Source organism: Pseudomonas sp. IT-P74, assembly GCF_949768175.1.
Classification (GTDB): domain Bacteria; phylum Pseudomonadota; class Gammaproteobacteria; order Pseudomonadales; family Pseudomonadaceae; genus Aquipseudomonas.
Genome location: NZ_CATKQD010000009.1, coordinates 57672 through 111572, shown reverse-complemented (window position 1 = coordinate 111572; position 53901 = coordinate 57672). Strand labels below are relative to the sequence as shown.

The window sequence follows — 53901 nt, the reverse complement described above, 5'->3', positions numbered from 1 at the left end:
CTACAAGGGAGATCAACTCATCACTAGGACACCTGAATGAGCAACGTGGTGGTGGTCTATCACAGTGGCTACGGGCATACCCGGGTCATGGCCGAAGCCGTGGCCGCGGGCGTGGAACGGCACCTGGGCAGCACCTGCCGGTTGATCCCGGTCGAGGAAGTGGACGAGCACTGGGCGCGGCTGCACCGCGCCGACGCCATCATCTTCGGCGCGCCGACCTACATGGGCAGTGCCTCGGCGGCCTTCAAGGCGTTCATGGAGGCCACGTCGGCGTTCTACCTGACCCAACCCTGGCGCGACAAGCTCGCGGCGGGCTTCACCAATTCCGGCAGCCTGTGCGGCGACAAGCTCAACACCTTGCTGCAAATGGCGGTGTTCGCCGCCCAGCACTCGATGATCTGGGTCGGCCTCGACCTGCTGCCGGCACGCTCCAGCACCGGCGCGTTCAACGGCCAGCTCAATCGCCTGGGCAGCTCGCTGGGCGCCATGGCCCAGTCGAATGTCGAGCAATCCCCCGACGATGCCCCGCCGCCCGAGGATCGCTGCACCGCCGCGCACCTGGGCGAGCGGGTGGCGCGCCTGGCGGACCGCATGAAGCCGTCACCGGTTTGATTCACCCCCCAACCCTCGTTAAGGAGGCATCACCCATGAGCACCTTCACTACCCGCGACGGCGTCGAGATCTACTACAAGGACTGGGGTACCGGTCAGCCGGTTGTCTTCAGTCATGGCTGGCCGCTGAACGCTGACAGCTGGGAATCGCAGATGATTTTCCTGGCTTCCAAGGGCTACCGGGTCATCGCCCACGACCGACGCGGTCATGGGCGCTCCAGTCAGCCGTGGTCGGGCAATGACATGGACCATTACGCCGACGATCTGGCGCAGTTGATCGAGCTGCTCGATCTGCAAAACGCCGTGCTGTTCGGCTTCTCCACTGGTGGTGGCGAAGTGGCGCGCTACATCGGTCGCCACGGCACCGGCCGCGTGGCCAAGGCCGGACTGATTTCCGCGGTGCCGCCACTGATGCTCAAGACCGAAGCCAATCCCGGCGGCCTGCCGCTGGAAGTGTTCGACGGCATCCGCCAGGCCTCGCTGGCCGACCGTTCGCAGCTGTACATCGACCTCGCCGGCGGACCGTTCTTCGGCTTCAACAAACCCGGCGCGAAACCGTCCCAGGGCATGATCGACTGGTTCTGGATGCAGGGCATGATGGCCGGCCACAAGAGCGCCTATGACTGCATCAAGGCATTCTCGGAAACCGACTTCACTGAAGACTTGAAGAAGTTCGACGTGCCGACCCTGGTGGTGCATGGCGACGCGGATCAGGTCGTGCCGTACGAAGCGGCGGGCGTCTCCTCCGCCAGACTGGTGAAGGGCTCGACCCTGAAGATTTACCCGGGCGCCCCTCACGGTTTGACGGACACGCATAAGGATCAGCTCAACGCTGACCTGTTGGCGTTCCTCAAGGGTTGATGTGTGACTGAAAGATCGCAGGCTTCGCCAGCGCCTACACGCTAGCGTGCATGCCCGAAGGCTGCGATCTTTTGCTTTTAAGGCCATGCACCACCTGGCAGCGCCAGGCAAACGGATTGATGCCTTCGCTGCGGGTGAATATGTGGCAGAAGTGCGCCTGATCGCAGAAGCCGCATTCGAGGCTGATCTGCGTGAGGCTCAGGCCAGTGTACTGGATCAATTGCTTGGCCAGGGCAATGCGCTGCTGGCGAATCCAGTCCTGTGGCGAGAGGCCGGTGCTGCACTTGAATGCACGGGAGAAATGACTGCGCGAGAGGGCGCAGGCCTGTGCCAGTTCAGTGACCTCCAGGCTGTCGCCCAGACGTTCGAGGATCAGTTGTTTAACCAGTTTTTCGCGTTGCGGGCTGAGGCCGCCGGTGTGGGTCTTGCGAGGTTCGCTGGCAGGTGCGCGGGCGGTGGTTTGCTGTGGGTAAGCCATGGCCATTGTCCGGTCGGGGAGGAAAAGCGCTGGCGCCCGGTTCGAGCGATCAGCACCGTTACTCTGGAAAAAAACTGTTCTGCGCTGAGGGCTTCATTGTTGGAGGCGCCCGCTATGGCTGACGAGTTAAACGTTGTTAATTCCATGCCCGAGGGTGTGAACACAGCACATCGTTGCAAGTGCCGGCAATGGCGATTGGCACAAGATGCGCACAATGGAGCGGGCTATAACGGACCGCCGCTTGGCCTGAAAAAGGTAAACAGATGAAACGGACATTGCAGGGAACGCTCGGCGCCATCGGCCTGGTTCTGATCTGCGCCGGTGCACAGGCTCAGGCGCCCGCGCAGGTTGGCACACAAGTACCCGGTTACTTCCGCCTGGCGCTGGGGGATTACGAGGTGACGGCGCTGTTCGACGGCTACAACGATCTGTCGCCCAAGCTATTGCAGGGCATGAGCCAGGGCCAGATCCGCGCTCTGCTGGCCCGTCGTTCGATTGAAACCCCGGGGGTACAGACCGCCTTCAACGCCTTTCTGGTCAACACTGGTAAACAGCTTGTCCTGATCGACACCGGGGCAGGGCAGTGCATCGGTCCTACCGCCGGCCAACTGCCGGCCAACCTGCAAGCGGCCGGCTACAAACCGGAACAGGTGGACGCCATCCTGATCACCCACCTGCACCTGGATCACGTCTGCGGCCTGGTGGACGGCCAACAGCAACCGGTGTTCGCCAACGCCACGGTGTATGCCGCCAAGGCCGAGGCTGACTACTGGCTCGATCCGCAGGCATTGGCCAAGGCACCGGAAGCGGCCAAGGGCTTCTTCAAGGTCGCCCAGGACTCCACCGCGCCTTACGTTGCCGCTGGCCGTTTCAAGACCTTCACCCCCGGCCAGTCACCGCTGCCGGGTGTGGTCGAGGCGCAACTGGAAGCCGGGCACACGCCGGGGAGCACCACGTACCGTTTCACGTCTCAAGGGCAAAGCATCCTGTTCATGGGCGACCTGGTGCACAACCTCGCCGTGCAGTTCTTGCATCCTGAGGTGTCGATCGGTTTCGACGTCGACAGCCAGCATGCGATCAAAAGCCGCAACCAGGTGTTCAGTGCCGCTGCCGCCAGCAAGACCTGGGTGACGGCGGCGCACCTGCCATTCCCCGGCATTGGTCATATCACCGCCGAAGACAAGCATTTCCAGTGGGTGCCGGTGGAGTACGGGCCGTACAAACGAGCGGCAAACGTGCCGTTGATCGAGTAAAGTCGACGGCATTCGCGCCTGGCCGAACACACAAGGAACCCGTGCCAATGAACCGTAACGATCTGCGTCGCGTCGACATGAACCTGCTGGTGATTTTCGAAGCCTTGATGTTCGAAAAGAACCTGACCCGTGTCGCGGAAAAACTGTTCATGGGCCAACCGGCGGTGAGCGCCGCGCTGGGGCGTCTGCGGGATCTGTTCGACGACCCCTTGTTGCTGCGCAACGGTCGCGGCATGGAACCGACGGCGCGGGCGCTGGCGATTCTCAAGGAACTGCAACCGGCCATGGATACCATTTCCGGCGCGGTCAGCCGGGCCAAGGAGTTCGATCCGGCGACCAGTTGCGATGTGTTCCGCGTCGGGCTGTCGGACGATGCCGAGTTCGGTTTGTTTCCGCCATTGCTGCGTCAATTGCAGGAAGAGGCGCCGGGGATTGTCGTGGTCGTGCGGCGGGCCAATTATCTGTTGATGCCGGCGCTGCTGGCGTCGGGAGAGATCTCGGTGGGCGTGAGTTACACCACGGATCTGCCGGCCAATGCCAAGCGCAAGAAGCTGCGCGATATTCCCTGCAAAGTGCTGCGCGGCGACACCCGGCCGGGGACGCTGACCCTGGATGAGTACTGCGAGCGGCCCCATGCGATGGTGTCGTTCTCGGGGGACTTGAGCGGCAATATCGACCTGGATCTGGCGAAGGTCGGGCGTAGTCGTCGTGTGGTGCTGGGGGTGCCGCAGTTCAGTGGGTTGCGGGCGTTGCTCGCCGGGACCGAGATGATTGCCACCGTGCCCGATTATGCGGCGTGTGCGTTGGTTGAGGGGTGTGGGTTGCGGGCCGAGGATCCGCCGTTCGAGATCGAGGCGGCGCAGTTGTCGATGGCCTGGAGTGGGGTGCATGACAATGATCCGGCGGAGCGGTGGTTGCGGTCGCGGATCGGTGAGTTCATGTCTGTGGCTTTGGATATTCCCTCCTGACTGAGTACATATCCGTTTCTGCGGTAACGGCGGCTGGCGGTTTCGCCCTTACGGCGAGTCCCTTTTGGCAAACGCCCCAAAAGGAACCAAAAGGTCTCGCCCCTTACGTACGGCCCCTCGCTGAGGCTCGGCGTTCCTTCGCTGCGGTATTCATCCGGGGGCATTGCCCTCCGGTCGGCTTCGCTTCGACCTACATGCAATGAGTTCGACTGCGTCGAACGGCGCTGCGCGCCAATCCCCGGATGAACACCTCCACTCAGCCTTCCGAGGGGGCGGGTGGATCAAGATCAAGAGCTGCAGGCGAGCTAACGCTCGGCCTGATGAGTGGTGAGAAGCGGCGCGGTGTACGCTGCTCTGCCTTTGCCTTTCTGTGGGAGCGAGCTTGCTCGCGATGGCGGCCTGCCAGCCAACCAATCTCTCACAGACATACGCTGATCCACTGTAGGAGCGAGCTTGCTCGCGATGGCGGCCTGCCAGCCGACCAATTTCTTTCGAATGTACCCAGCCCAACTGTAGGAGCGAGCCTGCTCGCGATAGCGGTGGATCAGTCAACATCAATGCCGGATGTAATGCCGCCTTCGCGAGCAGGCTCGCTCCCACAAGGAATATGCAGCGTTCTGACAGCCCCGTTTAAAAGCCGTCAGCCTCTATTCCTGAAAGCCACACCGCCTTGCGTCGTTGCCTACAACTACGCCAGAATCCGCCGGCTTGTGAGTCTTGGTCATGATCTCTAACGTTCTCCGTGTCGCTGTCTATGCAGCGATCGGGTTTAGCAGCTCGGTAAATTTCAAGGCTCGCCAGTGTCACCTCAAGATCATTTCGGTCTGCAATTTGGTGGCTGTGCGTGGGGCACTTCGGTGCGCCGGGTTCCTTGATCCCTGGTCTGCTAACCCGCGTACAGCCGCCACCCAATTCGTTTAGCAGCGACCTGTGGCGGCTCCATTGATCAAGGAGCTTGACCATGTGCAAACCAACCCCCAATCCCCCGCAATCCGACGACGTTTCCCCCTATGATTCGCTTGATTCCAGAAAGCTCCACGAGGCCGCCGACCGCGCGCTGGATCACTACCTGAACCCCGCAAAAGACCCGGCTCCATCGCACAAACCCAGCACGATGTTTGTCATCGCCCCCGACATCAATACCGAAACGCTACTGGCCCACGCCTGCGAATCCCTGGCCTCGGCCAGTATCATGGCCAGTGACCTTGCGGGGTTTCTGCAAAGTCCTCATCGCAATGCGCTGCTGGGCATTGCGCAGATCATCATGTTGGGCGAGTTGGCGGTGAATCGCGCGCTGGATAATCTCGATCCGCAAGGCTAACCGAGTAACCGCAAGCAACGAGTAACCCTGTGGGAGCTTGCTCGCGATGGCTGCATCACATTCAGCATGGATGTCGACTGACCCACCGCAATCGCGAGCAAGCTCCCACAGGGTTCCATGCCGTTTGGCCACTCTCGGTCTTCCCGCAAACAGAGCACGTACATTCAATTTTTCCTCCCCCCGTCCCGGCACTATCAAATCCAGTCCCGGCGCATCGACGCCGGTGGTTTTTCATTTGTGCGGGTAGGCCATGGACGCTTCGCGACGCGATGATCGGGCGCAAGACTGGGGGCTGCTGTTCCTGCGGGTCAGCGGCAGTTTGTTCCTGTTGTGGGTGCATGGTTTGCCCAAGCTGCTGCACTACAGCGCCGAGCTGCAAAACATCGAAGACCCTTTCCAGCTGGGCGCGAACCTGACGCTGCTGCTGGCGATTTTCGCCGAGGTGGTGTGCCCGCTGCTGATCGTCGCCGGGTTGCTGGCGCGTCTGGCGTGTTTTCCTATTCTGTTTCTGCTGTGGGTGTCGATGTTGGTCGTGCATCCGCAGTGGACGCTCTTCGAGGGCCAGTTCGGCTGGCTGTTGCTGATCGTGTTCACCAGCATTTTCATCGCCGGGCCGGGACGGCTGGCGCTCAATGTCCGTTTCGCCGGAGCCTTGCGTTATGTCTGAATCCAATCGCCGTGAGCCGGCAAGTCCCGGGCCTGATGAGGTGGTGACCCTGATCGTCAAGCACCGGGTCAAGGCCGGTTTCGAAGTGCCTTATGAAGCCTGGCTGCGCAACATCGTCAAGGTGGCCGCGCAGAACGTCGGGCACCTGGGCGTGGATGTGGTACGTGGCAAGAATGCCGGCCTGGACACCTACACCTGCGTGCTGCGCTTTTGCTCGACCGAGGCGATGCAGAACTGGCTCGACTCACCGCAGCGCCAACAACTGGTCAACGAAGCCGCGCCGATGCTCGCCGATGGCGACCAGACCGAAGTCAATCCGGTCAACGAGTTCTGGTTCTCGCCCCAGGCCGAGGCCGGTACGCCACCGCCGCGCTGGAAGCAGGCCGTGGTGACGCTGCTGGTAATCCTGCCGCACACCTTGCTGGTGCCGCTGCTCTGGGGGCCGCTGCTACAGCTCAACGCCTTGCTCTCCAATTACGTGGTGGCCACCTTCCTGATCACCCTGACCATCGTGTTGTCGGTGGTTTACATCTTCATGCCCATGGCGACGCGTCTGTTCGCGCCCTGGCTGTCTCCCTCAACATTGCACGAGGAACCGTGATGAACGCCGATCTGATTCTGTTCAATGGTCAATTCCATACCGTTGACCGCGAAAAACCGCTCGCCAGCGCCGTGGCGATCAGCGACGGGCGTTTTGTGGCGGTCGGCAGCGATGCCGAAGCCATGGCCCTGCGGGGTTCCGGCACCCAAGTGATCGACCTCAAGGGCCGCTGCGTGATCCCCGGGCTCAACGACTCGCACTTGCACCTGATCCGTGGCGGCTTGAACTACAACCTGGAACTGCGCTGGGAAGGCGTGCCGTCCCTGGCCGATGCCTTGCGCATGCTCAAGGATCAGGCTGACCGCACGCCGACGCCGCAGTGGGTGCGGGTGGTCGGTGGCTGGAACGAATTCCAGTTTGCCGAAAAGCGCATGCCGACCCTGGCGGAGCTCAATCAGGCGGCACCGGACACGCCGGTGTTCGTGCTGCACCTGTATGACCGCGCCTTGCTCAACCGTGCCGCGTTGCGTGTCGCCGGCTACACCCGCGACACGCCGAACCCGCCGGGTGGCGAGATCGTGCGTGACGCCAACGGCGAGCCGACCGGCATGCTGGTGGCGCGGCCCAACGCGATGATTCTGTATTCGACCCTGGCCAAGGGGCCGAAGCTGCCGCTGGAGTATCAGGTCAACTCGACCCGTCAGTTCATGCGTGAACTCAATCGCCTGGGCCTGACCAGCGCCATCGATGCCGGCGGCGGTTTCCAGAATTACCCGGACGATTACCAGGTGATCGAGCAGTTGGCGAAAGACGAGCAACTGACCGTGCGCATCGCCTACAACCTGTTCACCCAGAAGCCCAAGGAAGAGTTGACCGACTTCAAGAACTGGACCGGCAGCGTGAAGCTGCACCAGGGCGACGATTTCCTGCGGCACAACGGCGCCGGGGAAATGCTGGTGTTCTCGGCGGCGGACTTCGAAGACTTCCTCGAACCGCGCCCGGACCTGCCGCAAACCATGGAAGCCGAGCTGGAACCGGTGGTGCGCCATCTGGTCGAGCAACGCTGGCCGTTCCGTTTGCACGCCACCTACAACGAATCCATCAGCCGCATGCTCGATGTGTTCGAGAAGGTCAACCGCGACATTCCGTTCAATGGCCTGCCATGGTTTTTCGACCACGCCGAAACCATCACCCCGCAGAACATCGAGCGGGTGAGGGCGCTGGGTGGCGGCATTGCGATCCAGGATCGCATGGCGTTCCAGGGGGAATATTTCGTCGAGCGTTACGGCGCGAAAGCGGCCGAAGCCACGCCACCGATCAAACGCATGCTGGCCGAGGGCGTACCGGTGGGCGCCGGTACCGACGCGACGCGGGTGTCGAGCTACAACCCGTGGACCTCGTTGTACTGGATGGTCAGCGGTCGCACCGTCGGCGGCATGGAGTTGCACGCCGAAGGCCTTTCACGCCTGACGGCGCTGGAACTGTTCACCCACGGCAGCGCCTGGTTCTCGTCGGAGCAAGGCAAGAAGGGCCAGATCAAGGTCGGGCAACTGGCCGACGTCGCGGCCCTCAGCGCGGATTTTTTCAGCGTCGATGAAGAGGCCATCAAGTGGATCGAATCGGTGTTGACCGTGGTCGGCGGCAAGGTGGTGTACGGCGCCGGTGACTTCGAGAAGCTCGGGCCGGCCAGTGTGCCGGTACTGCCGGACTGGTCGCCGGTGGTGAAGGTGCCGGGCCACTGGCGTCCGACCTCGCCAATGCAGGCCCAGGTTCATCATTGCAGCGGTCCGTGTGCGGTGCATTCCCACAGTCATGAACGGGCGCGTCTGTCGAACGCGCCGGTCAGCGATTTCGCCGGTTTCTGGGGCGCCTTTGGCTGCTCGTGTTTTGCCTTCTGACGAATTCAAAAAAAGCGCCGGCCCAACCGGTCGGCGCTGACTGCGACAACCATCCATCAAGGAGTTTCCAATGAGCAACGTTCCGTACAAACGCCTGAACAAAGACGATGCCGTGGTTTTGCTGGTCGACCACCAGACCGGTCTGATTTCGCTGGTACAGGATTTCTCGCCCAACGAGTTCAAGAACAACGTGCTGGCGCTGGGCGACATCGCCAAGTTCTTCAAACTGCCGACCATCCTCACTACCAGTTTCGACAGCGGTCCGAACGGTCCGATTGTGCCGGAGCTGAAGGCGCAGTTCCCGGACGCGCCGTTCATTGCACGCCCGGGCCAGATCAACGCCTGGGACAACGAAGACTTCGTCAAGGCGATCAAGGCCACCGGTCGCAAGCAACTGATCATCGCCGGTGTGGTAACCGACGTGTGTGTGGCGTTCCCGACCCTGTCGGCCATTGCCGAAGGCTTTGAGGTGTTTGTGGTGACCGACGCTTCCGGCACCTTCAACACCACCGTGCAGCAAGCGGCCTGGGCACGCATGTCGGCCGCCGGTGCGCACCTGCTGAACTGGTTCTCCGTGGCCTGCGAGCTGCAAGGCGACTGGCGCAACGACATGGAAGGCCTGGCCAACCTGCTGTCCGAGCGCTTGCCGAACTATCGCAACCTGATCAACAGCTACACAAAGTTCACGGCCAAGTAAGTACGCTGCACTTGTAGGAGCGAGCCTGCTCGCGATTGCGGTCTGCCATTCAATATCGATGCTGGCTGATCCACCGCTATCGCGAGCAAGCTCGCTCCTACAAGGTTTTGTGTGAACCGTTGATCAACGCTTTTGCAACCAACTCAAAAACCCACCTTTCCTGACCGCCACCGGCTTGGCCATCAACGCCATGCGGCTGTTCTGCTGGCGCACCGCCTGCAGCTTGTTCAACGCCCGGTCGACTTCCCGTCGTTGCACCATGCAACTGCGGGTCAGGGATTTGTCGAGACGGTAGATGATGCTTGAGGTCATGGCGGTGAACCGTGCCTGGGACGGCGTGTCGGCGAGGATGCTTTGTTCGCCCATGACTTCACTCGGCCCCATGCGCCCGGCTTCGATCTGCGTGCCGCCGTCGGGGACAGTGGCGCTGACCACGCCGGTGGCGATGACGAACAGGCTGTCTGGCACTTCATCCAGATCCAGCACCACCTCACCGGCCGCGTATTGCTGCGCCACCATGTTCTGGGCCAGTCGATCACGTTCCTCTGCGCTCAGGGAGCGGAAGATTTTCACTTCATCGAGCAAGGCCCGTGCACGGGTCGACGGCTCGATCACGCCATCGGGTTGACGGGAAATGCCTGCCGCTTCGAGGTGCCGATGGGCCAGGTCGAACAGTTGATTGCGCACTTCGCCCTTTTTGCCCAATTCGGCGATGAAGCCACTGGCCACGTATTCGGACATGGTTTCGCCGGCCTCCTTGAGCACGGCTTTCGGCGGCGGATCGAGCAGCAGGCTGCTGCTGCCCTGAAGGGTGCGGTCCAGCGCATCGAGTACCCGGCGCGGGCGGATGTGGTTGGGCACCAGAATGCTGATCGACACGCCGTGCACATTGAACGGGCGGCTGAGGTTGACGATCTTTGCCTTGGCCGCCACCGAGTTGGGCACCACCGCCGTGCTGCCGGCGCTGGTCAGCAGGTGGGTGGCACGCCAGTCGATGTCCAGCACCTTGCCTTCAATGCCGTCGATGGAAACCCGGTCATCGACCTGGTACGGCTTGGTGGTGTTGAGCACGATGCCGGAGAACACGTCGCTCAAGGTGCTCTGCAATGCCAGGCCCACCACGATGGCGACGACACCGGAGGTCGCCAGCAAGCCTTTCACCGGCAACTCCAGCACGTAGCCGGCGGCGGCCACCACGGCAATCAGGAACACCAGTGCGCCGATGACATCCTGCAACAGCCGGCCGCTGTGGCCGATGCGCCGCATCAGGGCCAGACCGATCACTTCGGTGAGCACCCGCGCGGTGTACAGCCACCAGAGAATCCCCAGTGCCGTGGCCCCCAGTTGCGCCACGGGATCATCGGCAAACAACGGCGCCTGCAACGGGCTGACGCCGGCGTTGATGAGCACTGCGCTGAACAGCACAAACAGCGCCAGGCGCACGCCGACCCGGCTGACGCGATGCTTGAATGGCGCGAGGTGCCAGAGCAGGGCGTCGATGGCCAGCAGCAGGGTGCTCAGGGAGAGCAGGTGACCGAAGAGAAAGGACATGGGCATGCTCCGGTAGAAATGAGGTCGCGCAGGTGGAGAGTGTTTTTGTGGCAAGGGAGCTTTTTGTGGGAGCAAGCTCGCTCCCACAGAAAAGCCCTTCACCAGTGTGTGGTGAAGGGCATGGACTCACTGCAAATGAGTCTTGAGCTCCAGCGCAGCCTGGCGCACCGCCGACTTGACTTCAGGAATCCGGCTCAGCGGATTGAGCAGGCCGAAGTCGTGGATCATGCCGTTGTAGCGTACCGAAGTCACCGGCACACCCGCCGCATCGAGGTGGCGGGCATAACCTTCGCCTTCGTCGCGCAGCACGTCGAACTCGGCGGTCTGCACCAGGGCGGCCGGCAGGCCTTTGAGCTGCTCGGTGCTGGCGTTGAGCGGCGAGGCATGAATCTGCGCACGTTCGCCGGCGTCGGTGGTGTAGTTGTCCCAGAACCACTTCATCATGTTTTGCGTCAGGAAGTGGCCTTCGGCAAATTGCTGGTACGACGCGCTATCGAACCGGGCGTTGGTCACCGGCCACATCAGCAGTTGAAAACGCAGGGCCGGGGTTTTTTGTTCCTTGGCCATCAAGGCCACGACCGCCGCCATGTTGCCGCCGACGCTGTTGCCGGCCACGGCCAGGCGCTTGCCGTCGACGCCGATCTCATGGCCGTGTTCGGCCACCCAGCGGGTTGCGGCGTAGGCCTGGTTGATCGCGGTCGGGTAATGCGCTTCCGGCGACGGCGTGTAGTCGACGTACACCGCGACCGCGCCGGAACCTACCACCAGGTCACGAATCAGGCGCTGGTGAGTCGGGAAATCCCCCAGCACCCAACCGCCACCGTGGAAGAACATGAACACCGGCAGTTCACCTTTGACCTTGGCCGGGCGCACCACTTTGAGGTTGATCGCCTGACCGTCAATCTTGATTGCCTTGTCGCTGACTTCCACGCCGGACAGGTCAACCTTCACCGACGCCTGGGCACCGGTCAGCACCCCACGGGCGTCTTTCGGGCTCAGTTGTTCCAGCGGTTTGCCACCGCCGGCGGCGAGGGCTTCGAGGAAGGCCTGGGTGTTGTGTTCGACACCCGGGCTGCCAGCAGCAAAAGCGTTGCCGACGGAAAGGGCGAGGAGGGATGCAGTCAGGGTTTTCTGGACGAGGTTCATGGGTAAATCCTTTTTAACCGATGGCGTTGAGCGTCTTGGGATGAGGTCGCTGCCAGCTCTGTGGTTCAGGCTTGAGCAACACCGTGAACACAGATTAATAGGATGCCTGGAAGGGAAAAAGCGGCTATAAAGTGTTTGACTGTCAACCGGGAAGTGACAATGAACCCCTTCGAAGATATGCGTATTTTTTGCCAGGTCATGGACTCCGGCAGCTTCACGGCGGCCGCCGATCAACTGGGGCTGTCCAAGCAGTTTGTCAGCCGCCGCTTGATGCAACTCGAAGAGCGTCTGGGCGTGCGCTTGCTCAATCGCTCGACCCGGCGCCTGGACGTCACGCCGCTGGGGCAGAGCTATTACGAGTCAGCCTTGCGCCTGCTCAGCGAAGTCGAGCAGGTGGAGCAGGGCATTGCCGGCCAGACCACCGAACCACGGGGGACCATTCGCGTGAGTGCGCCGCTGTCGTTCGCACTGGCGCATCTGGGCTGCCTGTTGCCGGTGTTTTTGCAGCGCTATCGCGACGTGACGGTGGAGATGGACTTGAGTGATCGTCCCGTGGATTTGCTCGGTGAGGGCTACGACCTGGCGCTGCGCATCGGCACACTGGAAGACTCGACACTGATCGCCCGCCGCATTGCCTCCATTGAACGGGTGTACTGCGCAAGCCCCGCGTACCTGACCGAGCGCGGCACACCGCTCAAGCCTGAAGACTTGCACGGTCACGACTGCCTGCCGTACGGCCATGGTCGCCAGGTGCAATGGCGGTTTGCGGGGCAGGGCAAGCCGCTGACTGCCAACGTCACCGGGCGGATGCGGGTCAACAACGGCGAGGTGCTCAAGGACGCGGCGATCGCCGGGTTGGGGATTACGTATTTGCCGACGTTCATTGTCGGCTCGGCACTCAAGGATGGACGGCTGGTGGAGGTGCTGGAGGATTTGCGGCCGGAGCCGTTGACGTTATCGGCGGTCTATCCGCAACACCGGCAGAGTTCGCGGCCGGTGCAGGCGCTGGTTGAGTTCTTGCGCGAGGAACTGGATCAGTCTGAGGGTGGGTTGTAGAGCGGTGGATTGTCTGACGTACATTGACCACTGTGGGAGCGAGCTTGCTCGCGATGACATTCGGTCATGCAATATTTCTGTTGCCTGACACTCCGCCATCGCGAGCAAGCTCGCTCCCACAGGGTTTTGTGTTGTGTGGGAGTCAGTGTAAATCAGCTCCTTTTGTCATCACCGGGCTCGGCATGAACGCCACGGTCATCGCCGGGCTCACCATTGGCATGGACGCCACGGTCATCGCCGGGCTCGCCATTGGCATGGACGCCACGGTCATCGCCGGGCTCGCCATTGGCATGAACGCCACGGTCATCGCCAGGCTCACCATTGGCATGGACGCCATGGTCATCCCCGGGTTCATCATGGGTGCCGCTGCGTCCTGAGGACGAGGTCGATCCGGAGTGGCTCGAACCGCTGTTGGCACTGCCATGGCCACTGTTGCTGCCATGGTCGCCACTGTGGCCGCTGCCGCTGTTGCCACCACTGCCGCTTCCACCGTGACTACCGCCACCACCACCACCACCACCGCTGCCGCCTCCACTGCCGCCGCCACCACCGCTACCACCGCCGCCGCCTCCACTGCCGCCGCCACCACCACTTCCACCACCACCGCCGCCACTACCCCCATCCTTGGCCTGAGCACTGGAAACTCCGGACAGGCTGTCCGGAATCAACACGGTAGACGCCGACAGAACCGCGCCAATAGCTACTGCCAGTAAAAGCTTATTGATGAGCATGTCGTTCTCCGTCTTTTTATTCAGATTGGAACGTTGATGAATATTGCAATGTGCTGCTTTTTTCCCCGCAGGAACTTGATGAACAGTTCAGCGAACCGATTTATTCGGCTGGAACGTTGAAAAAGCGACGTATAGCAGGCCCTGTTTCAGAGGGTCAGTGAATGCTCGAGGCCAACTCGAAAATCGGGATGTACATCAGGATCACGATCACCCCGATCAACAGGCCGATGAAGGTCATGAGCAAGGGTTCGAACAGCCGTACGAACCATTCGATCCAGCGGCTGATTTCTTCGTCGTAGAAGTCGGCGCTGCGCTCCATCATCTGCCCGAGGTTGCCGGACTGTTCGCCGGCGCGCAGCAGGCGCAGGGACACTGGGGTCACCAGGTGATTGAGTTCCAGCGCGGCAGAGAGTGATTGCCCCTCGCGCACCCGGTCGCAGGCCTGGTCCAGGCGCGTGCGGGAGGCGACGCTGAGCAGGCCACGGACCATGCCCATGGCGGTGACCAGGGGGATGCCGCCTTGCAGCAGAATCCCCAGCGAACGGTAGAAGCGCGCCAGCTCATACATGAAGATGCGCTGGTGCACCGCGGGGAGTTTTTCGATCAGGCGGTCCAGCCCCCGACGAAAGGCCGGTTGGCGCTGGAGCAGGGTGAGGGCGACGATGATGGCCAGCAAGCCACCGAAGAATTCACCTTGGTGAGTGTGCAGGAACATGCCGCTGCTCATCAGGATCTGCGACATCCATGGCAGGTTCGACCCCAGCCCTTCAAACACCAGGCTGAAGCGCGGTACGACATACCCCATCAAAAACAAAACCACGCCACCGCCCACCACCAGCAACAGCAAGGGGTAGATCGAAGCGCTGATGATCTTCTGGCGAACCTCGTCCATGCGCTGGCGATAGCTCACATAGCGGCCCAGGGCATCGCCCACGGCGCCAGTCTTCTCGCTGGACTGCACGAGCGCTACATACAGCGGCGGGAAAACCGCCGCCAGCTGGCTCAGGGCCTGGGAAAACGATTTGCCCTCGTACAGCAGGCGGACCAGTTCGTTCAAGGTTTTGCGGGCCTGTGGCGCGTTTTCCTTTTCCGCCAGGCTTTCCAGCGCATCGATCAACGGCAGGCCGGCATTGAGCAAGGTGGTCAGTTCCTGGCTGAACAACACCAGGTTGAACGTCTCGCGCCTGTGCAGGCGCAACGCGCGCCAATGTCGCTCGGCGTGCAGGCTGACCACCCGCAGGCCCTGGTCCTCGGCGATGCGCCTGGCTTCGCTGTGCCCCGGTGCCTCGACGGTCATCGAGACCACACCGGCTTTGCCGACGGCCTTGAGATGAAAGCGCATGGTCGCCATTCCCGTCAGTTCCAGTTGGTGACTTCGGCGTTCTCGCCTTCGCCACCGGGCTGCCCGTCCTTGCCCATGGACAACAGGTCGTACTCGCTGTTTTCACCGGGATAGCGATAGCTGTAGTTGCGGCCCCAGGGGTCTTGCGGGAGCTTTTTCTGCAGGTACGGGCCGGTCCAGCGCGGTTCGTCGGCGGGGGCGGTGACCAGTGCCTGCAAACCCTGTTCGGTCGATGGGTAATGGCCGACCTCCAGGCGGTAAAGGTCCAGGGCTTTGCTCAAGCCTTCTATTTGCGCCTTGGCCACTTTCACTTCGGAACGGCCAAGTTGGGCGAAATACTTCGGCGCCACGAGGCCGGCCAACAACCCCAGTACCACCAGCACCACCAACAGTTCGAGCAAGGTGAACCCGCTTTGGGTTCGCCTGGCATAACGCAGTCGCTGATTCATGATGACCTCACACAGTCGGCGGCAGAGTAGCCAGATAACTCCATGCAATTGCCATGCTCACGATTGCTGATGCTGGCGACTCCCCCGTACTACGGGCCTTTTCGCTTACGGCACAGTGCTTGCGTATGGCTGGTGCACGACTGGCCATTGGGGCAATACCCCCAATTTTCGGGGCCGGAAGGGGAGGTATAACAATGAAAACACTCACCACCGGATTGCTGGGTCTTCTTGTGCTGGCAGGCGCCGCACAGGCCGATGTTTTTGTTTCCGTGGACGCCAATGGCAGCTACGTTCTGTCCAATGTCCACCGCCCCGGACGCCACTATGAACGGGTGATTCGTGAGCCCGATGCGGCGGTGGTCAGCCTCGATCAGCAACCGCAGATGATCGCCGCGCAACCCTATGCCGAGCTGGTGGCGGCGGCGGCCACGGCCAACGAACTGCCGGCGGCGCTGATTCACGCAGTGATCAAGACCGAATCGCGCTACAACGCCCGCGCCACCTCACCCAAGGGCGCTCGCGGGCTGATGCAGTTGATGCCCGCCACCGCCCGCGAAATGGGTGTGACCAATGTTTACGACCCCAAGGCCAACATCCAGGGCGGCGCCCGCTATCTCAAGCGCCTGATGACGATGTTCGACAACGATATCCGCCTCGCCGTGGCGGCCTATAACGCCGGCCCGCAAGCGGTGCTCAGCCGGGGCAACGTGGTCCCGCCGTTCGCCGAAACCCAGCGTTATGTGCCCAGCGTGCTGAACCAGTATCGGCGTTTGCAGGGGCTGCCCGCGGATTCGCCGCTGTGATCGAAAGCCCGGGGAATTTTCCCCAATAGTGGGGAATGGTGGCCCCGGCGAAAAAGTGGGGGGACTGGGTGGGGAATATCCCCCCCGATTCATCCAGTCGTGACTATAACAAGCTGATTAATAACGTATTTTATTGTGGCATGCGGATTGCTCCGGTCGATTTGTCGAGAAGTGGCGATACACCACCAAGAGGAAACTGACATGGACCGATTCGCGCATCGCGGCCTGCTGACGTTCTGCCTGTTGGTCTTCGGTATCGACCAGGCGCTGGCTCACTCGATGGACGAGCACACCGGGCACGACATGACGACCAACACCGCCAGCCCGGAGACTGCCCGGATCAGGTTTGCCGATGTGGCCCTGCTGGACCAGAACGGCAAGGTCGTCAGCCTGGAAAAAGACCTGGTGGGCAACAAGATCGTGGTCATGGGTTTCATCTACACCAACTGCACCACGGTCTGCCCGGTGGTGTCCTCGATCATGGGCCGGGTGCAAAAACAGTTGGGCGCGCGGGTCGGCACCGAGGTGCAACTGGTGTCGATCAGCATCGACCCGCAGCGTGATGATCCCCAACGCCTGAACGACTACGCCCGCACCTTCCAGAAAGGGCCGGGCTGGAGCTGGCTGACCGGTTCGCCACAGTCGGTCGATGCCACCCTCAAGGGACTGGGCGCCTACAGCGGTGGCTTCGAGAACCACTCGCCGCTGATTCTGGTGGGGGACGGCAACAACCGTATCTGGACCCGCTACTACGGCCTCACCGACCCGACGGAGCTGGCCCGGGCCGTCGAGAGGCTCAGGGGTGAACGCAACGCCCACGCCAAGCACACCGCCATCGCCATGGAGCATCAGCCATGAGCGCCATCGATGGGTTCCACCGGAACGGCAGCACCTTTATCTCCCTTACCAGTGATCCGCTGCGCAACCCTGCGGCGGTACTCAAGGCTTGCACCTTGAAACAGGGCATCAATGGGCCCCACTGGTTTTTTCTTACCGACGACAAGGTGCAAATGGACCTTGTATGGGGTTGGCAATGCCCGTGGCCGGCCGCTGAGCCACGGCCATGAATACTGCCCTGGTCCTTGGCCTGCTGCTCTTCGGCGGCATCGTGCTCACCGCCCAGGCACTGCCGCTGAGCATCAGCGAAAGTGCCGGTAAACGGCTGTACCACGAAGGCGTGTCGGCCAGCGGCGAACCGGTCATGGTCCGGGTCGGCGCAGCGGGCTTGCTGCCGGCCACCCGCCTGCCGTGCGCCGGTTGTCACGGCGAAGATGGCCTCGGACGCGTGGAAGGCGAGGTGCGACCGCCGGACCTGCGCTGGTCGCGACTGGCCAGCAGCCATGGCCAGCAGCACGTCAACGGCCGCAGTTATCCGGCCTACAGCGAAAGCACCCTGGCGCGGGCGGTACAGGAGGGGCGCGATCCGGGCAACAATCGGCTCGATTCGACGATGCCACGGTTCGTGTTGTCGATGACCGATCAACGCAACCTCACGGCGTACCTCAAGCACCTGGCCGAAGACCGCGTTCCGGGACTGGCCCCCGACAGTCTGCACCTGGGCACGTTGTTGCCGGGTTCCGGGCCATTGGGCGAGGAGGGCGTCACGGTGGCGGCGGTGCTCAACGGCTGCGTGGCGCGCATCAACGAGGCGGGCGGAATTCATGGCCGGCAGTTGCGCCTGACCATCCTTGACCCCGGCGTCGACCGCGCCAGTGCCGAAAAGGCGCTGGACCGGTTGATCGATGAAGAGCAGGTGTTTGCCCTGATCGCACCGCTGGCACCGGCATTGGACGTGAACTTCGCCGTGCGTCTGGAACAGGCCGGCATTCCCCTGATCGGGCCGCTGTCCCTGCAGGGCACGCCCCACGCCAGCCCGCAGATATTCGAGCCGTTGCCGGGCCTTCTAGAGCAATTGATCGCCCTGGCCGACTACGCCAGTGCCAGCCTGCGGGTGCTTCAGGGGCCGACGCTGATCGCCTACCCGGACGAACCCGGGCAACGGCTGGCCGCGCAGGAACTTGGCAAGTACTTGCAGGGGCACGCCTGGCAAAAGGTGCGCTTGCAAGCCTATGACCCGGCGGGGGATGACTTTCCCTTGGGGTCGCGCTCGGTGTTCTACCTGGGCAGCAGCAGCGGCTTCAGTCGACTGGCCGAGCGCTTGCAAACGGCGGGACAGGTGCCTTACCTGTTCGCCGCCTCGAACCAGGTGGCGGGCAATCTGATGCAGGTTCCCAGCGGATTTTCCCGGCGGGTGTTCCTGGCCTTTCCGTTCGTGCCCAGCGACTGGACCCTGGCCGGGCGTCTGGCCTTGACCCAGTTGCGCGAACATCAGGGTCTCGGCGGTCAGCACGCGGTGCTGCAAGTGGGGGCGTTCAGTTCGATGATGCTGCTCAGCGAAGGCATGAAGCAGGCCGGGCGCGATGCCAGTCGCGAGAAACTGGTCAGGGCCCTGGAGGGCCTGCATGACTTCGATACCGGGCTGACGCCGCTGATGAGCTTTGGTCCGGGCCGGCGTCTGGGCTTGAGCGGTGCCCATATCGTCACGGTGGATCTGCCGGACCAGCGTTTCTATCTGGTTGCACCCTATAAACCCATTGCCGCAAAACCCTGACCGGAGGCCGATCATGAAACTCGATACCGTCCGGTACCGACGCTTCCACTGTCGAAACCGCAGGGGTACGCTTAATCGCCATGAGGGCGTCGGCGCCATTGCGCTCGCGCAATCGAATCGAACGGATTGACGATCAATAGGGGGTTTCCCCAACAGTGGGGGGAAAAATCCAGTGCCAATCCGGTCGCTTTCCCCGTTTTTGGGGGATGGAATTGCGGTACGAAAAGGCATTGTTTTTTAAATTCAAGGACATGAAGACCTAAATTTACTGGCACCCAGCCTGGCATGAAGTGTGCGTTAGTCCTGTCAGGGCGCGTACTCCGTCAGGTTCAATACCCGGACCTGCGGTTTCAAGGAGTCCACCTTGTTAAACAAAGTACTGGTTGTTGATGACGAACAGTTGCTGGCGGAGAACCTCCAGGGTTACCTGCAGGCGCAAGCACTGGAAGTCCGGATTGCCCACGACGGTGCGCAGGGAATCGCTGAAGCTGGCGATTTCGCGCCCGATGTGATGGTGTTCGATTACCGTTTGCCCGATATGGAAGGCTTTCAGCTGCTCGATGTCGTCCGCCAGAACAGGAAGTGTCATTTCGTGCTGATCACAGGGCATCCAACCGCAGAGGTTTGCGAGCGGGCCCGGCAACTGGGCGTCAGCCATATCCTGTTCAAGCCGTTTCCTTTGGCGGAATTGGCCCGTGCAGTGCTTGATCTTCTAGGGGTAAAGCGCGAACCCAAAGCGGGGGTGAGCACTTCTGAAGGCTTTGTCGAACGACGCCAGAGCAAGACCGAGAGTTTCCCGCTGCAGTTGTACGACGGTAGCTGGGTGCTGGCAGATCGCCGAAAAAGTACATCGGCCTCCATGGCGCCAGACGACGAACAATTGCTCACCGGGGAGTAGTGGCGCGACAAGACGTTCCGGCCCCCGCCGAAATGGCTCGCCGCGTCGACAGGGCCCAAAGCCCCGGGCGTTGGAGAGCAAGCCATGGACCGTCTATCCCTTGCCGTAGAACCGGCGCAACCGGAATGTGCACCGACTCGTTTCAGCAGTGAACAACTGGCCCAGGCCCGAGCCCTGGCCACCCGTTCCGGCGAGCGGATGCTGGACGCCCTGGGGGGACTGTGCGAACTGGCTCCCATGCCTTTCATTCAAAGCCTCGGCGTAACCCTGCACTACCCGGTGCTCGACACCGACAGCCTGTTCAATGCCACCCCGGTGTTCGACCGGGTGACCCTGGCCCAATGCCTCAAGCGCGAATTCATCCTGCTGCGTCATAACGATGCGGTCATCGGTGTGTTCGCCGACCCCTTCGACAGTGCGCGCCTGGCCTGGATCGATGAATGCCTGCAAGGCGCGCCGCTGTACCTGGTGCATGCCGATGACCTGAAGGCCTACCTGGCGCGTCACGAAGAAAGTTTCCATGCGGTGGAGTCGCTCAACGCCCAGAGCGACGCCGGCGCCGAAATCGATAATCTGCAAAGCCTGTCCCTGACCAGCATCAGCGAAGACTCCAGCGTCGTGGTCAAACTGGTCAACTCGACCCTGTACGATGCGCTGAAAATGCACGCCAGCGACATCCACCTCGGCACCACCGGCAGCGGCCTGGTGATCAAATACCGGATCGACGGTGTGCTCAACAACATCAGCAAGATCCAGGGCAGCGAGTTCGCCGAGCAGGTGATTTCCCGGGTCAAGGTCATGGCCGAACTGGACATCGGCGAAAAACGCGTGCCCCAGGATGGCCGCTTCAAGATCGGCATCAGCGGCCGGCAGATCGACTTCCGGGTGTCGATCATGCCGAGTATTTTCGGGGAAGACGCGGTGCTGCGGGTGCTCGACAAACAGGACCTGGCGGACAAGGTCTGCGGCGTGCAGTTGCAGGCCCTGGGCTTTGAAGAAGAAACCCTGCGCCAGTTGCGCCGGCTGGCTGCCGAACCCTACGGCATGGTGCTGGTGACCGGGCCGACCGGTAGCGGCAAGACCACCACCCTGTACGCGATGATCACCGAGATCAACCATGGCGTGGACAAGATCATCACCATTGAAGACCCGGTGGAGTACCAGTTGCCGGGCGTGTTGCAAATCCCCGTCAACGAGAAGAAAGGCCTGACCTTCGCCCGGGGCCTGCGTTCGATCCTGCGCCATGACCCGGACAAGATCATGGTCGGTGAAATCCGCGACCCGGACACCGCACAGATCGCCGTGCAATCGGCGCTCACCGGCCACCTGGTGTTCACCACCATCCACGCCAACAACGTGTTCGACGTGATCGGCCGTTTCACCCAGATGGAAATCGATCCCTACAGCCTGGTCTCGGCACTCAATGCCGTGCTGGCCCAGCGTTTGATCCGACTGGTCTGTACCAGTTGCAGCAGCCCTTACAGCCCGACGCAAGAAGAGCTGGAGGTCTCGGGGCTGGATCGGCAAAAGGTCGCTCACTACCAGTTCGTCCACGGCAAGGGTTGCGGGCATTGCCGGGGCACCGGTTATCGCGGGCGTAGTGCGATTGCCGAACTGCTGCACCTGGACGACGAATTGCGGCAAATGATCGTCGAGCGCCAACCCATTTCGAAAATCAAGGCGCACGCCTGCAAACGTGGCTTGCGCCTGTTGCGCGAGTCGGCGCTGGAGATGGTGGAGCAAGGCCGGACGACGCTCGAGGAGATCAATCGTGTCACTTTTATCTCGTGAGCAATTTGTCGCCGTGCTCGGCGCCAGCGGTGTTGGCCTGGGGCAACGGCAAGGCGCTGCAACCCAATGGCTGGGCAGTGTCGGCTACATCGACGAAGGCTTCCAGGCCTGGGCGGTGGCTCTCGACACCCTCGACCATTTGCTGGCCGATCACAGCGTTGCCAGGGCGGAACTGACCGTAGTGATTTCCGGGCACTTCAGCCGCTATTGCCTGGTGCCCTGGAGTGAGCAGATCAGCAGCCCGGCCGAATTGCAGGGCTTCGCCCAACTGTGTTTCGAAGACCTCTACGGTGCCTCGACGCAGCCCTGGAGCCTGGTGCTCTCGGCCGAACCCGCCGGTTACGACCGCATCGCCACCGCGCTGCCACAGGACTTGCTCGAACGCCTGCGCGCCTTGGTCAGCGCTCGCGGTTTGCGCCTGCGTTCGGTGCAGCCGTACCTGATGACGGCGTTCAACCATTTCGATAAAAGCTTTGAGGCCGGGGACTTCCTGTTCGTGGTCGCCGAACCGGTACGCAGCGTGTTGCTGCTGGCCCGGGAAGGGCGCTGGACTTCGGTGCGCTCGGTGGGCAGCAGCGACAGCGATGCCGCGCTGACCGCGCTGATCGGTCGTGAACACCAGTTGCAGGCGTCCACCAGCGAACGGCCGTTGAACGTCTACCTGCATGCACCGGCGCGCATCGATTCGCCTCCCGACGTGCCCGGTGTGCAGTTGCGCACCCTCGAAGAAGACCGGACAGCCGTACGCGATTGCCTGTACCTCATGTCTCGGGCGGTGGCCTGACATGCGCCCCCTGATGCTCGACTTTCAGCCGCGCCGCCGTGCAGGCCCTCTGGGCTGGAGCCTGCTGGCCGGTGGCGTGGTGCTGACACTGACCTGCCTGCTGGTGCAACAGCACTTGAGCAACGAGGCCGAACAACAGCAAGGCCACCTGCAGACTACTCAGCGGGTGCTCACCGGCGATACCGGCAGCAAGCTCAGCCTGACCCCGGCGCAAATCCGCGAGCAGGCGCAGAACCTGGCGGAAATGCGCAAGGTCTCCCAACAGTTGCGCCGCCCTTGGGAGCGCCTGTTCGCCACCCTCGAAGCCATGCCGCGAGACAACATTGCCCTGCTGACCCTGACCCCGGACGCCCGCAAGGGCCAGCTGCGGATCAGCGCCGAGGCGCTGGACCTGGAAGCCATGCTCGATTTCCACCGCCGCCTCGAAGCCAGCGACGAGCTGTCCGACGTATCACTGCTGAGCCACGAAATTGTCGCCAACGTGGCGGAACACCCGGTGCAGTTCAGCCTGTCGGCTACGTGGGAGATCGGCGATGCAAATCCATAAATTGATCGTCCACGAATACCTGCAAGGCCTGGGCGTTCCGGGTCTGGCAGGGATGACCATGCTGGTGCTGGCGCTGAGCTATGGCCTGGTGGGGTTGCTGCCGGACTGGGAGTCGCTGCAAAACCTCAGCCAGCAGACCCGCGAAGCCACCGAGTACCTGGCCAGGGTCGAAGACGGCACAGTGGCCGCGCCGGTGGTGCCCCAGCGCCAGCTCGACGATTTCCGCAGTAAGTTGCCGTCCCAGCCCCAGGCGACCGTGGCCATCGACAAGATCTACGCCATGGCCGCCCAGGAACACATCACCTTGTCCCGGGGTGAATATTCCCTGGGCGTGGACCCCAAGACCCACCTGGCCCGTTATCAGATTCTGCTGCCGGTACGTGGCAGCTATCCGCAACTGCGGCGATTCCTGCACGCCTTGCTCGGCCAGTTGCCGGCGGTGGTACTCGAGGATGTGGAGCTTTCGCGCAAGAATATCGCCGAAACCGACCTGACCGGGCGGATTCGCATGACCCTTTACCTGTCGAGGTCATGATGAATACCAGGCGAGTGGTGGGTTGGGTGGCGTTCTTCGGTGTAGCGGCAGCGTTCGCCTGGCTCCCCGCATTCTTCGATCAGACCGATGACAGCGACCCTGCGGTGGCCACCGTGGCGATGCCAGCCAAGGTCAAGACCCCTGGCGCATCGACGGCTGCATCGAGCACCGCTGCGCTGGCGCCGATCAAGGACCTGAGCCCGGCAGGCGACCTGTTCGCCGCCCGCAGCTGGAAAGCGGAGCCGGCCCCCGGCACCGTCACTGAACAACCGGTAGTCGTTACGCCGGTGGTGCAAGTCCCCACTGCGCCACCGTTGCCCTTCCAGTTTGTCGGCAGGCTGCATGATCGATCCGATCTGCAGGTGTTCCTGCAGAGCGGCGAAAAAATATACGTCGTGCGCAAAGGGGATGTCATCGACGAAACCTGGCGGATCGAGCGGATTTCCGATAAGGAACTGAGCCTGGTCTACCTGCCTTTGCGTTTGGCGCAGACCTTGTCTGTGGGGAGTACGGAATGAACAAATCCCGTTTGCTGATGAGCCTTTTTCTGTGCGCAGGGCTGGCCGCATGCAGTTCGGCGCAGGTCGCCAGAGATGAAGCTTCGGCCCTGATCGAATCGGGCCAGTACGAAGCCGGTCTGGCGCGCATCGAAGAGGGATTGCGAGAAAACCCTCGCGATACCGAATTACACATGGCTCTCAACAGCGGACGGGCCCTCGCCGTGACGTCGTTGCTCTCCCAGGCCGACATGGACCGGGCCCAACGTAATTTCGCCGGGGCCCGCATGACTTACAGCCGGGTCTTGAACATCGAACCGAACAACCGTCGTGCCCAGGATTCCCTGCGCCAGCTGGACTACCTGCGCAGCATGGATGAGAAACTCGAACTGGCCCGTAGCGACCTGCGTCGCGGTGACATCTACGGTGCCGACCGCCAGGTCAAACAGATTCTCGAACTGGACCCGAAGAACGACGGCGCCCTGGAACTGCAAGACAGTATTCGCCTGGTGCAGAGCCGCAACGTGGTGCAGTACCCGCAACTGCGTACGCGCCTTGACCGGCCGGTGACCCTGGAGTTTCGCGATGCCAACCTCAAGACCATTTTCGAGGTGCTGTCCCAGGTCGCCGGCCTGAACTTCATCTTCGACAAGGACCTGCGCCCGGACATGAAAGCCACGATCTTCGTACGTGACGTGCGTATCGAAGACGCCGTGGAACTGTTGCTGCAACAGAACCAGCTGCATCAGAAAGTGGTGAATGAAAACACTGTGCTGATCTACCCGGACTCGCCGCAGAAGATCAAGGATTACCAGGAGCTGGTGATGCGCACCTTCTACCTGACCAGCATCGATGCCAACACGGCGCTGAACATGATCAAGACCATGCTCAAGACCCGTGACGTGTTCGTCGATGAACGTCTCAACACCCTGACCATGCGCGATACCGGTGACGCGGTGCGCATGGCGGAAAAACTGCTGCAATCGCAGGATCAGTCCAATCCGGAAGTGGTGCTGGAAGTGGAAGTGATGGAAGTCGCCCGCCAACGCATCCTCGACCTTGGCCTGCAATGGCCCAACACCTTCGGCGTGGTCAATAGCGACGGGTCGGCGGTGACGCTTCTCGATCAGCTCAAGGGCATCAACTCCGGCCGCATCACGATCTCGCCATCGCCCCAGGCCAAGATCAATGCCCAGGACAAGGACATCAATACCCTGGCCAGCCCCGTGATTCGGGTCAGCAACCGCGAACAGGCGCGCATCCACATCGGTCAGCGCGTGCCGATCATCAGCGCCACCTCGGTGCCTTCGACCCAGGGCCCGGTGATCACCGAAAGCGTGACCTACCTCGACGTCGGTCTGAAGCTCGAAGTGCAGCCCATCGTGCACCTGAACAACGAAGTGGCGATCAAGATCGCGCTGGAAGTCAGTAACGCCACGCCGCTGACGCCGACCGCTCAGGGCACCATTCCGGTCCAGGTCGATACCCGCAACGCCCAGACCACCTTGCGTCTGCATGACGGCGAAACCCAGATTCTCGCAGGGCTCGTGCGCGACGACCACGGCGCTACCGGCAACAAGATTCCCGGCCTTGGCGACATTCCCGGCCTGGGTCGCCTGTTCGGCAGCAACAGGGACGACGTCATCAAATCCGAACTGGTGCTGTCGATCACCCCTCGGATCGTGCGCAACCTGCCGTACCAGAGCCCGTCGGACATGGAATTCCAGACCGGTACCGAAACCAGCATGCACATCCAGGCACCGGACCGTTCGATGAACACGGCGGTTCAGACCAACCCCATGAACGCCCCGATCGCCACCACCGTTACCGTTGGGAAGCCTTGATCATGAACGTCTCGCAACGCGGTTTTACCCTGGTCGAAGTCGTGGTGACGCTCGCCCTGGTCGGCCTGCTGGCCGGCATGGCCGCACCGCTGACCGAGACCGTGGTGCGCCGGGGCAAAGAGCAGGACCTGCGGACTGCGCTGTACCAGATCCGCGATGCCATCGACGCTTACAAACAAGCCTTCGACGCGGGCTACATCGAGAAGTCGCTCGACAGCAGCGGCTACCCGCCGAACCTGCAAGTGCTGGTGGAGGGGGTGCGTGACGTGCGCAGCCCCAAGGGCGCCAAGTTCTACTTCCTGCGACGCATCCCCCATGACCCGCTGGCAACCGTCAAGCGTGACGACGAAGGCGGCTGGGGCCTGCGTTCCTATGACAGTTCGGCTGAGAACCCGCGCGAGGGCCAGGACGTCTTTGACGTTTACTCCAAGGCCCGGGGCAAGGGTCTCAACGGTATCGCCTACCGAGAGTGGTGAGCCTATGCGTCGGCACAAGGGTTTTACCCTGATTGAACTGATGGTGGTCATGGCGATCATCGCGACCCTGATGACAATCGCCTTGCCACGCTACTTCAGCAGCCTGGAGTCTTCCAGGGAGACCACCTTGCACCAGAGCCTGTCGTCCATGCGCGAGGCACTGGATCACTATTACGGGGACACCGGGCGTTATCCCGATTCCATCGAACAACTGGTCGAACTGCGCTACTTGCGTAGCCAGCCGCTGGACCCGATTTCCGAGCGCAAGGATACCTGGATCATAGTCGCGCCACCGGATGGCGTGGCGGGCGGGGTGGCCGATATCAAGAGTGGGGCCGGCGGGAGGGCGCGTGATGGCAGCCTGTATTCCGAGTGGTAAACCTTCCAGCCAGGACGGCTTTACCTACCTGGGTGTGCTGTTTCTGATCGTCGTGATAGGCATGGGCCTGGCCAGTGCCGGCGAGTTGTGGGCCACCGCTTCGCGCCGCGATCGCGAAAACCAGTTGCTCTGGGTCGGTACGCAATATGCCCAGGCATTGCGCAGCTATTACCACAGTTCGCCCGGTATGGCCCAGTACCCGAAAGAACTCAAGGACCTGTTGCAGGACGAGCGTTTCCCGACGGCCAGGCACCATCTGCGGCAGTTGTACCCGGAGCCGATGACGGGGGGCGAGTGGGAGCTGATGCGCGATTTCGATGGGCGGATCAGCGGTGTGTACTGCCCGTCCGAGCAGAAGCCGCTCAAGCAAGATAACTTTCCCAGCCAGTGGGCGGACTTCAAGGGCATGGCCAGCTATAAGGACTGGCAGTTCGTGGCCGAGAAAGTCTCCCTCGAAGATACCGGCGGGCCGCCGAAAGACCCGTCCACCGCGCCCCAGGCATTGCAGCCTTGAACCTTGGGAGTGAGTTTGCTTTCGAAGGCGGCCTGCCAGTCGACCGAAATCTTGCAGATGCACTCGATACCTGTGGGAGCGAGCTTGCTCGCGATGACGGCCTGTCAGCCGACCAATCTCTTGCAGGCATACCCGGATCAACTGTAGGAGCGAGCCTGCTCGCGAAGGCGGCCTGACAGCCGACCGAAATCTTGCAGATGCACTCGATACCTGTGGGAGCGGGCTTGCCCGCGATGACGGCCTGTCAGCCGACCAATCTCTTGCAGGCATACCCGGATCAACTGTAGGAGCGAGCCTGCTCGCGATAGCGGCCTGCCAGTCGACCGAAATCTTGCAGATGCACTCGATACCTGTGGGAGCGGGCTTGCCCGCGATGGTGGCCTTCCGGTCGATAAGATACATCGCAGACGAACGCACCCAGCAAACAGGCCGGCCGGTAGGCCGCCTCGGACGCTGTTGCGGTGTACGCTCCCTCGTGAGGCCGAGCGCAGGTTCTGCGCAGTGGGCAACCCGGCATGGATGCCGGGTTAGCCGCCGCCGGCCATGGATGGCCGATGGCGGCGGGCCCACGGAGCAGGACCGGAGCGAGGGCATGCCGAGCCACGGCGAGGCACCGAATGTCAGGGGCAGAGCGCTTTGGTTACTTTCGCGCTTTTCGAAAGTGACCCGCCGTAAGGGCGGAACCAATAGCGGCCGTTACCGCAGGAATGGATATGTACACCCTCAAAAATCCATATCGCCTGCCAAGCAGTCATCGCGAGCAAGCTCCCACAGGGATCTTCAGTGGCCACAAGTCCCGAGTAAAACCGGGAACCCAATGTGTGAGCGCTTGCTCACGATAGCCATGGCTCAGTCTTACGCCACCACCCGATAACACGGCACATACGCCGCGCCACCCGGCAGTTTCATGCGGTGCTGGGCGACGAAGGCTTTGAGCAGCAGGTCCAGCGGTTGCATGATCGCCGCGTCGCCACGGATCTGGTACGGCCCGTGTTCTTCGATCAGGCGGATGCCCTTGTCCTTGACGTTGCCGGCGACGATGCCGGAGAACGCGCGGCGCAGGTTGGCCGCCAGTTCGTGGGCGGGCAGGTCGAGGCTCAGCTTCAGGTTGGCCATGTTTTCGTGGGTCGGGTCGAACGGGCGCTGGAAGCCTTCATCGATTTTCAGCAGCCAGTTGAAGTGAAACGCATCGTTGCGCTCGCGGCGGAACTGTTTGACCGCTTTGAGGCCCTGGGTCATCTGCCGTGCCACTTCGGCCGGGTCATCGATGATGATCTGGTAGTGCTGCCTGGCGGCGTCGCCCAGGGTTGCACCGACGAATGCGTCCAGTTGTTCCAGGTACGGCGCGGCATGTTTCGGCCCGGTGAGGATGACCGGCAAGGGCAGGCCTTTATTGCCCGGGTGCATCAGGATGCCCAGCAGGTACAGGAACTCTTCGGCCGTACCGGCGCCGCCCGGGAAGATGATGATGCCGTGGCCGACGCGGACGAAGGCTTCCAGGCGTTTTTCGATGTCCGGCAGGATCACCAGTTCATTGACGATCGGGTTCGGCGCTTCGGCGGCGATGATCCCGGGTTCGGTCAGGCCCAGGTAGCGACCGCCGTGGATGCGTTGCTTGGCGTGGGCGATGGTCGCGCCTTTCATCGGGCCTTTCATCACGCCGGGGCCGCAACCGGTGCAGATGTCCAGGCTGCGCAGGCCCAGTTCGTGGCCGACTTTCTTGGTGTATTTGTATTCTTCGGTGTTGATCGAGTGTCCGCCCCAGCACACCACGATCTTCGGCTCGACGCCGGGGCGCAGGGTGCGGGCATTGCGCAGCAGGTGGAAGACGTAATCGCTGATGCCCTGGGAGCTGCTCAAATCGATGCGTTGGCTGTCGAGTTCGTTTTCGGTGTAGACGATGTCGCGCAGGGCGCTGAACAGCATTTCCCGGGTGCTGGCGATCATTTCGCCGTCGACGAAGGCGTCGGCCGGGGCGTTCAGCAGTTCCAGGCGCACGCCTCGGTCCTGCTGGTGAATGCGGATTTCAAAATCCTTATAGGCTTCAAGGATGGTCTTGGCGTTGTCGACATGGGCGCCGGTGTTGAGGATGGCCAGGGCGCATTGGCGGAAGATGTTGTAGGTGCTGCCGGAACCGGCTTCGCTCAATTGCTGGACTTCCCGTTGCGAGAGCGTTTCCAGGCTGCCTTTGGGACTGACGGAGGCGTCGATAACTTGGCGTTGGGTCATTCAATGATCCTTAAAACGATGTCATTCACACAGCAACTACGAATGGCATCCGAATAATGTGTATTCATGAAAGAAGATGGCACGAACTGCGCGGTCTTGCCATGTCCCCGGCTTGACGATGAAAAGATGAAATGGAGCCCCAGCATAGCTAAATCCCGCGCAGAGGCGATAATGGCTCGCTGTCTTTTTGTCCCGGACCCAAGGAAACCCGACGCAATGTTCGAAATCCAGCCGATGAACGCCGACACCTACCGGCAACAGACACGGCGCAGCACGGTCATCATTGCCCTGATCTTTCTGGCGCTGGCGATGGCTTTCTCAACGGCCGCGGTGGCGCTGTTCGGCGAGCCTTTGGGCGACAACCTGCGTTTCAACGTCGGTGGTGTGTTCGTTGCGGTACTGGTGATGGCGGTGCTGATGCGCAAGGTATTCTGGCAACAGGAATGGATGAAGCCCGCGGTCTACAGTTGGCAACTCAAGCGCAGCCTGATGAGCGTCACCAATGTCATGCATCATGTAACGGCGGCCGAAGCAAAGGGCGATCCGGTTGCGATGAAGCTGTTGCGTTTCTACCATTTGGGGTTGAACCAGATGCATCAGCTCGACGGCAACTCCAGCGACCACGGCCAATTGATCCGCGAAATGGACCGGCACGAGGAGCGAATGCAAGCGCTGGGCATCGATATCGAACAGACGCGGCTGGATCCTGCATGGCTGGAGGCGGTAAAGCAGGTCAGGGGCTAACATCATTGCGAGCCTGGATCAGGCACTGTGAGCAAAAGCGGCGATCAGGAAGGTTCGCCCTGTCACCAACAATCAGGGAGCACCATGGGACAACCGTCGATCCACGATCATATTGAAATGCTCCGGCCAGCCGTGCCCCGGCTCAAGGTCCGCTCGGCGGTGATCCTGCTGGTGGCGGTGTGCCTGTCGATGGTGGTCATCGTGATCTGGGAAGCCTGGAGCTCACGCCAGTACCACCTGCGGGACAAGGAAGTGGCGATGTCCAACCTTGCGCAGACCCTGGCATCGCAAGCGCAGGCCTCGATCAAGCAAGCCGATACGCTGCTGTTCACCCTGGTCGATCGTCTGGAGCACGACGGCGTGGATAAATCCCGGCTGCCGCTCTTGCTCAGCGCCCAGCGCAGTGAGCTGAGCCAGCTCCATGGTGTATTTGTTTTCGACGAAAAAGGGCAGTGGATCGCCAATTCCAATGGCGCCGGCCAGACCGGCGTCAACAATTCCGACCGCGAATACTTCATCTTCCATCGCGATAACCCCAGCCGCGGGCCGCACATTGGGCCGTCGATCAAGAGCCGTTCGAGCGGCGAATGGATCGTGACGGTTTCGCGTCGGGTCAATCATCCCGACGGCAGCTTCGCCGGGGTGGCGCTGGCGTCGATTTACCTCAGTCATTTCCTGCAGCTCTACGACAGCATCGACATGGGCAGTAACGGCGTGATCAACCTGATCGCCGACAATGCCACCGTTGTCATTCGCCGACCCTTCAAGGAGGCGGACATCGGCACCAGCCTCGCCAAGAGCCCGTTGTTCACTCAGTTGTTGCCCAAAGGCGACGCGGGTACGGCCACGATCAGGTCGATCATCGACGGTGTCGAGCGGGTGATAGGGTATCGCCGGGTCGAGGGTTATCCGCTGATCGTTTTTACCGCGTTGAACAAGGATGAAGTGCTCGACAGCTGGCGCAAGGAGACACTGCTCAGCACCGGCATCGTCATGCTGTTGCTGGGTTTTCTCGGGGTACTGGGGTTTCGGCTTATCAAGCTGATGAAGCAGCAGAACCTGGTGCAGGTCGAGTTGCTGGACACCCAGGACAAGCTCCTGGAGGTCAATCGCAACCTCGAAGGCCTGGCCCTCAAGGACGCGCTGACGGGGCTGGCCAACCGGCGTCAGCTCGACGCTTTCATCGATGCCGAAATGGGCCGAGCCCGACGCAGCCAGTCCGAGTTGGCGCTGCTGATGATTGATGTCGATCATTTCAAACCCTTCAACGACCGCTACGGCCACCTGGCCGGTGATGAGTGTCTGCGCAAGGTCAGTGCGATCATCACCGACAACATCAAGCGCCCCGGTGACCTGGCCGCCCGCTATGGTGGCGAAGAGTTTGCCGTGGTGCTGCCCGGCACCGACTACGTGGGGGCATTTCTGGTGGCGGAGAAAATCCGCCGCGCGGTACTGCAGGCCGACATTGCCCACAGTGACAGCCCGGAAGGCACCGTGACCGTCAGCGTCGGTGTGTGTGCCAGCACCGCCGCTTCCCAGATCCGCCCCGACGACCTGATTGGTGCGGCAGACAAGGCGCTGTACGTGGCCAAGGCCAGTGGGCGGAACATGAGCGTGATTGCCAACTGAGGGGCCGGAGTCAGACAAACCGGTCCGTCAGACTGGTTGAAGATTCAGGTGGCCCATTGCTTGATCAATCGAAGATAGATCAGCGCGTTGATCAGCAACACCACGACGCCCAATCCCAACTGAATGCCGGGCGTCAGGCCCGCCGGGTAAATTACCGGCCAAATGTAATGCTCGATGAATCCACCGCCATAGCCGGTTTGCCCGGCTCCATGGCGCATGCGGTTCTCCCAGTCGGTCAGCGGGCAGGGCAGGTGGAACAACTCCACTGCCACACCCCAGACGGCGGCCGGCGGATGCCACCAGATCAGGTGGCGCCATTTGAGCACCAGCAACCCGCCGAACAACACGAACACAATGAACAGCAAGTGGAACAGCATCAGCCCATCGGCGGCGATTCGGTACAGCATGTCGGTGCCCCTGAAGGCTGAACGAATCGCTCCATGGTACTCGGGCCGCAGGCAGGCGCTCTATCGATTGTCGCGGCCCAATGCACCGAGCACGTCTTTCAAATGCTCGGTCATCGATTCACTGCTGCGTTGCATGGGCGCGCGCAGTTCGTCACCGATCAAACCTTCCAGGGCCAGCGCGGTTTTCACCGGGGCCGGGTTGGGTTCCAGGAACAGGCTGTCGATCAGCGGCAGCAAACGGAAAAACGTGGCGCGGCCCTCAGCCAGTCGGTTGTCGCGGATCTGCCGGTGCAACTGCACGAACAGTTCGGGATGGACATGCGCCGACGCGGCAATCGCGCCTTTGGCGCCCAGGCACAGGGCATTGAAGATCTGGTTGTCTTCGCCGCACAGCACGTCGACAAGGCCGCTGTTGAGCAAAGCGAGGGTGTTGGAAAAATTACCGCCGCAATCCTTGATGGCGACAATCCGCTCGTGGGCGACGATGTTGAGCAGGGTCGCCTGCTCGAAGGTCACTCCGGTGCGATAAGGGATGTCGTAGAGAATCAGCGGAGCGCTGGAGGCATCGGCGACCGTGCGGAAAAACGCCTCGAGGCCGGCCTGGGAAGGGCGGATGTAATACGGCGCCGGCACCAGCAGGCCAGCCACCGGGCGCTTGAGGATCTCGCTCTGGAACTGCAACAACTCGGTCAGGTTGTTGCCGGCCAGGCCCATGACCACCTGTTGCGCCGGCACTAGCTCCAGCACGGTATCGAGCACCGCCAGTTGCTCATGTTTGCCCATCGCCGCCGGTTCGCCGGTGGTACCGCAAACGATGAGGCCGTCGACACCTTTTTCCAACAGATGGCTGACCAGCCGGCGCAAACCGACGAAATCGATGGCGCCGTTGTGGAAGGGTGTGACCAGTGGAACCCAGATACCTTGAAACGCTGACATGCACTTTCTCCTGATGGTTGACCGATTTCGTCACCGTCAGGGGCATGGAAGGAGAGTAAGCAAGGGGAGGGTGGTCCGTCGCGCTCAATGTCCTGTCAGCTCATCTGACGGGACAGCGCGCCCCGGTCACATGAGCGACTGTTTCTTCGATTTGAGGGCGTGCGCAACGCAACCTTGCGCCTTGGCAATCAAGCCAATGACGGAAGAGTCGAGATTGAAAGTTGCGGACATACTTGCTTACACCCTGAGTGAGGCGCCCAGTTTTAAAAGCCGGAGCGCCGTTTGTCAATCACGAAAATCAGCGAACTCGGCGCGCATCCGGCCATTGTGCTTGGCCTGGTAGAGCAGATGATCGACCTGTTCGACGAATTCCAGGGCCGTGGCATGCATCGATGCCAGGGTGGTGCCGACGCCGAGGCTGATACTCAGCAGCCTCGACACGTTCGAGAATTCATGGGGAATCTGCTGCTGGCGAATCAGGTGCAGGCATTTGTGCGCCACCAGCCGCGCGGACTCGGCATCGGTTTCCGGCAGCAGCCAGACAAACTCTTCACCGCCGATCCGCGCGATGAAATCCCGTGGCCGATTCGCCGCCAGGGACAAGGTTTGCGCGACGCGGCGCAGGCATTCGTCACCCTTGATATGGCCGTAATGGTCGTTGTACTGCTTGAAGTAATCGATATCCAGCACCATCACCGACAACGGCAAGGCGGTGCGCTGGGCATTGTTCCACTCCCGTTCCAGCACGGTGTCGAACATGCGCCGGTTGGCGATGCCGGTCAGGCCGTCCTGGAAGGAATACTCTTCAAGCTGTTTTTGCAGGCGGATCAGGTGCTCTTCGGTTTTCTTGCGCTCGCTGATATCGAACATGAAACCCACCAGCGCCTCGACTTCGCCGTCCTTGCGCACCACATGCACCACATCGCGGATCCAGACGTACTCGCCGCTTTCGGTGAGTGCGCGATAGTCGGCCTCGTGATCGATACCGGCGCGCGATTGCGAGACGCAGAAGTCCATCACGTAGTCGCGGTCATCCGGGTGCATGCGCTCGATCCAGTCGTTGACCGACGCCCAACTGTCCTGCTTCCAGCCCAGCAGTTCTTCGATCTGTGGTCCGATGTAGCTGAACGTCATGGTTTTCCAATCGATGCGCCAGGGAATCGCCCGGGTCGACTCAAGCAGGGTTTTATAAACGTCGCTGTCGGTTTCCACTGAACTCATGAAGGGCCTGCCTCGATGAAAATGCAGCGCCATCATGTTGTTAGCACTTTGGCGAATCAAGCGGGCAGCCGATGAATGGTACGCCGCGTATCAGTGAGCAAGATTGTTCAAGCCTTCGGCCGCGACTGCTGGCACAGTCTGGGGTCTTTCCCTGTCTGTAGAACGTCATGCCCAATTCAATCATGCCGCGCAGTGCTTTTTTGCGCGGTGCAGCGGCGATCATGCCGTTGTCCCTGGCCACCGCGCCCTGGGGCTTGCTGGCCGGTTCCATGGCCATCGAAGCCAACCTCACGCCCCTGCAAGGCCAGGGCCTGTCGACCATTGTGTTTGCCGGCGCGGCGCAACTGGTGGCCATCGGCATGCTCAAGGGCGGTGCCGGGATTTTTTCGATCCTGCTGACCACGCTGCTGCTGACCTCCCAGCATTTGCTCTACGGGATGAGCATGCGCTCGGTGATTTCGCCCTTGCCGGGACGCTGGCGCGCGGGCCTGGGGTTCTTGCTCACCGATGAGCTGTTCGCCTTGACCTGCCAGCACGACAAACAGCAATTCAACCGCTGGTACGCCCTGGGCGTGGGCCTGACGTTCTACATCGCCTGGAACCTGTTCACCCTGGCGGGCATTGTGCTGGGCAGCAGTATTCCCGGCCTTGAGCACCTGGGCCTGGATTTCTCCATCGCGGCGACCTTCATTGCCCTGATCACCCCGGTGGTGCGCAACCTGCCGACCGTGGTGTGCGTGGCGGTGTCGCTGTTCTGCTCGGTGTTGTTCAGCTACTGGCAATGGGGTTCGGCGCTGGTGCTGTCGGGGCTGGCGGGCATGACCGCCGGGTTTGTCTGCAATAAATTCTACGGTGGACGCACATGATGGTCTGGGCAGTGATTATCGGAATGGGCGTATTGGTGTTCCTCAATCGCTATGTTTTCCTGGAACCGCGACTGCCGCTACGCTTGAGCAGCAACGCCCGGCAGTTCCTGGGGTTTGCCGTACCGGGCATGTTGACCGCCATCTGCGGGCCGATTGTGTTCATGCCGGAAAAACAGCTGAATCTGCACTGGGACAATCCCTACCTGATCAGCTCGCTGGTGGCGGTCGCTCTGGTGCTCTACACGCGCAATACGTTGCTCAGCACGCTGTTGAGCATGGGCTTCTTCTTTTTGTTGCGCTGGTGGCTTTGAGCGGGGCAGGGGAACTGATCTACGCTTAAGTTGATGACCGATCCCTTCAGGAAGAGAGGTGAACATGGCCAATGAACCCAAGCAACCGGACCTGGAAGACGACGAGGACGAACCCACGGAAGAAGAGATTGAGCAGCAGAAACGTTCGGTACCGGACTGGAAACATCCTGACGACGGTAAGGAACTGTCAGAGCCTGACCGCAAGTTCTGAGTCGTACGGGAATACAACAGAGCCCCGCCATTGCGCGTAATGCTGTTCAGTTAAGCGAATGAGATCCTCTGTAGGAGCGAGCTTGCTCGCGATGGTCGTTAACGATAACGCGTGTTTACTGGCTAAACGCGGCGCTCCTGAGTCCATCGCGAGCAAGCTCGCTCCTACAAAAAAGAATCAGCATTGCGCCATTGCGCGGGGCTTTGTCGTGATTGACAGGTTCATGGAACTTCCTTGATCAGCGCGGCGCCCTGGTTCCTGACATTGCCAACGGCCCTGTCGACCTTGTACCACTCGAATACATCACTGACCTCGCCCTGGGATAGCGCCATTTCCTCGGCCCGCTCCTTGGGCGTGGCCGGGTCCAGCCATTCCCGCGCCAGTTCGGGCGAAAACACCACCGGCCGGCGGTCATGCACGTCAAGCAGGCCGCCTGCGCTGTCGGCCGTCAGGATGACGAAACCGTCGTGCTCCCTGTGAGGCGCTCCGCCGATGGGGTACTGGCCGATGGCCGCGCAGTAAATAGGTGCCCGGTTCCGTCGCCGGATCAACCACGGTTGTTTGTTGGCCTCACCGGTGTCGACCCATTCGAACCAGTTATCAATCGGGCAGATCGCGCGATGGGGCCAGATCGCCCGGAAGTACGGGCCGTGGGCGACTTTCTCGACCCGGGCATTGACCGGCTCCGTGCGATCCGTCGCCCAGTGCGGTCGCCAACCCCAGCGCACGGCGTCGGCGTGCAGCCGCTCGTTTTCCAGGTGCAGCAGGGCGAGTTGCGTGGTGGGGGCGGCGTTATAGTGCCCCAGGGGTTCGTTGCCGACGTGATTGATCAGCGCGTCGGGGATGCTCAGCACCGCTACGAAGTCGTGGATTCCACGGTATTGCGACAGTCGTCCGCACATGGCCTGACACTCTGGTTGAGCATTTTTTTTCAGTTTAGTTGGTGGCGACGAAACGGGCCTGGCAAGCACCGGAACCAAACCCTGTGTACCCTATCCAACCTCGGCCCGCCGTCTCGATGCGGGCCAACGACGGATGAGCGGGCGAAGGATCCTTGCCCTTTGAAGTATCGACCGTGATGGTCTGGCCCAAGGCAAAAGATGAAACCATTGTTCAAGTGTTTGACGGTGTGTGCCCTGGCAGTGGGTCTGCTGGGTTGTATCGCGGCACCGATTGAAATGACTCCGCGGACCGAGCAGCGTTTGCAGGCACAACCCCCCATCCGCTTTCTGCTGACGTTCGATGACGGTCCCAGTGCATCGAGCTGGTGGAATCCGACCGTGACGGTACTGGAGAGCCTGGCGCAAAACCCGCTGCAACCGGACATCAAGGCCGTGTTCTTCGTGCAAACCCGCGCTCCGCGCGCCGGAGGCAGCGAGTTGGGCCGGGACATCATGCGCCGTGAACATGCCGAAGGTCATGTCCTGGGCTTTCATACGGCGACACCCTGGCACACCAATCATCGCTCCCTCGACCCGCCAGTGTTGGAGCAGGCCCTCACTGATGGCAGCGCCGACATCGCCGCGATTACCGGCGCCCCGCCAACCCTGTTGCGCCCGCCATTCTGGAACTACGACAAACGCACCTTTGCCGCTTATCGGCAGCATGGCCTGCACGTGTTGCTCACCGACTTGAGCGCCAATGACGGCAAGATCTGGGGCTTCAACGCCAGCCCCCGGCGCCGGTCGCACATGCTGCGTTCGATGTCCGAAGTTCGCGAACGCATTGCCCGTGGTGAATTGCCGGTGGTCGATGGCGTGATTCCGGTGGTGGTGACCTTCCACGACCTCAACCGCTATACCGCCCGGCATACCCGTGAGTACCTGCAGATTTTGCTCGACAGTGCCCGGCAGACCGGGGTGAAAACCGCCGACAAACCGTTTTACGACGATCAGGTTGCGCTACAGCGGGCAGCCATGGCGCGAACCGTGCGCGACGATTCACAGCCGGTCGAATTACCGGGGTTCTGGAACTGGATCTGGGGTAGTAATTCCCACTGAATGGCCGGAAATGCGAGCGGTATAACAAAATTGACGGCAATTTACTGGCGCAAAATCGGCAAGGTGTAACTATGCTGAAACGGATCCAACCGAATTGACTGTCGCCCGAGGGACCGGCCATGCTTCCGATTTCAGTGCTTTGCAACATCGTGGAGTCCGGTTTTGAGCCGCTGTCGTGCGAGTGCACGGAGAATCTCGGACTGCTGCGCATCGAAGTCTGCGACCCCGTCACCAAGCGAGTGGAGCTGTTGATCAGCGGTGTTTCGACGGCGGAGCTGACCAGCGTGCGCGCCATCTCTGACTTTGTCGGCGAGTTGCGTACCGAGATGAAGGCAGGGCGCCGGGCGTTTGCCGGCTGATGGTTGTCAGCCTCGCGGCAACAGCTCATCAATCATCCGCAAACAATGGTTCAACCCCGGCGACACATCGCCCACCCGTCGGCTGAGAATGATCGGCGAGGTGGCGTTGTCTTCCAGCAGCGGGGTGAAGCCGATGTCGTCGCGGTGCAGCAACTGCACCGAGGCCGGTACCAGCGTGATCCCGATGCCTGCCCCCACCAGCCCGATCGCCGTTTGCAGTTCGTTGGTCCATTGCGCGACGTGGATGCTCACGCCGTAAGACTCGAACAGGGCAATCACATGGTCGGCGTAACTCGGCCGTGGATTGCCGGGGTACAGCACAAAGGGTTCCCCGGCCAGATCCCGCAGGCTGATGGGACCTGCGAGCAACGGATGCCCGGCGGGCAGGGCGGCGACCAGGCGGTCTTCGGTGAGCACGGTCTGGATGATGGCCGGGTCGTCGATACGGATTCGGCCGAAACCGATGTCGATGCGCCCGGCCTTCAATGCCTGCACCTGTTGCAGGGTGGTCATTTCCGAAAGCCCCAGCTCCAGCTCCAACGGCTCGCCACTGCGTAACCGCCGGATCAGTTCCGGCAGCACGCCATACAGTGTCGACGGGGCAAAGCCGATACCCAGCCAGGTCTTTTCCCCCAGGCCGATACGCCGGGTGTTGTCGCAGACCTTGTTCAGTTGTTCGAGCAGGGCGGTGGAGTGTTCATGGAAAAATCGCCCGGCGTCAGTCAACTTCAGCGGTCGCCCGCGTTCGAGCAGCATCACCCCCAGTTCGTCCTCCAGTTGCTGGATCTGTCGGCTCAAGGGCGGCTGGGCGATGTGCAGCAGCTCGGCCGCGCGGGTGAAGTTGAGGGTTTGAGCCAATACCTGGAAGTAACGCAGGTGCCGCAGTTCCATGAAGCCTCCAGACGCGGATCGGTTGCATACCTTTAAGGTATCAAGTCAGACCAATTCTATATTGGCTTCAGGAAAAAAGCCGTACGAGAATCGATTCCAGAACTTCAAGAACCTGACGGGTATCGAAATGCTTGCAACAGCCATTGAGTCGATCGAGACGATCATCGTCGATCTGCCGACCATCCGCCCGCACAAGCTGGCGATGCACACCATGCAGAACCAGACCCTGGTGATCATCCGCGTGCGTTGCGCCGACGGCATCGAAGGCATCGGCGAATCCACCACCATCGGTGGCCTGGCCTACGGCAACGAAAGCCCGGACAGCATCAAGACCAACATCGACGCGCACTTCGCACCACTGTTGATCGGCCAGGACAGCAACAACGTCAACGCTGCCATGTTGCGCCTGGAACGCAGCATTCGCGGCAACACCTTCGCCAAATCCGGTATCGAAACCGCACTGCTCGATGCCTTGGGCAAACGCCTTGGCCTGCCGGTCAGCGAATTGCTCGGCGGTCGTGTTCGCGATGCGCTGCCGGTGGCCTGGACCCTGGCCAGCGGCGACACCGAGAAGGACATCGCCGAAGCGGAAAAAATGCTCGACCTGCGCCGTCACCGCATCTTCAAACTGAAGATCGGCGCCGGGGAGGTCAACCGCGACCTGGCCCACGTGATTGCGATCAAAAAAGCCCTGGGTGACCGCGCCAGCGTTCGGGTCGACGTCAATCAGGCCTGGGACGAAGCGGTGGCACTACGCGCCTGCCGGATTCTCGGCACCAATGGCATCGACCTGATCGAACAGCCGATCTCGCGCAACAACCGCGCCGGCATGGCCCGCCTCAACGCCATGAGCCCGGCACCGATCATGGCCGACGAATCCATCGAATGCGTGGAAGATGCGTTCAACCTGGCCCGCGAAGGCGCGGCTTCGGTGTTCGCCCTGAAGATCGCCAAGAACGGCGGCCCACGCGCTGTATTGCGCACCGCCTCCATCGCTGAAGCGGCCGGCATCGCCCTGTACGGCGGCACCATGCTTGAAGGTGGCCTGGGCACCATGGCTTCGGCCCATGCCTTCGTCACCCTGAACAAACTGGCGTGGGACACCGAGCTGTTCGGCCCGCTATTGCTGACCGAAGACATTCTCAGCGAACCGCTGGTGTATCGCGATTTTGAACTGCACGTGCCGAAAACACCGGGCTTGGGCCTGAACCTGGATGAAGAGCGCCTGGCGTTCTTCCGCCGCGACAAGACCATTCATCAAGCCTGAGGAGAGCATTATGCTGTTCCACGTAAAAATGACCGTGAACCTGCCGGTCGACATGAATCCCGAAGCGGCGGCCAAATTGAAGGCTGACGAGAAGGCCCTGGCGCTGCGCCTGCAAGATCAAGGCAAGTGGCGCCACCTGTGGCGCATCGCCGGGCACTACGCCAACTACAGCGTGTTCGATGTCGACAGCGTTCAGGAACTGCACGACCTGTTGATGCAATTGCCACTGTTTCCGTACATGGCCATCGAGATCGACGCGATGTGCCGGCATCCTTCTTCCATCCGTGACGACGACCGCTGAGCCCAGCCTGTTCAGCGCGCTACGCTAATAATTACAAGATGAGGAACCCAGAATGAACGTCAAGATTTCCCACACTGCCGAAGTCCAGAAATTTCTCGAAGAGGCCAGCGGCCTGCTCAACGACGCTGGCGACCCACGGACCAAGGCGCTGGTGTACCGCATCCTGCGTGATTCGGTGAACATCATCGAAGACCTGGCCGTGACCCCGGAAGAGTTCTGGAAAGCCGTCAACTACCTCAACGTGCTGGGCGCTCGCCAGGAAGCCGGGCTGGTGGTGGCCGGTCTCGGTCTGGAGCATTACCTCGACCTGCTGATGGACGCCGAAGACGAGCAGGCCGGCAAGTCCGGCGGCACCCCGCGCACCATCGAAGGCCCGCTGTACGTGGCGGGTGCGCCGCTGTCGGAAGGCGAAGCGCGTCTGGACGATGGCGTCGATCCGGGTGTGACTCTGTTCATGCAAGGCCGTGTGTTCAACACCGCTGGCGAGCCCCTGGCCGGCGCTGTGGTGGACGTCTGGCACGCCAACACCGGTGGCACTTACTCGTACTTCGATACCACGCAGTCGGAATTCAACCTGCGTCGCCGCATCGTTACCGACGCCGAAGGCCGCTACCGTTTCCGTAGCATTGTGCCCTCGGGCTACGGCTGCCCACCGGACGGTCCGACCCAGCAACTGCTTGATCAACTGGGGCGTCATGGCCAGCGCCCGGCGCACGTGCACTTCTTCATTTCCGCGCCGGATCATCGCCACCTGACCACCCAGATCAACCTCGATGGCGAAAAGTACCTGCACGACGATTTCGCCTACGCCACCCGTGACGAGCTGATCGCCAAAATCACCTTCAGCGACGATCAACAGCGCGCGGCGGCCCATGGTGTCAGCGGTCGCTTTGCCGAAATCGAGTTCGATTTCACCCTGCAGTCGTCGGCCCAGCCGCAAGAGCAACAGCGCCACGAGCGGGTCCGCGCACTCGAGGACTGATCACCGCCCCCTGTAGGAGCGAGCCTGCTCGCGATGGACGTCAACGATGACGCTGGGTACCTGATGCCCCGTGGCGTCCTTGAGTCCATCGCGAGCAGGCTCGCTCCTACAAGGGTTTCGGATCTAGAATGAAACGACGCAACCTATAACAACAACGAGAGTGACCTGATGATGCCAGCGCAACTGTTGAGTCAGCGCAGCCGGGTGTTCGACCATGCCGACCCTTACGCGGTGTCGGGCTACGTCAATCAGCACGTCGGTAACCACTGCATTCTCATGCCCCGTGCCGGCAGCCCGCTGGCCAGTCTCGATCATCGCAAGTTCGCCAGCCTCGACCTGTGCCGCATCAGCTACGGTGCCAGTGTGCGCGTGACGTCCGGTGCGCTGGACAGCATCTATCACCTGCAAGTGCTGCTGCGCGGCAATTGCCTGTGGCGCGGCCACGGCCAGGAACATTACTTCGCTCCCGGCGAATTGCTACTAATCAACCCCGACGATCCGGTGGACCTGACGTACTCCGCCGATTGCGAAAAATTCATCCTCAAAGTCCCGACCCGCTTGTTTGAATCGGTCTGCGATGAGCAGCGCTGGCGCTATCCGGGGCAGGGCGTGCGGTTCCTCGAAAACCGGTATCAGCTCAATGAACTGGAAGGTTTCGTCAACCTGCTGGCGATGATCTGCCAGGAAGCCGAATCCACCGAGCAGATCCCCAGGGTGCAGGAGCATTACACGCAGATTATCGTCAGCAAGATGCTCAGCCTGATGAAAACCAACGTCTGCCGCCTCGAACTGGGCTCGCAGACAGCCACGTTCGAGGCGATTGCCGATTACATCGCCAATAACCTCAAGCAGGACATCGACAGCGAAGCACTGGCGCGCCAGGCGCACATGAGCCTGCGTTCGTTGTACGGACTGTTCGAGCGCAATGCCGGCCTTACGCCGAAAAACTACCTGCGCCAGAAACGCCTGGAACGCATCAACGCCTGCCTCAGCGACCCGACCTGCAACGTGCGCAACGTCACCGAAGTGGCGATGGATTACGGCTTCCTGCACCTGGGGCGGTTCTCCGACAGCTACCGCAAGCAGTTCGGCGAACTGCCGTCCGATACCCTCAAGCGTCGGCACTGAACCTTCAAGTTTGATGTTGTCTGGTCTGGCGCCATCGCGAGCAAGCTCGCTCCCACATTGGATTGCTTCACCCCTGTGGGAGCGAGCCTGCTCGCGAAGAGGTCGGCACATTCAACATTGATGGCGCCTGACACAACGCCAAACCCCTGCACAAAACGGATAAAGGTTTGCACCCCGCGGATATTCCAGCCTGCCCCCCCGTCCTAGCATGACCCCTGCCTGAACAATAACAATGGAGGCGGCGGCCATGACCCTGCGACCCGAATACCTGCATTCCCTGCTTGAAGATGATCCCGAGCAGGGCCTCTATCGCTGCAAACGCGAGATGTTCACCGACCCCCGGTTGTTCGATCTGGAGATGGAACACATCTTCGAGGGCAACTGGCTGTATCTGGCCCACGAAAGCCAGATCCCCAACGTCAACGATTTCTACACCACCACCATGGGGCGCCAGTCGGTCTTTATCGCGCGCAACAAGGACGGTGTACTCAACGCCTTCATCAATGCCTGCAGCCATCGCGGCGCGACCCTGTGCCGGCACAAGTCCGGCAACAAGAGCTCCTACACCTGTCCGTTCCACGGCTGGACTTTCAACAACTCCGGCAAGCTGCTCAAGGTCAAGGACCCGGCCAACGCCGGCTACCCGGCGAGCTTCAACTGCGAAGGCTCCCACGACCTGACCCGTGTTGCGCGTTTCGAGTCCTATCGCGGCTTCCTGTTCGGCAGCCTGAAAGCCGATGTACTGCCACTGGTCGAGCACCTGGGCGAATCGGCGAAGATCATCGACATGATCGTCGACCAGTCGCCTGATGGCCTGGAAGTACTGCGCGGCTCCTCCAGCTACATTTACGAAGGCAACTGGAAGCTCACCGCCGAGAACGGCGCCGACGGCTACCACGTCAGCTCCGTGCACTGGAACTACGCGGCCACCCAGAACCAGCGCAAGCAGCGCGAAGCCGGTGACACCAATCCGACCATGAGCGCCGGCAGCTGGGCCAAGCAGGGCGGTGGTTTCTATTCCTTCGACAAGGGCCACATGCTGCTCTGGACCCGTTGGGCCAACCCCGAGGACCGTCCGCTGTACGAGCGCCGCGACGAACTGGCGCAAGACTTCGGCAAGGCCCGCGCCGACTGGATGATCGAGAACTCGCGCAACCTGTGCCTGTACCCGAACGTGTACCTGATGGACCAGTTCAGCTCGCAGATCCGCATCGCCCGGCCGATTTCGGTCAACCGCACGGAAATCACCATCTACTGCATCGCCCCCAAAGGCGAGAGCGACCACGCCCGTTCCAGCCGGATTCGCCAGTACGAGGATTTCTTCAACGTCAGCGGCATGGCAACGCCCGACGATCTGGAAGAGTTCCGCTCCTGCCAGACCAGCTACCAGGGCAGCGTCACCACCTGGAACGACATGTCCCGTGGTGCCGAGCACTGGATTGAAGGTGCCGACGACGCCGCCAAAGAGATCGACCTGCATCCGCTGCTCAGCGGCGTGCGTACCGAAGATGAGGGCCTGTTCGTGCTGCAGCACAAGTATTGGCAGCAGACCATGCTCAAGGCCCTGGCGGCCGAGCAGTCGAAGCTGATCGCCGTGGAGGACGTGTTATGAGCATTTCCTATGAAGCGGTGCGCGATTTCCTCTATCGCGAAGCGCGCTACCTCGATGACCGCCAGTGGGACGAATGGCTGGAAATGTACGCTCCCGACGCGACGTACTGGATGCCGTCCTGGGACGACAACGACGAGTTGACCGAGGACCCGCAGCGGGAAATCTCGCTGATCTGGTACGGCAACCGCACGGGTCTTGAAGACCGCATCTTCCGCATCAAGACCGAGCGCTCCAGCGCCAGCGTGCCGGACACCCGCACCTCCCACAACATCAGCAACATCGAGCTGCTCGAACAGGCCGACGGACTGTGCAAGGTGCGCTTCAACTGGCACACCCTGAGTTTTCGCTACAAGACCGTCGACAGCTATTTCGGCAGTAGCTTCTACACCCTCGACATGCGCGGTGAAAACCCGTTGATCAAGGCCAAGAAAGTGATCCTGAAGAACGACTACGTTCGCCAGGTCATCGATGTTTACCACTTGTGAGGCGGCCGTCATGACCCATTCCATCGCGTTCAATTTCGAAGACGGCGTCACCCGGTTCATCGACGCCAACGTGGGCGAAACCGTGGCCGATGCCGCGTACCGCCAGGGCATCAACATCCCGCTGGACTGCCGCGACGGCGCTTGCGGCACCTGCAAGTGTTTTGCCGAGGCCGGCACTTACGATCTGGGCGAGGAGTACATCGAAGACGCCCTCAGCCCTGAAGAGGCCGCGCAGGGTTTTGTCCTGACCTGCCAGATGCGCGCCCAGAGCGATTGCGTGGTGCGGGTGCCGACGTCCTCCGAGGTCTGCCGCACCCGTCAGGCCAGCTACGACGCCACCATCAGCGCCGTGCGCCAGTTGTCCGACAGCACCATCGCGCTGTCGATCAAGGGCGAAGCCCTGAGCAAGCTGGCGTTCCTGCCGGGGCAGTACGTGAACCTGGGGATTCCCGGCAGCGAGCAGACCCGTGCCTATTCGTTCAGCTCGTTGCAGCGCGACGGTGAGGTCAGTTTCCTGATCCGCAACGTGCCCGGCGGCCTGATGAGCAGCTTCCTGACCGGCATGGCCAAGGCCGGCGACTGCATGAGCCTGGCTGGTCCCTTGGGCAGCTTCTACCTGCGGGACATCCGTCGGCCGCTGTTGCTGCTGGCCGGTGGCACGGGGTTGGCGCCGTTCACCGCGATGCTGGAGAAGATCGCCGAGCAGGGCAGCGATCACCCGCTGCATCTGATCTACGGCGTGACCCACGATTTCGACCTGGTGGAAATCGACCGCCTCGAAACCTTTGCCGCGCGCATCCCTAACTTCACCTTCAGCGCTTGCGTCGCCAGCCCTGAGAGCCAGCACCCGCTCAAGGGTTATGTGACCCAGCACATCGAGCCGAAGCATTTGAACGATGGCGACGTCGACGTCTACCTGTGCGGCCCGCCGCCGATGGTCGAGGCCGTCAGCCAGTTCATTCGCGAACAAGGCATTGCGCCGGCCAACTTCTACTACGAAAAGTTTGCTGCCAGCGCGGCTTGAGTCGCACGTGATTTCCCTGGCTGGGTAAAGCCCCCCCTGTGGGAGCGAGCCTGCTCGCGAAAGCGGTCTGGCAGTCACCCACTGTGTCGACTGGAAGGACCTCTTCGCGAGCAGGCTCGCTCCCACAGTTGAACTGCAACCTTCTTCATGAGGTACACATGAACAAATTTCACGAAAAAGTCGCCCTGATCACCGGCGCTGCCCAAGGTATCGGGCGGCGGGTGGCCGAGCGGATGGCCGCCGAAGGGGCGAAGCTGATCCTGGTGGATCGCTCCGACCTGGTGTTCGAAGTCCAGCAACAGCTGGCGCCAACCACCCAGGTACTGGCCCTGACCGCCGACCTTGAGCAATACGAGGAGTGCAGTCGGGTGATGCAAACCGCGGTCGAGCGCTTCGGACGCCTCGATGTGCTGGTCAATAACGTCGGCGGGACGATCTGGGCCAAGCCGTTCGAGCACTATGAAGCGTCGCAGATCGAGGCCGAGGTTCGCCGTTCGCTGTTCCCGACCTTGTGGTGTTGCCATGCCGCGCTGCCGTTCATGCTGGAGCAGGGCAGTGGTGCGATCGTCAACGTATCCTCCATCGCCACCCGCAGCCTCAACCGCGTGCCCTACGGTGCGGCCAAGGGGGGGGTCAATGCCTTGACCGCTTGTCTGGCATTCGAAACCGCCGGCCGCGGCGTGCGGGTCAATGCCACGGCGCCTGGCGGCACCGAAGCACCGCCGCGACGCATACCCCGCAACGGTGCCGAGCAGAGTGAGCAGGAAAAGCTCTGGTACCAGCAGATCGTCGACCAGACCCTCGACAGCAGTTTGATGAAACGATACGGCACCCTGGATGAGCAGGCGGGGGCTATTCTGTTTCTGGCCAGCGACGATGCGTCCTATATCACCGGCATGGTCATGCCCGTGGGCGGTGGCGATCAGGGCTGAGGCGAACGGCGAACAACCCCATCGGCAAACGGAGACATGGTGATGAGTGACAAACCCACGATCGTGCTGGTCCATGGTTTCTGGGGCGGTGCCGCCCACTGGAACAAAGTCATCGTCAAATTGCTCAGCCGGGGTGACACGCACATTCGTGCCGTCGAGTTGCCGCTGACGTCCTTGGCCGAAGATGCCGAGCGCACGCGCAAGATGGTCGCCCAGGTGCCCGGTCCGGTGCTGCTGGTGGGGCATTCCTATGGCGGCGCGGTGATCACCGAAGCGGGTGATTTGCCGAATGTGGTTGGGCTGGTATACATCGCCGCGTTCGCCCCGGACGCCGGTGAAAGCCCCGACAGCATCACGCAGCGGCATTTTCCGGCGGCGGCGGCCAACCTGGCTCCCGACAGCGACGGTTACCTGTGGGTCAAGCCAGAGCTCTATCACGAGAGCTTTTGCCAGGATCTGCCGGCGACCGAAGGGTTGGTCATGGGCATCACCCAGAAAGCGCCGCTGGCGAGCACCTTCGGTGACACCATTGGCACGGTGGCCTGGAAGAAAAAGCCATCGTGGTACCAGATTTCGTCTGACGACCGAATGATCGCGCCGCAAAACCAGGAGTGGATGGCTGCGCGGCTCAACGCCCGGGAGATACTGACCTTGCATGCCAGTCACGCATCATTGGCCTCGATGCCCGCTGAAGTAGCGGCCTTGATCGACAGGGCAGCGACGGCGTTGGCCAAGGGCTAGGGTTCAAGTGCAACCGGAATGGGGAATTTTCATGGCGACGTCTGGTCGGTATTTTGGACAAGGGTGGGTGTAAGGTACGCAAGTCAACCTGATATCACTGCCCAGGAGGAGGTGACTATGAGTGTTCCGATGCTGAACAAAATGCACATGAACGGTTATGACGTACTCTGCGTGAACAATGGCCCCTGGCGGGTGTGCACACGAGGTGACCGGCTGGGATCGTTTGACAGTCGGGAAGAAGCACTGGCATTTGCCGCTTCGCTGCCCGGCTACAAGGCACGTGTCGGCAGGACTGCGGGCAGCCATCAAGCAAAATGAAGCCTGTAGGAGCGAGCTTGCTCGCGATGGTCGCTAACGATAACGCGTGCTTCCTGGCTAAACCCGGCGCGTTTGAGTCCATCGTCGGAACGCCGCCCGGAGCAAGCTCGCTCCTGCAAAGTCCTTAAGGGCGCTAGTAGCCACCGCCTCCGCTGGGGCGGGAGGGTTCCCGGGCCTTTTGTTGTGTGTGGCTCCATTCCGCGCAGGTCATGAAGCTTTTGTGGTCGACCATGCCGCGGTCGTCAAAGCTGACATTGAACGCCTGTTGATGGCCGGACTGACTCAGCTTGTAGTCAAAGCACGTGCCGGGTTCGACAGTCCGGTCGGTGACCGCCAGGGGCTGGCCGCCGATTTGCCGGACTTGCTCCTGGGTCATGCCGGTGTCGACTTTCGCGACCAGCGGCTGGTCCTGGTAGATCGAGTTGGTGCTGCAGCCTGCCAACGCGGTCAGTGCGACGACCAGCGTGAATAGAGGCCTGTTCATGGCAGCGCTCCCGCTATTGAGCCTTGTTGCGGCTAATGACCTTGGCTTTCACTTCCTCGGCGTAGCCGGACAGTTTTTCTTCATCGCCCTGAAACAAAGAACACAATCTTTGAACGGCTTGCGCGTCGGCTTCGCTCCCGAGCAGGCGCAATTGCTGCTCTATTCGCAGAAGCTCCACGGCCGACCAGCGCAAATCTGACGCAAGCCCTTGCAGATCACGCCGAAGTTCCTGTTCCGATTCGTTAAGCCACATGATGACCTCCTGAACTCTGCACACCGAAATTTTAGACCTCTTTACCGCACAGGATGTTGTGTTCGTCTGAATCGGTGGGGTTTCCTTTGGTCGGGAAAACTACAGCGAACGAGGAAATAAGCTGTCCTACTCTAGAGCCGGTTTTTCCTACGGGGGGCGACGTCAAATGACCGCAACCGATGATTTCAGGGCTCGGGCCCACGAGTTGATCGCTGACCTGGAGGCGGCGACCAACGAGATGATGCAACTGGTATCGGCCCGTCAACTCAGCGGGCCGCAATGGGAGCAAGTCACACAACGCCAGCATGAAGCCTACGAAAGATGGATGGATTATCTGAATTCAAGGAACTAACCCTGACAAGCGATATCAATGACACGCCGAATCGTTGGGGATGGCTGTAGGGACGACGGCGAGCTACATTCTCTTTTTTCTAACTTAAGGAAACAGCATGCGGATGTTGATGGGGGGAGTCGTGTTGGCATTGCTGGGCGGGTGTTCGTTGCCGGCGTCGCTGGTACCGGGCGAGCCGAATGTCAGTAAGCACAGCGAGAAGGCGCCAAAAGAGTATGCGGCGTGCGTGTTGCCTGCCTGGCAAAAGGAAGTATCGAATACGACCCAGATTTCGATATCCAACGGATACCGCATCACCGCGCCCAGCGTAATCACGGCCGACGAAGTGGTGGATATCGTGAAGTACAAGGACGGCAGCCGTGTTTCGCTGTATCAGGGGCCGCCCTGGGCCAAGTCCGGCGACCTGCGCAAAATCGTGCGCGACTGTTTGTAAGCGCGAGAGGGTGAAAATCGGTCACCGACCGTTTTTCGACTCCATTGAAAAAAGGCCGGATGCCTGGCGTGCATCCGGTTTTTTTTGTGTGGATCAGTCCGAAAGGTTGGTCGTCGGGATGATTTGCTCACCGGTCTGGGCGGCACTTTTGCGTTCTCGGCGCTCGGTCATCCAGCTTTCCACTTTGACGCCGAACTCTGGCGGGGCCTTGCGTCCGAATTTCCTGGCGATGTCGAGGATGGTTTGTTGGGCGAGGGCCTCTTCCATGCGTTTTTGCGCAACCATCATCGCGCCATTGATAGCGCACAGTCCGTCCAATGCCCATTCAGGCGGGGCACCATTAAACACTGCGCAACGACCACGGATCTCCCGGCAATCGAATATCGACTTGCGGCCGTCGATGGCGTTGACGATATCCAGCAAGGTGATTTCGTCAGCCGGCCGGGCCAGCTTGAAGCCACCGCGCATGCCTTCAGTGGCGACCACCAGATTGGCCTTGGCCAGCTTGGTGAAGATTTTCGCCAGATAGTCCTGGGGGACACCTTGCAGATCGGCAAGGTCGCGCACGCTCGCTTCGCGTGAGTCGCCGCCGTTACCCACCAGAAAAAGCAGGCAGTGAATGCCGTATTCGACACCCGCGCTGTAAAGAGACATGCAAATCTCCGACTGAATTAGTCGCAAATTCTAGCAGCAGAAAGCAAGCAAGGCAACGAATCCCTCCTCGCCCAATCTTTTTTTCATGACCGAAAACGCTCCTGTGACTCGCTGAATACAGGGTATTCGGCTCATGGGTCACGGTTTTCGATGGCCGCTCTCGATAAAAACCTGTTGCAGGATTTAACTTGGATCAATACAGTCGTAGTTGCTCGGTCGCAGTGGCAGGCGCTTATCCAGGTACAACCCGGCGTCGGTCCTTGAACCCCTCAACGATTTTCAACACTTGGCTATCCCCCTGGAGTTAAAGATGAAGCAGCACATTCTGGTAATCGGCGCAGGTTTCGGTGGCATGTGGACCGCTTTGAGTGCCACGCGCCTGTTCGACATTCACGGCCACAACGACGTTGAAGTGACCGTGCTGGCTCCCCAGGCCGAGCTGCGTGTGCGCCCGCGCTTCTATGAGCCGAACGCCCACCAACTGGCCGCGCCGATTGGCGAGCTGTTCGATGCCGTAGGGGTCAGGTTCATCAAGGGCGCGGCACAGACCATCAACGTCGAACAGAAACGGGTCGGCTATGTCGATGCGGCGGGTGCCCAACAAGTTTGCAGCTACGACAAACTCGTTCTGGCCACCGGCAGCCGCCTGGCTTCGCCGAACACGCCGGGCGTGGCCGAACATGCCTTCGACGTCGATCAGATCGAACAGGCCGTGCGTCTGGAAAACCACCTCAAGGCACTGGCCAATCAGCCCGAAAGCAAGGCGCGCAACACGGTGGTGGTGGCCGGTGGCGGTTTCACCGGGATCGAAACGGCGACTGAAATGCCGAGCCGCCTGCGGGCCATCCTCGGCGACCGTGCCGACATCAATGTGATCATCGTCGACCGCGGCGATAAGATTGGCGGCTCGATGGGTGAGGAAATTGCCGAATCGATCGTCGAGGCCAGCCTGGCAACCGGCGTGCAATGGCACTTGAAAGCCTCGGTGGTGTCGGTCGATGCCAACGGCGTGACCCTGTCCGATGGTGCTCGCATCGACGCAAATACCGTGGTCTGGACCACCGGCGTCCGCGCCAGCTCCCTGACCGAGCAGATTCCGGCCGAACGCGATCACCTGGGCCGTCTGCATGTCGATGCACACCTGAAAGTCATTGGTCAGGACGACATCTTCGCCACCGGCGACGTTGCCTATGCGGCCAGTGACGAGATCGGCAACTACGCCTTGATGTCCTGTCAGCACGCTATTTCGCTCGGCCGCCATGCCGGCAACAACGTCGCCGCGCAGCTTCTCGGTGTGAACCCGACACCCTACAGCCAGCCGAAGTACGTGACCTGCCTCGATCTGGGTGCCTGGGGCGCGGTGTACACCGAGGGTTGGGACCGTCAGGTCAAGTTGGTCAAGCACGAAGCCAAGGCATTGAAGACACAGATCAACACCCAGTGGATCTACCCACCAGCGGCTGATCGCACCTCGGCGCTGGCTTCGGCGGATCCGATGATTCCTGTGGCCTGATTGATTCGAACATCACCTCTGAATAAAAAATCCCGCTCGGGTTGGCCTGAGCGGGATTTTTTACGCGTTGATTGCTTGTGTGAAATTTACCGTGTATTTTTTCATGAAATTAAAAATACAAAATTTCACGAGGCCGTATGTTTCAGCAATCCACCCGGCATGTCGCCAGTTACTACGCCCATACCTGCGCCGATCGTCTGGTCGATCGAGCCGCACTGGAAGGTGAGCAAGACACCGAAGTGCTGATCATCGGGGCCGGTTTCAGTGGCTTGCACACGGCTTTACGCCTGGCGCTGGCCGGCAAGCGCGTGACCTTGCTCGAAGCCAGCCGGGTGGCTTGGGCCGCGTCCGGGCGTAATGGCGGGCAGGCGATTCTCGGCTGGTCGTGCGACATGCCACCGCTGGAAGCGGCGCTGGGTTACGAACGGGCGCGGCGCTTGTGGGACGGCATGCGCTGGGCCGCGCGCGAGCTGCGTGACTTGCCCGGCCGGCATGAGTTCGATTGCGACTACCGCGCCGGCCATCTCTGGACCTCGGTGATGCCCCGTCGGGTAGGCCTGCTGACCGAATGGCAACACGAGGCCAGCCACAAGTGGGGCCACGACAAACTGCAATTTATCGAGCGCAGCGATTTGCCGCGGTGGGTTGCCAGCGAGCGCTATCAGGCCGGCCTGTTCGATCCCGAGGGCGGGCATCTGAATCCGCTGAAACTGGCCCTGGGCCTGGCCGATGCGATCGAGCGTGCCGGTGGCCGCATCCATGAGCTAAGCAAGGCGCTGAGCTATGGCGAGGAGGGCGACGGGTTTGTGGTGACCACCGAGGGCGGTCGTATTCGCGCCGACGTGCTGGTGCTGGCGTGCAACGCTTACCTCGACCGACTCGACCCGCAACTGGCCAGTTGCGTATTGCCGGTCGGGACCTATCAGGTCGCGACTGCACCGCTGACGAAGGAGCAAGCCACCGCGTTGCTGCCGAGTAACGTGTGCGTGACCGACAACCAGTTCGTGCTCGACTATTTCCGCCGCACGCCGGACAACCGCCTGCTGTTCGGCGGCGGTTGCACTTACCTGGGCGGGATGCCGAAGGATATCGCCGCCGCGACCCGGCCGTTCCTGGAACGGGTGTTCCCGCAACTCACCGGCGTCGATCTGGAGTTCGCCTGGGGCGGCCACATCGACCTGACCCTCAAGCGCACGCCGGATATCGGCCGCCGTGGCGATCTGTACTGGATGCAGGGGTATTCCGGGCATGGTGTGCTGCCGACACTGGCCGCGGCGCGGGCAGTGTCCGACGCGGTACTCGGTCAGCCCGACGAGTTGTCCCTGTACCAGGGACTGAACAACGGCAGTTTTCCCGGCGGCAAATACCTGGCCGCGCCGCTGGAAGCCATCGGCAAGGCCTGGTATCGACTGCGCGACAGCATTTGAAGCGACACTTTCTGGAAGCCTCTAGATGGACATGCAAGAAGAAATCTCGGCGCTGGCGATCCTGATCCAGGACCTGCGCAAGCACAAGAAGTACACCCTGAAGGAACTGGCGGACAAAATCGGGCGCTCCGTGGGGTTTCTGTCCCAGGTCGAGCGCGGCCTGTCGCGCCCGACGGTGGCGGACTTGACCGCCATCAGCGAAACCCTGGGGGTGCCGACCACCTATTTCTACAGCCTGCCCAAACCCATGGCCTTGTCCTGGGTCACCCGCCCCGACGAGCGCCGCACGCTGTACTACGCCGACGGCATCACCGACATCCTCGTTTCGCCAAAGATGCGCGCATCGTTCTCGATGCTCGAAAGCCAGCTGGAGCCCGGTGCCAGCAGCGGCGACCGGCACATGAAGGACAGTTCCGAGCAGGGCGGTTATGTCCTGGAAGGGGAGCTGACCCTGTGGCTCGACGATAAGGAACCGGTGACCCTGCATCCCGGCGACAGCTTTCAACTGGCCAGCCATGCGCACTGCCGCTACGGCAACCTGTCCGACCAACTGACCCGCGTGCTTTGGGTTTACACCTGATAACAACAAGGAACAAAACGATGGATGCTGTGTGCTCTGAACTGCTGGCCGAGGTTCGCAACTTCCGCCACTGCAACCCCGAAGTGCGATACGTCGACCTGATCTCCCTGGACATTCCGGGGCATTTCTACGGCAAGCGCTACCCGATCGAGATGCTGGAAAAAGTCGCTGCCGGCAGTGCACTGAAGTTGCCGCAGAACTGCGTGCTGCTCGGCACCCAGGGCGGGCTGTTCAAGATCGGCGATTACTGCTTCAACGATGGTGACCCGGATGCGCTGCGCCGTTTGGTGCCTGGCACCTTGAAGCTCGTGACCTGGGAAAAGCAGCCCTTGGGCCAGATGCTGATTACCTCCGACGGCACA

Annotated in this window: 62 protein-coding genes (1 of these 62 cut by a window edge); 47 read left to right on the top strand and 15 right to left on the bottom strand. The window is 61.4% G+C overall.

The features are described 5' to 3' along the window. Positions 1-36: 36 nt before the first annotated feature. Complete coding sequence (locus ACM6J5_RS08230) at positions 37-612, top strand: flavodoxin family protein (protein WP_414928153.1); 576 nt, start codon at positions 37-39, stop codon at positions 610-612. 35 nt (positions 613-647) lie between these two features. Beyond that, positions 648-1472, top strand: a complete 825-nt coding sequence (locus ACM6J5_RS08225) for an alpha/beta fold hydrolase (protein ID WP_095942841.1) — start codon at positions 648-650, stop codon at positions 1470-1472. A 34-nt stretch (positions 1473-1506) separates the two neighbouring features. On the opposite strand, the gene ACM6J5_RS08220 is transcribed toward ACM6J5_RS08225, so the two are convergent. Further along, positions 1507-1950: a helix-turn-helix domain-containing protein gene (locus ACM6J5_RS08220; RefSeq protein ID WP_150674297.1), complete on the bottom strand. Its 444-nt coding sequence runs from the start codon at positions 1948-1950 to the stop codon at positions 1507-1509. Between the two features lie 263 nt (positions 1951-2213). On the opposite strand from ACM6J5_RS08220, the gene ACM6J5_RS08215 reads away from it, so the two are divergent. The 7 genes from ACM6J5_RS08215 to ycaC all read left to right on the top strand — a co-directional run bounded on the left by ACM6J5_RS08215 (position 2214) and on the right by ycaC (position 9295). Next, entirely contained in the window at positions 2214-3203 is a 990-nt protein-coding gene (locus ACM6J5_RS08215; RefSeq protein ID WP_095942843.1) for an MBL fold metallo-hydrolase, read from the top strand. A gap of 47 nt (positions 3204-3250) precedes the next feature. Then, positions 3251-4171 (top strand): LysR substrate-binding domain-containing protein, encoded by a 921-nt coding sequence (locus ACM6J5_RS08210; RefSeq protein WP_414928152.1) that lies wholly within the window; start codon positions 3251-3253, stop codon positions 4169-4171. Between the two features lie 961 nt (positions 4172-5132). Beyond that, the gene (locus ACM6J5_RS08205) at positions 5133-5492 is read left to right on the top strand and encodes a DUF6124 family protein (protein ID WP_414928151.1); all 360 of its coding nucleotides are present in this window, start codon (positions 5133-5135) and stop codon (positions 5490-5492) included. 250 nt (positions 5493-5742) lie between these two features. Next, entirely contained in the window at positions 5743-6159 is a 417-nt protein-coding gene (locus ACM6J5_RS08200) for a DoxX family protein (RefSeq protein ID WP_150674299.1), read from the top strand. Then, a complete protein-coding gene (locus ACM6J5_RS08195) occupies positions 6152-6760 on the top strand; it encodes an antibiotic biosynthesis monooxygenase (RefSeq protein ID WP_414928150.1) in 609 nt (202 codons plus the stop codon). The genes ACM6J5_RS08200 and ACM6J5_RS08195 overlap by 8 nt, the downstream gene beginning before the upstream one ends. After that, entirely contained in the window at positions 6760-8598 is a 1839-nt protein-coding gene (locus ACM6J5_RS08190; RefSeq protein WP_095942849.1) for an amidohydrolase, read from the top strand. The genes ACM6J5_RS08195 and ACM6J5_RS08190 overlap by 1 nt, the downstream gene beginning before the upstream one ends. Before the next feature lie 70 nt (positions 8599-8668). Then, positions 8669-9295, top strand: a complete 627-nt coding sequence (ycaC, locus tag ACM6J5_RS08185) for an isochorismate family cysteine hydrolase YcaC (protein WP_095942850.1) — start codon at positions 8669-8671, stop codon at positions 9293-9295. 123 nt (positions 9296-9418) lie between these two features. On the opposite strand, the gene ACM6J5_RS08180 is transcribed toward ycaC, so the two are convergent. Both ACM6J5_RS08180 and ACM6J5_RS08175 read right to left on the bottom strand, forming a co-directional pair. Then, positions 9419-10846 (bottom strand): mechanosensitive ion channel family protein, encoded by a 1428-nt coding sequence (locus tag ACM6J5_RS08180; RefSeq protein ID WP_150674301.1) that lies wholly within the window; start codon positions 10844-10846, stop codon positions 9419-9421. A gap of 126 nt (positions 10847-10972) precedes the next feature. Continuing rightward, on the bottom strand, positions 10973-11992 hold the full coding sequence (locus ACM6J5_RS08175) for an alpha/beta hydrolase (protein ID WP_095942852.1): 1020 nt from the start codon (positions 11990-11992) through the stop codon (positions 10973-10975). Between the two features lie 159 nt (positions 11993-12151). Here ACM6J5_RS08175 and ACM6J5_RS08170 point away from each other — a divergent pair, with 159 nt between their 5' ends. Next, on the top strand, positions 12152-13048 hold the full coding sequence (locus ACM6J5_RS08170) for a LysR family transcriptional regulator (RefSeq protein ID WP_095942853.1): 897 nt from the start codon (positions 12152-12154) through the stop codon (positions 13046-13048). Between the two features lie 152 nt (positions 13049-13200). On the opposite strand, the gene ACM6J5_RS08165 is transcribed toward ACM6J5_RS08170, so the two are convergent. The 3 genes from ACM6J5_RS08165 to gspG all read right to left on the bottom strand — a co-directional run bounded on the left by ACM6J5_RS08165 (position 13201) and on the right by gspG (position 15570). Continuing rightward, positions 13201-13779, bottom strand: a complete 579-nt coding sequence (locus ACM6J5_RS08165; RefSeq protein WP_414928149.1) for a hypothetical protein — start codon at positions 13777-13779, stop codon at positions 13201-13203. A 154-nt stretch (positions 13780-13933) separates the two neighbouring features. Then, positions 13934-15121, bottom strand: a complete 1188-nt coding sequence (locus tag ACM6J5_RS08160) for a type II secretion system F family protein (RefSeq protein WP_095942945.1) — start codon at positions 15119-15121, stop codon at positions 13934-13936. A 14-nt stretch (positions 15122-15135) separates the two neighbouring features. Next, entirely contained in the window at positions 15136-15570 is a 435-nt protein-coding gene (gene gspG, locus ACM6J5_RS08155; protein WP_095942855.1) for a type II secretion system major pseudopilin GspG, read from the bottom strand. 194 nt (positions 15571-15764) lie between these two features. Between gspG and ACM6J5_RS08150 the strand changes: the two genes are divergently transcribed. From ACM6J5_RS08150 to ACM6J5_RS08085, 14 genes are all read left to right on the top strand, one after another. Beyond that, a complete protein-coding gene (locus tag ACM6J5_RS08150) occupies positions 15765-16373 on the top strand; it encodes a lytic transglycosylase domain-containing protein (RefSeq protein ID WP_095942856.1) in 609 nt (202 codons plus the stop codon). Positions 16374-16574: 201 nt separating this feature from the next. After that, positions 16575-17231 (top strand): SCO family protein, encoded by a 657-nt coding sequence (locus tag ACM6J5_RS08145; RefSeq protein ID WP_095942857.1) that lies wholly within the window; start codon positions 16575-16577, stop codon positions 17229-17231. Continuing rightward, complete coding sequence (locus tag ACM6J5_RS08140; RefSeq protein ID WP_224790055.1) at positions 17228-17440, top strand: hypothetical protein; 213 nt, start codon at positions 17228-17230, stop codon at positions 17438-17440. Before ACM6J5_RS08145 ends, ACM6J5_RS08140 begins: the two co-directional genes overlap by 4 nt. Further along, positions 17437-18984 (top strand): ABC transporter substrate-binding protein, encoded by a 1548-nt coding sequence (locus tag ACM6J5_RS08135; protein ID WP_414928148.1) that lies wholly within the window; start codon positions 17437-17439, stop codon positions 18982-18984. Before ACM6J5_RS08140 ends, ACM6J5_RS08135 begins: the two co-directional genes overlap by 4 nt. 364 nt (positions 18985-19348) lie before the next feature. After that, on the top strand, positions 19349-19882 hold the full coding sequence (locus ACM6J5_RS08130; protein WP_414928147.1) for a response regulator: 534 nt from the start codon (positions 19349-19351) through the stop codon (positions 19880-19882). Positions 19883-19966: 84 nt separating this feature from the next. Next, positions 19967-21673, top strand: coding sequence for a GspE/PulE family protein (locus ACM6J5_RS08125; protein WP_414928146.1), 1707 nt, complete (start codon positions 19967-19969; stop codon positions 21671-21673). Further along, the gene (locus ACM6J5_RS08120; protein ID WP_095942861.1) at positions 21654-22457 is read left to right on the top strand and encodes a hypothetical protein; all 804 of its coding nucleotides are present in this window, start codon (positions 21654-21656) and stop codon (positions 22455-22457) included. Before ACM6J5_RS08125 ends, ACM6J5_RS08120 begins: the two co-directional genes overlap by 20 nt. A 1-nt stretch (position 22458) precedes the next feature. Next, complete coding sequence (locus ACM6J5_RS08115) at positions 22459-23004, top strand: PilN domain-containing protein (protein WP_414928145.1); 546 nt, start codon at positions 22459-22461, stop codon at positions 23002-23004. Next, positions 22991-23539, top strand: coding sequence for a pilus assembly protein PilO (locus tag ACM6J5_RS08110; RefSeq protein WP_095942863.1), 549 nt, complete (start codon positions 22991-22993; stop codon positions 23537-23539). The genes ACM6J5_RS08115 and ACM6J5_RS08110 overlap by 14 nt, the downstream gene beginning before the upstream one ends. Continuing rightward, on the top strand, positions 23539-24057 hold the full coding sequence (locus ACM6J5_RS08105; RefSeq protein WP_414928144.1) for a hypothetical protein: 519 nt from the start codon (positions 23539-23541) through the stop codon (positions 24055-24057). Before ACM6J5_RS08110 ends, ACM6J5_RS08105 begins: the two co-directional genes overlap by 1 nt. Then, on the top strand, positions 24054-25880 hold the full coding sequence (locus ACM6J5_RS08100; RefSeq protein ID WP_095942865.1) for a secretin N-terminal domain-containing protein: 1827 nt from the start codon (positions 24054-24056) through the stop codon (positions 25878-25880). Before ACM6J5_RS08105 ends, ACM6J5_RS08100 begins: the two co-directional genes overlap by 4 nt. Before the next feature lie 2 nt (positions 25881-25882). Beyond that, positions 25883-26356, top strand: coding sequence for a type II secretion system protein (locus ACM6J5_RS08095; protein ID WP_095942866.1), 474 nt, complete (start codon positions 25883-25885; stop codon positions 26354-26356). Positions 26357-26360: 4 nt separating this feature from the next. Beyond that, the gene (locus ACM6J5_RS08090) at positions 26361-26735 is read left to right on the top strand and encodes a type II secretion system protein (protein ID WP_150674205.1); all 375 of its coding nucleotides are present in this window, start codon (positions 26361-26363) and stop codon (positions 26733-26735) included. Further along, on the top strand, positions 26710-27249 hold the full coding sequence (locus tag ACM6J5_RS08085) for a type II secretion system protein (RefSeq protein ID WP_095942868.1): 540 nt from the start codon (positions 26710-26712) through the stop codon (positions 27247-27249). The genes ACM6J5_RS08090 and ACM6J5_RS08085 overlap by 26 nt, the downstream gene beginning before the upstream one ends. Positions 27250-28104: 855 nt before the next feature. On the opposite strand, the gene ppnN is transcribed toward ACM6J5_RS08085, so the two are convergent. Then, entirely contained in the window at positions 28105-29478 is a 1374-nt protein-coding gene (ppnN, locus tag ACM6J5_RS08080) for a nucleotide 5'-monophosphate nucleosidase PpnN (protein ID WP_095942869.1), read from the bottom strand. 171 nt (positions 29479-29649) lie between these two features. On the opposite strand from ppnN, the gene ACM6J5_RS08075 reads away from it, so the two are divergent. Both ACM6J5_RS08075 and ACM6J5_RS08070 read left to right on the top strand, forming a co-directional pair. Further along, positions 29650-30222 (top strand): DUF3087 domain-containing protein, encoded by a 573-nt coding sequence (locus ACM6J5_RS08075; RefSeq protein ID WP_095942870.1) that lies wholly within the window; start codon positions 29650-29652, stop codon positions 30220-30222. Between the two features lie 84 nt (positions 30223-30306). Further along, positions 30307-31851: a sensor domain-containing diguanylate cyclase gene (locus ACM6J5_RS08070; protein ID WP_095942871.1), complete on the top strand. Its 1545-nt coding sequence runs from the start codon at positions 30307-30309 to the stop codon at positions 31849-31851. A gap of 44 nt (positions 31852-31895) precedes the next feature. On the opposite strand, the gene ACM6J5_RS08065 is transcribed toward ACM6J5_RS08070, so the two are convergent. The 3 genes from ACM6J5_RS08065 to ACM6J5_RS08055 all read right to left on the bottom strand — a co-directional run bounded on the left by ACM6J5_RS08065 (position 31896) and on the right by ACM6J5_RS08055 (position 34415). Continuing rightward, a complete protein-coding gene (locus ACM6J5_RS08065; RefSeq protein ID WP_095942872.1) occupies positions 31896-32258 on the bottom strand; it encodes a DUF2784 domain-containing protein in 363 nt (120 codons plus the stop codon). A gap of 60 nt (positions 32259-32318) precedes the next feature. Then, complete coding sequence (dapA, locus tag ACM6J5_RS08060; protein WP_095942873.1) at positions 32319-33194, bottom strand: 4-hydroxy-tetrahydrodipicolinate synthase; 876 nt, start codon at positions 33192-33194, stop codon at positions 32319-32321. A 285-nt stretch (positions 33195-33479) separates the two neighbouring features. Continuing rightward, positions 33480-34415 (bottom strand): sensor domain-containing diguanylate cyclase, encoded by a 936-nt coding sequence (locus ACM6J5_RS08055; RefSeq protein WP_095942874.1) that lies wholly within the window; start codon positions 34413-34415, stop codon positions 33480-33482. A 167-nt stretch (positions 34416-34582) separates the two neighbouring features. On the opposite strand from ACM6J5_RS08055, the gene ACM6J5_RS08050 reads away from it, so the two are divergent. The 3 genes from ACM6J5_RS08050 to ACM6J5_RS08040 all read left to right on the top strand — a co-directional run bounded on the left by ACM6J5_RS08050 (position 34583) and on the right by ACM6J5_RS08040 (position 35803). Next, positions 34583-35281, top strand: coding sequence for an AzlC family ABC transporter permease (locus tag ACM6J5_RS08050; protein ID WP_414928143.1), 699 nt, complete (start codon positions 34583-34585; stop codon positions 35279-35281). After that, positions 35281-35592 (top strand): AzlD domain-containing protein, encoded by a 312-nt coding sequence (locus ACM6J5_RS08045; RefSeq protein ID WP_414928158.1) that lies wholly within the window; start codon positions 35281-35283, stop codon positions 35590-35592. Before ACM6J5_RS08050 ends, ACM6J5_RS08045 begins: the two co-directional genes overlap by 1 nt. A 64-nt stretch (positions 35593-35656) precedes the next feature. Next, a complete protein-coding gene (locus ACM6J5_RS08040) occupies positions 35657-35803 on the top strand; it encodes a hypothetical protein (protein ID WP_172435312.1) in 147 nt (48 codons plus the stop codon). Between the two features lie 221 nt (positions 35804-36024). Here the strand turns inward: ACM6J5_RS08040 and ACM6J5_RS08035 are convergent, their stop codons facing one another. Then, positions 36025-36705 (bottom strand): SOS response-associated peptidase family protein, encoded by a 681-nt coding sequence (locus ACM6J5_RS08035; RefSeq protein WP_095942876.1) that lies wholly within the window; start codon positions 36703-36705, stop codon positions 36025-36027. Positions 36706-36903: 198 nt separating this feature from the next. Here ACM6J5_RS08035 and ACM6J5_RS08030 point away from each other — a divergent pair, with 198 nt between their 5' ends. Together ACM6J5_RS08030 and ACM6J5_RS08025 are read left to right on the top strand one after the other, a co-directional pair. Then, positions 36904-37803, top strand: coding sequence for a polysaccharide deacetylase family protein (locus tag ACM6J5_RS08030; RefSeq protein WP_414928142.1), 900 nt, complete (start codon positions 36904-36906; stop codon positions 37801-37803). 119 nt (positions 37804-37922) lie between these two features. Next, positions 37923-38162: a DUF1652 domain-containing protein gene (locus tag ACM6J5_RS08025; protein ID WP_056723537.1), complete on the top strand. Its 240-nt coding sequence runs from the start codon at positions 37923-37925 to the stop codon at positions 38160-38162. A gap of 6 nt (positions 38163-38168) precedes the next feature. Here the strand turns inward: ACM6J5_RS08025 and ACM6J5_RS08020 are convergent, their stop codons facing one another. Further along, entirely contained in the window at positions 38169-39053 is an 885-nt protein-coding gene (locus tag ACM6J5_RS08020) for a LysR family transcriptional regulator (RefSeq protein WP_095942878.1), read from the bottom strand. A 127-nt stretch (positions 39054-39180) separates the two neighbouring features. Between ACM6J5_RS08020 and ACM6J5_RS08015 the strand changes: the two genes are divergently transcribed. The 10 genes from ACM6J5_RS08015 to ACM6J5_RS07970 all read left to right on the top strand — a co-directional run bounded on the left by ACM6J5_RS08015 (position 39181) and on the right by ACM6J5_RS07970 (position 47843). Beyond that, positions 39181-40320: a muconate cycloisomerase family protein gene (locus ACM6J5_RS08015; RefSeq protein WP_414928141.1), complete on the top strand. Its 1140-nt coding sequence runs from the start codon at positions 39181-39183 to the stop codon at positions 40318-40320. A gap of 10 nt (positions 40321-40330) precedes the next feature. Continuing rightward, a complete protein-coding gene (catC, locus tag ACM6J5_RS08010) occupies positions 40331-40621 on the top strand; it encodes a muconolactone Delta-isomerase (protein ID WP_034150962.1) in 291 nt (96 codons plus the stop codon). A gap of 52 nt (positions 40622-40673) precedes the next feature. Next, complete coding sequence (catA, locus tag ACM6J5_RS08005; RefSeq protein WP_095942879.1) at positions 40674-41603, top strand: catechol 1,2-dioxygenase; 930 nt, start codon at positions 40674-40676, stop codon at positions 41601-41603. Positions 41604-41771: 168 nt separating this feature from the next. Next, entirely contained in the window at positions 41772-42731 is a 960-nt protein-coding gene (locus ACM6J5_RS08000) for an AraC family transcriptional regulator (RefSeq protein ID WP_095942880.1), read from the top strand. Between the two features lie 247 nt (positions 42732-42978). Next, positions 42979-44343 (top strand): benzoate 1,2-dioxygenase large subunit, encoded by a 1365-nt coding sequence (gene benA / locus ACM6J5_RS07995; protein WP_150674210.1) that lies wholly within the window; start codon positions 42979-42981, stop codon positions 44341-44343. Next, complete coding sequence (gene benB, locus ACM6J5_RS07990; protein ID WP_095942882.1) at positions 44340-44828, top strand: benzoate 1,2-dioxygenase small subunit; 489 nt, start codon at positions 44340-44342, stop codon at positions 44826-44828. Before benA ends, benB begins: the two co-directional genes overlap by 4 nt. A gap of 10 nt (positions 44829-44838) precedes the next feature. Continuing rightward, positions 44839-45852 carry a benzoate 1,2-dioxygenase electron transfer component BenC gene (gene benC, locus ACM6J5_RS07985; protein ID WP_414928140.1) on the top strand — a complete coding sequence of 338 codons (1014 nt, stop codon included), beginning with the start codon at positions 44839-44841 and terminating at the stop codon, positions 45850-45852. Between the two features lie 158 nt (positions 45853-46010). Next, positions 46011-46784, top strand: a complete 774-nt coding sequence (locus ACM6J5_RS07980) for a 1,6-dihydroxycyclohexa-2,4-diene-1-carboxylate dehydrogenase (protein WP_095942884.1) — start codon at positions 46011-46013, stop codon at positions 46782-46784. Between the two features lie 42 nt (positions 46785-46826). Continuing rightward, entirely contained in the window at positions 46827-47525 is a 699-nt protein-coding gene (locus tag ACM6J5_RS07975) for an alpha/beta hydrolase (RefSeq protein WP_414928139.1), read from the top strand. Between the two features lie 117 nt (positions 47526-47642). After that, positions 47643-47843: an SPOR domain-containing protein gene (locus tag ACM6J5_RS07970; protein WP_414928138.1), complete on the top strand. Its 201-nt coding sequence runs from the start codon at positions 47643-47645 to the stop codon at positions 47841-47843. 133 nt (positions 47844-47976) lie between these two features. Here ACM6J5_RS07970 and osmE read toward each other — a convergent pair whose 3' ends face one another. Together osmE and ACM6J5_RS07960 are read right to left on the bottom strand one after the other, a co-directional pair. Next, positions 47977-48327 carry an osmotically-inducible lipoprotein OsmE gene (osmE, locus tag ACM6J5_RS07965; RefSeq protein ID WP_008053782.1) on the bottom strand — a complete coding sequence of 117 codons (351 nt, stop codon included), beginning with the start codon at positions 48325-48327 and terminating at the stop codon, positions 47977-47979. A 13-nt stretch (positions 48328-48340) separates the two neighbouring features. Further along, positions 48341-48580, bottom strand: a complete 240-nt coding sequence (locus ACM6J5_RS07960) for a hypothetical protein (protein ID WP_008021270.1) — start codon at positions 48578-48580, stop codon at positions 48341-48343. Between the two features lie 166 nt (positions 48581-48746). On the opposite strand from ACM6J5_RS07960, the gene ACM6J5_RS07955 reads away from it, so the two are divergent. Continuing rightward, entirely contained in the window at positions 48747-48932 is a 186-nt protein-coding gene (locus tag ACM6J5_RS07955; RefSeq protein WP_095942887.1) for a hypothetical protein, read from the top strand. A 97-nt stretch (positions 48933-49029) separates the two neighbouring features. Continuing rightward, a complete protein-coding gene (locus tag ACM6J5_RS07950) occupies positions 49030-49365 on the top strand; it encodes a hypothetical protein (RefSeq protein WP_095942888.1) in 336 nt (111 codons plus the stop codon). A gap of 93 nt (positions 49366-49458) precedes the next feature. On the opposite strand, the gene ACM6J5_RS07945 is transcribed toward ACM6J5_RS07950, so the two are convergent. Continuing rightward, complete coding sequence (locus ACM6J5_RS07945; protein WP_095942889.1) at positions 49459-50019, bottom strand: RrF2 family transcriptional regulator; 561 nt, start codon at positions 50017-50019, stop codon at positions 49459-49461. Between the two features lie 310 nt (positions 50020-50329). Here ACM6J5_RS07945 and ACM6J5_RS07940 point away from each other — a divergent pair, with 310 nt between their 5' ends. The 4 genes from ACM6J5_RS07940 to ACM6J5_RS07925 form a co-directional block, all read left to right on the top strand. Then, positions 50330-51532 carry an NAD(P)/FAD-dependent oxidoreductase gene (locus ACM6J5_RS07940; protein WP_414928137.1) on the top strand — a complete coding sequence of 401 codons (1203 nt, stop codon included), beginning with the start codon at positions 50330-50332 and terminating at the stop codon, positions 51530-51532. Positions 51533-51669: 137 nt separating this feature from the next. Then, on the top strand, positions 51670-52959 hold the full coding sequence (locus ACM6J5_RS07935; RefSeq protein ID WP_095942891.1) for an NAD(P)/FAD-dependent oxidoreductase: 1290 nt from the start codon (positions 51670-51672) through the stop codon (positions 52957-52959). 25 nt (positions 52960-52984) lie between these two features. Then, on the top strand, positions 52985-53539 hold the full coding sequence (locus ACM6J5_RS07930; RefSeq protein WP_095942892.1) for a helix-turn-helix domain-containing protein: 555 nt from the start codon (positions 52985-52987) through the stop codon (positions 53537-53539). 20 nt (positions 53540-53559) lie between these two features. Next, positions 53560-53901: the beginning of a glutamine synthetase family protein gene (locus ACM6J5_RS07925; protein WP_095942893.1), read on the top strand. It continues 1005 nt past the right edge of the window; only the first 342 of its 1347 coding nucleotides appear in the window; its start codon is at positions 53560-53562; its stop codon lies off the right edge, out of view.

What these genes read in the sequence shown, in the direction of transcription:
- ACM6J5_RS08115 (WP_414928145.1), top strand. Translation starts at nt 22,459, where the DNA reads ATGCGCCCCCTGATGCTCGACTTTCAGCCGCGCCGCCGTGCAGGCCCT.
- catA (WP_095942879.1), top strand. Translation starts at nt 40,674, where the DNA reads ATGAACGTCAAGATTTCCCACACTGCCGAAGTCCAGAAATTTCTCGAA.
- ACM6J5_RS07970 (WP_414928138.1), top strand. Translation starts at nt 47,643, where the DNA reads ATGAGTGTTCCGATGCTGAACAAAATGCACATGAACGGTTATGACGTA.
- ACM6J5_RS08015 (WP_414928141.1), top strand. Translation starts at nt 39,181, where the DNA reads ATGCTTGCAACAGCCATTGAGTCGATCGAGACGATCATCGTCGATCTG.
- ACM6J5_RS08105 (WP_414928144.1), top strand. Translation starts at nt 23,539, where the DNA reads ATGAATACCAGGCGAGTGGTGGGTTGGGTGGCGTTCTTCGGTGTAGCG.
- ACM6J5_RS08090 (WP_150674205.1), top strand. Translation starts at nt 26,361, where the DNA reads ATGCGTCGGCACAAGGGTTTTACCCTGATTGAACTGATGGTGGTCATG.
- ACM6J5_RS08020 (WP_095942878.1), bottom strand. Translation starts at nt 39,053, where the DNA reads ATGGAACTGCGGCACCTGCGTTACTTCCAGGTATTGGCTCAAACCCTC.
- ACM6J5_RS07980 (WP_095942884.1), top strand. Translation starts at nt 46,011, where the DNA reads ATGAACAAATTTCACGAAAAAGTCGCCCTGATCACCGGCGCTGCCCAA.
- ACM6J5_RS08195 (WP_414928150.1), top strand. Translation starts at nt 6,152, where the DNA reads ATGTCTGAATCCAATCGCCGTGAGCCGGCAAGTCCCGGGCCTGATGAG.
- ACM6J5_RS08210 (WP_414928152.1), top strand. Translation starts at nt 3,251, where the DNA reads ATGAACCGTAACGATCTGCGTCGCGTCGACATGAACCTGCTGGTGATT.
- ACM6J5_RS07930 (WP_095942892.1), top strand. Translation starts at nt 52,985, where the DNA reads ATGGACATGCAAGAAGAAATCTCGGCGCTGGCGATCCTGATCCAGGAC.
- ACM6J5_RS08075 (WP_095942870.1), top strand. Translation starts at nt 29,650, where the DNA reads ATGGCTCGCTGTCTTTTTGTCCCGGACCCAAGGAAACCCGACGCAATG.
- ACM6J5_RS08085 (WP_095942868.1), top strand. Translation starts at nt 26,710, where the DNA reads ATGGCAGCCTGTATTCCGAGTGGTAAACCTTCCAGCCAGGACGGCTTT.
- ACM6J5_RS08065 (WP_095942872.1), bottom strand. Translation starts at nt 32,258, where the DNA reads ATGCTGTACCGAATCGCCGCCGATGGGCTGATGCTGTTCCACTTGCTG.
- ACM6J5_RS07955 (WP_095942887.1), top strand. Translation starts at nt 48,747, where the DNA reads ATGACCGCAACCGATGATTTCAGGGCTCGGGCCCACGAGTTGATCGCT.
- ACM6J5_RS08190 (WP_095942849.1), top strand. Translation starts at nt 6,760, where the DNA reads ATGAACGCCGATCTGATTCTGTTCAATGGTCAATTCCATACCGTTGAC.
- ACM6J5_RS08070 (WP_095942871.1), top strand. Translation starts at nt 30,307, where the DNA reads ATGGGACAACCGTCGATCCACGATCATATTGAAATGCTCCGGCCAGCC.
- ACM6J5_RS07935 (WP_095942891.1), top strand. Translation starts at nt 51,670, where the DNA reads ATGTTTCAGCAATCCACCCGGCATGTCGCCAGTTACTACGCCCATACC.
- ACM6J5_RS08110 (WP_095942863.1), top strand. Translation starts at nt 22,991, where the DNA reads ATGCAAATCCATAAATTGATCGTCCACGAATACCTGCAAGGCCTGGGC.
- ACM6J5_RS08055 (WP_095942874.1), bottom strand. Translation starts at nt 34,415, where the DNA reads ATGAGTTCAGTGGAAACCGACAGCGACGTTTATAAAACCCTGCTTGAG.
- ACM6J5_RS08050 (WP_414928143.1), top strand. Translation starts at nt 34,583, where the DNA reads ATGCCCAATTCAATCATGCCGCGCAGTGCTTTTTTGCGCGGTGCAGCG.
- ACM6J5_RS08215 (WP_095942843.1), top strand. Translation starts at nt 2,214, where the DNA reads ATGAAACGGACATTGCAGGGAACGCTCGGCGCCATCGGCCTGGTTCTG.
- ACM6J5_RS07960 (WP_008021270.1), bottom strand. Translation starts at nt 48,580, where the DNA reads ATGTGGCTTAACGAATCGGAACAGGAACTTCGGCGTGATCTGCAAGGG.
- ACM6J5_RS08035 (WP_095942876.1), bottom strand. Translation starts at nt 36,705, where the DNA reads ATGTGCGGACGACTGTCGCAATACCGTGGAATCCACGACTTCGTAGCG.
- ppnN (WP_095942869.1), bottom strand. Translation starts at nt 29,478, where the DNA reads ATGACCCAACGCCAAGTTATCGACGCCTCCGTCAGTCCCAAAGGCAGC.
- ACM6J5_RS07940 (WP_414928137.1), top strand. Translation starts at nt 50,330, where the DNA reads ATGAAGCAGCACATTCTGGTAATCGGCGCAGGTTTCGGTGGCATGTGG.
- benB (WP_095942882.1), top strand. Translation starts at nt 44,340, where the DNA reads ATGAGCATTTCCTATGAAGCGGTGCGCGATTTCCTCTATCGCGAAGCG.
- ycaC (WP_095942850.1), top strand. Translation starts at nt 8,669, where the DNA reads ATGAGCAACGTTCCGTACAAACGCCTGAACAAAGACGATGCCGTGGTT.
- dapA (WP_095942873.1), bottom strand. Translation starts at nt 33,194, where the DNA reads ATGTCAGCGTTTCAAGGTATCTGGGTTCCACTGGTCACACCCTTCCAC.
- ACM6J5_RS08200 (WP_150674299.1), top strand. Translation starts at nt 5,743, where the DNA reads ATGGACGCTTCGCGACGCGATGATCGGGCGCAAGACTGGGGGCTGCTG.
- ACM6J5_RS08220 (WP_150674297.1), bottom strand. Translation starts at nt 1,950, where the DNA reads ATGGCTTACCCACAGCAAACCACCGCCCGCGCACCTGCCAGCGAACCT.
- ACM6J5_RS08230 (WP_414928153.1), top strand. Translation starts at nt 37, where the DNA reads ATGAGCAACGTGGTGGTGGTCTATCACAGTGGCTACGGGCATACCCGG.
- benC (WP_414928140.1), top strand. Translation starts at nt 44,839, where the DNA reads ATGACCCATTCCATCGCGTTCAATTTCGAAGACGGCGTCACCCGGTTC.
- ACM6J5_RS08165 (WP_414928149.1), bottom strand. Translation starts at nt 13,779, where the DNA reads ATGCTCATCAATAAGCTTTTACTGGCAGTAGCTATTGGCGCGGTTCTG.
- ACM6J5_RS08180 (WP_150674301.1), bottom strand. Translation starts at nt 10,846, where the DNA reads ATGTCCTTTCTCTTCGGTCACCTGCTCTCCCTGAGCACCCTGCTGCTG.
- ACM6J5_RS08140 (WP_224790055.1), top strand. Translation starts at nt 17,228, where the DNA reads ATGAGCGCCATCGATGGGTTCCACCGGAACGGCAGCACCTTTATCTCC.
- ACM6J5_RS08040 (WP_172435312.1), top strand. Translation starts at nt 35,657, where the DNA reads ATGGCCAATGAACCCAAGCAACCGGACCTGGAAGACGACGAGGACGAA.
- ACM6J5_RS08150 (WP_095942856.1), top strand. Translation starts at nt 15,765, where the DNA reads ATGAAAACACTCACCACCGGATTGCTGGGTCTTCTTGTGCTGGCAGGC.
- ACM6J5_RS08205 (WP_414928151.1), top strand. Translation starts at nt 5,133, where the DNA reads ATGTGCAAACCAACCCCCAATCCCCCGCAATCCGACGACGTTTCCCCC.
- ACM6J5_RS08175 (WP_095942852.1), bottom strand. Translation starts at nt 11,992, where the DNA reads ATGAACCTCGTCCAGAAAACCCTGACTGCATCCCTCCTCGCCCTTTCC.
- ACM6J5_RS08160 (WP_095942945.1), bottom strand. Translation starts at nt 15,121, where the DNA reads ATGCGCTTTCATCTCAAGGCCGTCGGCAAAGCCGGTGTGGTCTCGATG.
- catC (WP_034150962.1), top strand. Translation starts at nt 40,331, where the DNA reads ATGCTGTTCCACGTAAAAATGACCGTGAACCTGCCGGTCGACATGAAT.
- ACM6J5_RS08125 (WP_414928146.1), top strand. Translation starts at nt 19,967, where the DNA reads ATGGACCGTCTATCCCTTGCCGTAGAACCGGCGCAACCGGAATGTGCA.
- ACM6J5_RS08170 (WP_095942853.1), top strand. Translation starts at nt 12,152, where the DNA reads ATGAACCCCTTCGAAGATATGCGTATTTTTTGCCAGGTCATGGACTCC.
- ACM6J5_RS08135 (WP_414928148.1), top strand. Translation starts at nt 17,437, where the DNA reads ATGAATACTGCCCTGGTCCTTGGCCTGCTGCTCTTCGGCGGCATCGTG.
- ACM6J5_RS08025 (WP_056723537.1), top strand. Translation starts at nt 37,923, where the DNA reads ATGCTTCCGATTTCAGTGCTTTGCAACATCGTGGAGTCCGGTTTTGAG.
- ACM6J5_RS07975 (WP_414928139.1), top strand. Translation starts at nt 46,827, where the DNA reads ATGAGTGACAAACCCACGATCGTGCTGGTCCATGGTTTCTGGGGCGGT.
- ACM6J5_RS08100 (WP_095942865.1), top strand. Translation starts at nt 24,054, where the DNA reads ATGAACAAATCCCGTTTGCTGATGAGCCTTTTTCTGTGCGCAGGGCTG.
- osmE (WP_008053782.1), bottom strand. Translation starts at nt 48,327, where the DNA reads ATGAACAGGCCTCTATTCACGCTGGTCGTCGCACTGACCGCGTTGGCA.
- ACM6J5_RS08000 (WP_095942880.1), top strand. Translation starts at nt 41,772, where the DNA reads ATGATGCCAGCGCAACTGTTGAGTCAGCGCAGCCGGGTGTTCGACCAT.
- benA (WP_150674210.1), top strand. Translation starts at nt 42,979, where the DNA reads ATGACCCTGCGACCCGAATACCTGCATTCCCTGCTTGAAGATGATCCC.
- ACM6J5_RS08095 (WP_095942866.1), top strand. Translation starts at nt 25,883, where the DNA reads ATGAACGTCTCGCAACGCGGTTTTACCCTGGTCGAAGTCGTGGTGACG.
- ACM6J5_RS08045 (WP_414928158.1), top strand. Translation starts at nt 35,281, where the DNA reads ATGGTCTGGGCAGTGATTATCGGAATGGGCGTATTGGTGTTCCTCAAT.
- ACM6J5_RS07950 (WP_095942888.1), top strand. Translation starts at nt 49,030, where the DNA reads ATGCGGATGTTGATGGGGGGAGTCGTGTTGGCATTGCTGGGCGGGTGT.
- ACM6J5_RS08030 (WP_414928142.1), top strand. Translation starts at nt 36,904, where the DNA reads ATGAAACCATTGTTCAAGTGTTTGACGGTGTGTGCCCTGGCAGTGGGT.
- ACM6J5_RS07945 (WP_095942889.1), bottom strand. Translation starts at nt 50,019, where the DNA reads ATGTCTCTTTACAGCGCGGGTGTCGAATACGGCATTCACTGCCTGCTT.
- ACM6J5_RS08145 (WP_095942857.1), top strand. Translation starts at nt 16,575, where the DNA reads ATGGACCGATTCGCGCATCGCGGCCTGCTGACGTTCTGCCTGTTGGTC.
- gspG (WP_095942855.1), bottom strand. Translation starts at nt 15,570, where the DNA reads ATGAATCAGCGACTGCGTTATGCCAGGCGAACCCAAAGCGGGTTCACC.
- ACM6J5_RS08225 (WP_095942841.1), top strand. Translation starts at nt 648, where the DNA reads ATGAGCACCTTCACTACCCGCGACGGCGTCGAGATCTACTACAAGGAC.